The sequence below is a fragment of the Streptomyces sp. NPDC091289 genome (assembly GCF_044757365.1).
Lineage (GTDB): Bacteria > Actinomycetota > Actinomycetes > Streptomycetales > Streptomycetaceae > Streptomyces.
This window is the reverse complement of sequence record NZ_JBIVUT010000005.1, coordinates 230,687-286,311: the sequence shown is the minus strand read 5'-3', so window position 1 is coordinate 286,311 and position 55,625 is coordinate 230,687. Positions and strand designations below refer to the sequence as shown.

The following is a 55,625-nucleotide window of genomic DNA, read 5'->3' as shown; positions in this document are numbered from 1 at the left end:
CCGATGGTGGTCTACCCGTACGGCAAGCGGTTCACGAACTTCCCGCACGCCATTCTCGGCCTCGCGCAGGCCATCGGTCCGGTCGGCGCCTGGCTGGCGGTGACCGGCAGCTGGTCGTGGGACGCGGTGATCCTCGGGCTCGCCGTGGGCATCTGGATCGGCGGCTTCGACCTGATCTTCGCCTGCCAGGACGTGGCCGCGGACCGGGCCCAGGGGGTGCTCTCCTTCCCGGCGCGCTTCGGGATCCCGGCCTCGCTGTGGGGCGCGCGGGTGTGCCACGCGGTCACGACGGGGCTGCTGGTGTGGTTCGGGCTGGCGACGGACGCCGAGGTCTTCTACTGGATCGGCATGGTCGTCGTCGCGGTGGCGTTCGTCTACGAGCACCGGGTGGTGCGGCCGCACGATCTGTCCCGGCTGAACCGGGCGTTCTTCTCGGTGAACGGCTTCATCGGCATCGCGCTGTTCGCCTGCGCGCTGCTCGACCTGCTGGCACGCGGCCTGACCCCGTAGGGCCCGTGGCCGTCCGTGGTCAGACCGTGACCAGGTTGTCCGGGCCTCGACGCGCGGACGGGCGGCGGAAAAGGAACGCCGCCGCCACCCCGCCGGCCAGCCCGAAGAGGTGGCCCTGCCAGCTGACGCCCGACTGGGTGGGCAGGACGCCCCACAGCAGCGAGCCGTAGACCACGGCGACGCCGATGCCTATGAGGACGTCCCAGGGGCGGCGGTCCACGAAGCCGCGGACCAGCAGATAGCCGAGCAGTCCGAAGACCACGCCGGACGCGCCGAGCGTGATCGTGTTCTCCGGGGCGGTCAGCCAGACGCCGAGGCCGCTGGCCAGGATGATCGTCACGACGACGGCGGCGAACCGGCGCAGCCCCGCGAGGGCGGCGATGAAGCCGAGGACCAGCAGCGGGACGCTGTTGGATGCCAGGTGGTCCCAGCCGCTGTGCAGGAACGCGGCGGGCACCACGTCCCGCAGCTCGGAGAGCTCGCGCGGGCTGATGCCGTAGGTGTCCAGGGAGTGGCCCGTGGCCGCGTCGATGCCTTCGAGGATCCACAGGAGGGCCACCCAGCCCGCCATCAGGATCCCGGCGGTCAGGGCCCGCGCACTGCCGGTGGCGCCGTTGCTCGAGGTCTGGTCGGTCGTCCAGTAATCGCCCATGGTCTGCCCCTGCCCCCGGGTTGCCCGTCACCCGGAGAACGTCCGGGGCGCCCGCCCGGTTCCGGGTGCGGGGTGCGGGGGCGTGCCGGATAGGCTCGCGGGTGTGGAATCCAGGACTTCAGTGACTCAGCAGCAGCGGCGGCCTTGGATTGTCGGGGTGTCCGGTGCTTCGGGTACCCCGTTCGCGGCCGCCGTTCTGCGCGGGCTCCTGGCGGCCGGTGAGAGCGTGGACCTGGTGGTGAGCCGGGCCTCGCGCCTCACGCTGCTGGACGAGACCGGCATCGCGTTCCGGGACGGGCACTGGCGCGAGGACCTGCGCGGTTGGCTGGATCGTGGCGCCGACGGGAAGCCGGACGCGTTCGCGGTGGGGGATGCGGAGCTGGAGCGCGTACGCCATTGGCCGGCCGGGGATCTGGCCGCCGGGCCGTCCTCCGGGTCGTACCCGGCGCAGGGGATGCTGATCGTGCCGGCCTCGACGGCCTGTGTGGCCGGAGTGGCGCTCGGTCTGTCGAAGGATCTGCTCCAGCGGGCCGCGAGCGTGACGCTCAAGGAGCGTCGCCCGCTCGTCGTCGCGGTGCGCGAGACCCCGCTGAGCGGCCAGACGCTGAAGCAGATGGTGGCCCTGGACGAGGCGGGCGCGGTCGTGCTGCCCGCCTCTCCGGCGTTCTACGCGGGCGCGACGCACATCCAGGACCTGGTGGATTTCGTCGCGGGGCGGGTGCTGGACGCGGCAGGTGTGCCGCACCGGCTGTACCGCCGCTGGGAAGGAGAGCTCGGTGGCGGCTCCCGCGACCCGGGGGACCGTTAGGTCCCGCAGGACCGTTGGGTCCTGGTCAGTGCTTCTTGTGCGCGCGCGGGGTGCGGGTCTTGTCGACGCGGTGCGCGGCGGCGGGCTGGTGGGCACGCGAGCGGTTGGCCAGGTCCTGCAGCTCGCGCATCCGGGCGTAGGCCATCTCGATCGTGTACACGGTGAAGTTCACTCCTGAAGATTCGAAAGCGTTTCTTGGATGTTCTAGAAGATTTGCAGGGCGTCAGCCCTACATGCCTTAGATTCTACACGTAAACTCGCGGTACTGCTGAACAATGGAAGGTTTCAGTCATATGGACGCGGTGGACAGGCAGCTCATCCAGGCCCTCAGGGAGAACGGCAGGGCCTCGTACGCCGAGCTGGGACGGCTCGTGGGGCTCTCCGGGCCCAGCGTCACCGACCGCATCAACCGGCTGGAAACCGCCGGGGTCATCACCGGTTACCGCGCCACCGTCGACTCCGCGTCGCTCGGCCTCGGCGTGACCGCGCTGATCGGGATCTCGCTCTCGGACGCGGCCGACCACGAGGATGTGGCGCGCCGGCTGAAGGACCTCGCGGAGATCGAGGACTGCTGGTTCATCGCGGGCGACGACTCGTACATGCTCAAGGTGCGCGTCGGCGACGTGGACGGCCTGGAGAAGACGATCCGGCGCCTGAGCGGCACGAAGGGCGTCTCGCGGACCCGTACGACGATCGTGCTCTCCACCAAGTGGGAGAACCGGGTCGGAGAACTTCCCGAAGAGGCGTAGGCGTACGGTTGGTCGGAGTCTGATACACGGAGATATGGGAGGCGGCCTAGTGGACGCGGGACTCAAGCGCGAGCTGGAGGAGAAGGTCCGGGCCGGCGAGCGGCTGACCCGCGAGGACGGGATCGCCCTCTACGAGTCCGACGACCTGGCGTGGCTGGGCGGGCTGGCGCACGAGGTGCGCATGCGCAAGAACGGTGACGTGGTGCACTTCAACGTCAACCGGCACCTCAACATGACCAACGTGTGCACCGCCTCGTGCGCGTACTGCTCGTTCCAGCGCAAGCCGGGCGAGAAGGACGCGTACACGATGCGCATCGAGGAGGCCGTCCGTCTCGCCAAGGCGATGGAGGGCGAGAACCTCACCGAGCTGCACATCGTCAACGGACTCCACCCGACCCTCCCGTGGCGCTACTACCCGCGCTCGCTCAGCGCGCTGAAGGAAGCCCTGCCGAACGTCGCGCTGAAGGCGTTCACGGCGACGGAGATCCACCACTTCGAGACGATCTCCGGCCTCTCGGCCTCCGAGATCCTCGACGAGCTGATCGAGGCCGGTCTCGAATCGCTGACCGGCGGCGGCGCGGAGATCTTCGACTGGGAGGTCCGCCAGCACATCGTCGACCACCGCACCCACTGGGAGGACTGGTCGCGCATCCACCGTCTCGCGCACGAGAAGGGGCTCAAGACCCCCGCGACGATGCTGTACGGGCACATCGAGGAGCCCCGTCACCGCGTCGACCACGTGCTGCGGCTGCGGGAGATGCAGGACGAGACCGGCGGCTTCCAGGTCTTCATCCCACTGCGCTACCAGCACGACTTCGTGGACATGAAGGACGGCAAGGTCCGCAACAAGCTCCAGGCGCGCACCACGATGGCGACCGGCGCGGAGGCGCTCAAGACCTTCGCGGTCTCCCGGCTGCTCTTCGACAACGTGCCGCACGTCAAGGTGTTCTGGGTGATGCACGGCGTGCAGACCGCCCAGCTCGCGCTGCAGCACGGCGCGGACGACATGGACGGCTCGGTCGTCGAGTACAAGATCACGCACGACGCCGACGACTTCGGCACGCCGAACAAGCTCGGCCGTGAGGATCTGCTGGACCTGATCCGCGACGCCGGTTTCCGGCCGGTCGAGCGGAACACCCGGTACGAGATCCTGCGCGAGTACCCGGGCCCGGAGGCGGACCGGCGCGAGTCGCCGCAGCCGATGCGCGTCTGAGACGTAACCCGTGACGCACGAAAGCCCCGGCCGCCGTCCCCGGCCGGGGCTTTCCCGCGTTCCGGACAGGGATTGAGTCCGATGGAAGTAATGGTTACTCTGCCCCTATGGCGCTTACTTTCGAGCTGGATCCCGCGTTCACCCCCACCCTGCGCGACGGCATCACCGCCCTGTGGGCCGACGTCACCAACGCGGGCGGGGCCGTCGGTTTCGTCCCGCCCGTCACGGCCGAGGACGTCCGGCCCGACCTGCTCAAGCACCTGGTCGCCATCGAGCAGGGCCGCACCCGGCTGCTCGTCGGCCGCGACGAGGACGGCACCGTCGCCGCCACCGCCTTCCTCACCCTCAACGACCACCGGCTGCTGCGGCACTGGCTGTGGCTCTACACCGTCATGGTCCACCCCCGCCTCCAGGGCAAGGGGTACGGCCGCGACCTCATGGCCGCCACCGCCGACGCCGCCCGCTCCATCGAGGGCATCGAGGCGATCCGCCTCACCTGCCGGGGCGGCACCGGCGCCGACCGCTTCTACGCCGCCTGCGGCTACAAGGAGGTCGGCCGGGTGCCGGACGCGATCCGCGTCGCCCCCGGCGACGACCGCGACGACATCGTCATGCTGCTGCCGCTGGGCCCGGCAACCCCCTGAACCGAGAGAATTCGGGCCATGCTTCACTGGACGGGCAGAAGCGTGTCGAGAGTTCATGGGAAGAGAGGGCCAGCCGTGTCCGCTGCCAAGCCGAGCGCCTTGATCCGTTACACGGCGTTGCGCCTGCTGATCTTCGTCGGCTGCTTCTTCGCCGCCGGTGTCGCCGTCCACTTCGGACTGGTGCCCGCAGGGCTCGGAGGCTCCAACATCGTCTGGGTCATCCTCCTCGGCCTCCTTCTCTCCGCGCCGCTCAGCTATGTGCTGCTGCGCAAGCAGCGCGACGAGATGTCCGAGCAGATCGTCTCCACCGTCGACCGCACCAAGGCGCGTCTCGACGCCAACCGCACCCGCGAGGACGCGGTTCAGTAAGCTTCCTCACACGCGCGCCGCGCGTCTCCTTCTTTCCCGCCGGACCCCGTACCGGAGCGAACCGCTCCCGTACGGGGTCCTCGGCGTTTTCCGGCCAGGTGCACCGGCGGGAGGGCCGCCCGTGAGCCAAAGAAAGGCTTTGAGGTTCTCAAAGTTCAAGTGTTAACGTATTCGACGTGAAGACAGCTGTGCGCCTCCGTCATGCCGCGAGCATCCCGCTCGTGGCGCGCCTGCATGTCGATCTCTGCCGCTGTATGTCCGCGGTCTGTTGCCGCAAGGTCTGATACGGCATCATGCAGCGGCGCCGCCCCTGACGCGGGCGCCGCGACCCCGTCCCCGTTCCACCGCACGACCGTACGGATACCTCCGTGCGTCCCGATGCGTCCTTTACTGGAGTGTGTCCGTGTCCGCGAACCCCGCGTCCGCCGCGCCCGAGGCCGAGCAGCCGTCCACCGGCTCCGGCTCCGGTTTCCGCATACCCAAGGTCCCGTTCTGGGCCCAGATCGTCGCCGGTCTGGTGCTCGGTGTGCTGCTCGGCTGGCTGGCCCGCAGCCAGGAGCTCGGCTGGCTCGTCACCACCCTCGACGAGATCGGCTCGCTCTTCGTCCAGCTGCTGAAGCTGGCCGTCGCCCCGCTGGTCTTCTTCGCGATCCTCGTGTCGATCACCAACCTGCGCCAGGTCAACAACGCCGCCCGGCTGGCGACCCGCACCCTGCTCTGGTTCATGATCACCTCGCTGATCGCGGTCGCCATCGGCCTCACGATCGGCCTGGTCACCAACCCGGGCTCCGGCACCGGCCTCACGCCGAAGGACGGCAAGCTCTCCGAGACCAAGGGCAGCTGGATCGACTTCCTGACCGGCATCGTCCCGGACAGCGTGATCACGCCGTTCACCGAGCTGAACGTGCTCCAGATCGTCTTCATGGCCGCCGTCGCCGGTGTCGCCGCCCTCAAGCTCGGTGAGAAGGCCAAGCCGATCCTCACCCTCAGCCAGTCGATCCTGGAGCTGCTCCAGAAGGCTCTGTGGTGGGTCATCCGCCTCGCCCCGATCGGCACCGTCGGCCTCATCGGCTACGCCATCGCCGACTACGGCTGGGACCTCATCGGCAAGTACGCGACGTTCACCGCCGACGTCTACATCGGCTGCGCCATCGTGCTGTTCGGCGTCTACCCGCTGCTCCTGGCCACCGTCGCCAAGGTCAGCCCGCTCCAGTTCTTCAAGGGCGCCTGGCCCGCGATCCAGCTCGCCTTCGTCTCCCGCTCCTCGGTCGGCACCATGCCGGTCACCCAGAAGGTCACCGAGCGCCTCGGCGTTCCGAAGGAGTACACCTCCTTCGCCGTCCCGTTCGGGGCGACCACCAAGATGGACGGCTGCGCCGCGATCTACCCGGCGCTGGCGGCGATCTTCATCGCGCAGATCTTCGACGTGCAGCTGGGCATCGGCGACTACCTCCTGATCGCCTTCGTCTCCGTGATCGGCTCGGCGGCCACCGCCGGTCTCACCGGCGCGACGGTCATGCTGACCCTCACCCTGTCCACGCTGGGCCTCCCGCTGGAGGGCGTCGGCCTGCTGATGGCCATCGACCCGATCCTGGACATGATCCGCACCGCCACCAACGTGGCCGGCCAGGCGGTCGTCCCGGTCATCGTCGCGGCCCGCGAGAAGATCCTCGACCACGACAAGTACAACTCGGCCTCGGCCTCCCCGATCGACGTCTTCGGCGACACCGACCAGGACGAGGTCCGCGACACCGAGCCCAGGAGCGCGGTGCCGGCCACCGCGTAACGCCGCACGCCGCACTCCGCACTCCGCAGGGCAGCGCCCCCGGTCCCCGTACGTTTCCGTACGGGGACCGGGGGCGCTGTCGTGCCGTCCTGTCCGTGTCAGGGGTTCTGGAAGAGGACCTCGGGGTTGGCCGGCGTCGGGCCGTTCAGCAACCTGCCCGGCCGGCCGCGCAGGCTCCGGTCGAAGAAGGCGGTCACATAGCTCCGGGTGATCGTCGTCGAACGGGCCGCGGAGAGCGTCGCGGCCGGGTCGGGGTCCTCGATGCCGAGCTGCTCACCGATCTCCGGGGTGTCGGTGAAGGTGAGGTGCCCGGCGTCGCGCACGGTCAGCCACCGCTTCCAGCCGTTCAGCCGGTCCCAGCCCTCGTCCCAGGACGTGTCGCCGGCACCGGGGCCGTGCCCGGGGTCGGTCCCGAGCATCAGGAACGGCCGCCCGCCCAGCCCTTTTTCGGGGACCGGGGCGAAGAACGTGCCGTCCATGTTGAGGCCCGCGTCCACCCGGCGGTCGGCGGCCATCGTGGAGGCGGCCGCGTTGCCCCCGATGGAGTGGCCCGCCATGCCCACCCGGTGCGGGTCGATCGTCCGGGCGTGCCGCCACGCCGGGTGCGGGCCCGTCAGCCGGTCCAGCAGGAACGAGAAGTCGGCGGCCCGCCCGGTGGAGACGGCGGCCAGGACCTCGCGCCGGGCGTCGTCGTCGGGCTGCGCGTCCACCCGGTCGCAGGCGGCACAGGTGAGGACCCGTCCGTCGGGCAGCTCCGTACCGGTCGACTCGTACGGATGGTCCGCGGTCGCCACGACGTAACCCCGGCTCGCCAGTTCCTCCGCGAGCCCGGTCAGCGTGGCCCGCGGGGTACCGAAGCCGGGGGAGAGCAGGACCAGCGGGAAGCGTCCCGGGGCGGGCCGGGCGGCGTTACGGGCATGGGTGCGGGCGGCGCTGACGAGGCCGGCCGGCACGACGTCCTCCAGCCCGCGCTGCGCGAGCATCAGCCGCGCTTCCTCCGTCGTCATGTACGGGGCCGGGTCGCCGCCGCTGCCGGGACGGGCCGGGTAGTGCAGCGAGACCAGCAACTGGCGCTGCCCGGCGGCCGGTACCCAGGGGTCGGGCCGCGCGTGGTCGGTCAGGAACAGGGTGTCGCGGCCGGTGGCGTACGAGCCGGTGGGGCGGGGAAGCGTCAGCGCGGACGGCAAGGAGTCCTCGCCGAGGTCTGCGGGGGAGGCGGCGGCGGCGGTTAAGGCGGCGGGCGGGGCCGGGGCCGGGGTCCGGTCGGACGCCGAGGCGGGTGCGGCCGTTCCGGCCAGGGCGGCCAGGGCGGTCAGCGCGAGAGCCACGGCGGTCGAGGTGGCCCTGGAGGGCCGGTTGCTGCGAACGAAGATCGTCATGTCCGCAACGCTAGGCGGCAGTCCGGGCCGCCCGCATCGGACGCCGGGTGGAGCCGGTGTCGGACCAGGGGATGACGGCCGGCCGGCCGGCTTGCCGTGCCCGGCGGGAGAGGCGGAAGCGTTGCCGAGTGCGGGGGCGGGCCGATGGCACGGGGCCGTGCTTGTCATTCACGCGAGGCGATTTCAGCCAGTGAAGCAGGTATTGCCGCACCCTTTCTGGTAGTTCGTCGCCACCTGTTCGACCGGTACCGGCCACCTCTGCGTGGTCCAGACCATTGACTTCGCCTGCCCCTGCCTCCTACCGTGACCGTTGCCCGGGGCCGAGGTCGCGGGGGAGACCGGAACGCGCCACTGCCGCCCCCCGCGCTGCTTTCTGACGACCCGTCGGCAATGACGTCCGGTGCCGCACGCCGTCCTCGGCCGTGTCGTCACCAACGGTCGGCACGCAGTCGGCACACAGGGGGGCACCGCACATGATCGGTACGGCCGGCGGGACCGGAGCGCACACGGACGGCCGTGCCGGTGAGGGCGGTGGGGGCGGTGACGGTGGCGCGGCGCTCCCGTTGAGCCCCGCGCAGGAACGGCTCTGGTTCCTGCACCAGTTGGACCCCGACGACGCCTCGTACAACATCCCGCTCGTGCTCCGGCTGGTCGGCGCGCTCTCCGAACCGGCGCTGCGTGCCGCGTTCGACGGGACCGCCGCCCGGCACGAGGCCCTGCGCACCCGGTTTCCCGACCTGGACGGCCGACCGGCCGCACGCGTCGAGCCGCCCGCACCCGTACCCGTCGAGAGCATCGACCTGCGCGGCCGCCCCGCGGACGCGGCCCGGCTGCTGGCGGAGCGGACCAACGCGGCCTTCGACCTCGCGCGGGGGCCGCTGCTGCGGGTGAGCCTGCTGCGGACGGACGAGGACGAGCATCTGCTGTGCCTGGTCCTCCACCACATCGTCGCCGACGGCTGGTCGCTGAACCTGCTGCGCACCGAGCTCGCCACCCGCTACGCCGCGCACCTCGACGGAAGCGCCGTCGAGCTGCCCGAGCTGCTCCCGTACACCGAATACGCCGTCAGGGAGCGCGAGTTCGCCGAAGGAGTCGAGGCGGAAGCCGCGCTCGCCCACTGGCGCGAGCGGCTCGCGGGCGCGCCGGTGCTCGACCTGCGGCCCACCGTGGCGGAGGGGACCAGGGGCACCGGAGGAGCGTTCCACACCCGGCGGATCGCCGGGGCGGGTGCGGCGGTCGACGCACTGGCCCGGCAGAAGCGGTGCACTCCGTTCATGGTGCTGCTCGCCGCCTACCAGGTGCTGCTGCACCGCTGGACCCGGCAGGACGACTTCTGCGTCGGCGTGCCGGCGGCCGGCCGCGACGAGCCCGAACTCGAAGAGCTGATCGGCTACTTCTCCACCACGCTCGTGCTGCGTGCCGAGCTCGCCGGATCACCGTCCTTCGGCGAGCTCCTGCGGCGCGTACGCCGGTCCGCGCTGGCCGCGTTCACCCACGACCGCGTGCCGTTCGAGCGGCTCATCGACGAGCTGGGCGTCGAACGCCGCCTCGGCGGCAGCCCGCTCTTCCAGACCCTGCTGACCGTCCACACCCAAGATGAACAGGGCGACGGCGCAAGGGACTTCGCCGGACTCCGGTGCACGGACACCGACGGCGGCCATGCGGCAGGCAAGTTCGAGGTGATGCTCGACCTGCGCCGCGAGAGCGACGACCTGATCGCGGTGTTCGGCTACCGCACCGACCTCTACGACGCCGCCTGGGCCACCCGGTTCGCCCGGCACTTCGAGACGCTCCTGCGCGGCGCGCTGGCCGACCCGGACGCACCGGTGTCCGAGCTGCCGCTCCTCCCGCGGTCCGAGACGGACGAGCTGCTGGCCCTGGGAACCGGCGCGGACGTGCCGGCGGCCGACACCGAGGCGCTGCCCGCCGCTCTGGCCCGCGCGGCCGAGGCGTACGGCGACCGGACGGCGGTGCGCGACGCGTCGGGGAAGCTGACGTACCGGGGCCTGTGGACGGCGGCCGGAGCGCTCGCGGTGCGGCTGCGGGAGGCGGGCGTACGGGGCGGGGACGTCGTCGGCGTACGGCTGCCGCGCGGTACGCGGGCGGTCACCGCGATGCTGGCCGCCTGGCGGGCGGGCGCGGCCTACCTGCCCCTGGATCCGGCCTACCCGCGGGCCCGCCTGGACTTCATGGTCGCGGACACCGGCGTACGCGTGGTGGTGGCGGACCCGGACGACACCGAGGCCTTCGGCGAGTGCCTCACCGACCGCCTCACCGTGCTCGCGCCCGAGGCACCCGGCCCGGCAGGCCCGCCCGACGCGCGCTGGGAGGCGGGCCCCGACGACCCCGCGTACGTCATCCACACCTCCGGCTCCACCGGAACGCCCAAGGGCGTCGTCGTCCCGCACCGCGCACTGGCCGCCCGGGTCGGCTGGATGCGGGAGAACTACGGCATCACGGCGGACGACGAGGTGCTCCAGTTCGCCTCCCTGAGCTTCGACACCCACGCCGAGGAGATCTTCCCGACGCTCACCGCCGGGGCCCGCCTGATCGTCGCCGGACCGGACAGCGCCCTGCCCGACCACCTCCACCTCGCCGCCGGACAGGGCCACGGACCCACTGTCCTGGACCTGCCCACGCCGTACTGGCACGAGCTCGCCGACGACCTCGACGCGGTCGCCTGGCCGCCGGGCCTGCGGCTCCTGATCCTCGGCGCGGACCAGGTGCGGCCGCGCGCGGTCGCCGCCTGGCGGGCCCGCTTCGGCGACACCGTGCGCGTGGTCAACTCCTACGGCCCCACCGAGACCACCGTCATCGCCGCCACCGCCGAACTCGGCCGCGCCGACGCGGTCCACCGCCCGCCCATCGGCAGCCCGATCGGCGGGACCACGCTCACCGTCTGCGACGCGCTGGGCCGGCTCATGCCGTACGGGGCACCGGGCGAGCTCCTCGTCGGCGGAGCCGGGGTGACGTACGGCTACGGCGGCAGGCCCGGGGCGACCGCGCGGGCCTTCGTGCCCGATCCGTACGGACCGCCGGGCGCACGCCGCTATCGCACCGGCGACCTGGTCCGGTGGCGGACGGACGGCCGGCTGGAGTTCCTCGGCCGCATCGACGACCAGGTCAAGGTGCGCGGCTTCCGCGTCGAGCCCGGCGAGGTGGAGACCGCGCTGCTGGCCCTGGACGGAGTCGGCCGGGCGGTGGTGACGGTGCGGGACGAGGCGCTGGTCGGGTACGTGGTGCCGGAGCGGGGCGGCGGTGACCGTCCGGAGGCCGTGGGCGGTGGTGGTGATCCGGAGGCCCCGGGCGGCGGTGGGCAACGGCTTGCGGCGGGGGCTCTGCGTGCCGCGCTGGCCGCCGTGCTCCCCGCCCACCTGGTGCCGAACTCCCTGGTCGTCCTGGACGCCCTGCCCCTGACCCCGAACGGCAAGGTGGACCGCCGCGCCCTGCCCGCGCCCGAGCAGCGGCCGGACCTCGGACCCGGGTACGTGGCCCCGCGCACCGATGCGGAGGGGCTCGTCGCCGAGGTGTGGACCGAGGTGCTGGGCCTGGACCGGGTCGGCGCGCTGGACGACTTCTTCGACCTCGGCGGCCACTCGCTCCTCGCCACCCGCGTCGTCGCCCGGATCAGGGCGGCCGCCGGTCCGGCGGTGCCGCTGCGGGCGCTGTTCGTCCACCGCACCGTCGAGGCGTTCGCGGTCGCGGTGGAGGACCTGCTGCTGGCGGAGATCGAAGCGCTGACCGACGAGGACGCCGAGCACCTGCTCGCGGCCGAGTCCGGCCCGGAGAGAAACGGAACGACGACGGCATGAGCGGCACCGAGGCACGCCCGGCGGACGGCACCCAGGACGGCGACGCGAACGACAGCGGCGCCGGAAACGGAAGAAGCGGCACGAGACCCGGTGGTGAACGGGACACCGGCACGAGACCCGACGCCAGGCCCGCCGCCCCGCTCTCCGACGCCAGGCCCGCCGCCCCGCTCCCCGACGCCAGGCGCGTCCCGCTCTCCGATGCCAAGCGCGCCCTGCTCGCCCAGCGGCTGCGCGGTCGCGCCCGCCCCGCGCAGGCCGTGCCGAGGCGTCCCGAAGGGACCGTGCCGCCTCTCTCGTTCGCGCAGGAACGCCTCTGGTTCATGGAGCAGTTCGCGCCCGGCACCGCCGCGTACAACATCCCGGTCGCCCGCCGCCTGCGCGGCCCGCTCGACCGCCCCGCCCTGCAGCTGGCGCTCGACGCGGTGATCGCCCGCCACGAGACGCTGCGCTCCCGCTATCCGGCCACCGACGACGGCCGCCCGGTCCTGGAGATCGCCGCACCTGCCCCGTTCGGCCTGCGCACCGCCGACGCGGACGACGAGGAGCACGCGGCCCGGCTGGTCGACGAACTCGGAGCCCTGCCCTTCGACCTGGTCACCGGCCCCCTGATCAACGGCCTGCTGGTCCGCATCGCCGACGACGACCACGTCCTCCTTCTCGTCGTGCACCACAGCGTCAGCGACGGCTGGTCCAGCGAGGTGCTGGTCTCCGAGGTGCTGCGCGGCTACACCGCGTACGCGACCGGCGGACCCGACCCGCTCACCGAACTACCCGTCCAGTACGGCGACTTCGCGCTCTGGCAGCGCGACCGGCTGACCGGCGGCCGACTGGCCGACGAAGTCGCCTACTGGGACCGTGAGCTGGCCGGGGTCCGGCCGCTGGAGCTGCCGACGGCCCGCCCGCGACCCGAGCGCCAGACCTTCGACGGCGCGGGGTTCGGCTTCGACGTCGACCGGGACCTCCTCGACCGGCTCACCGCCCTCGGCAAGCAGCACGGTGCGACCGTGCACATGGTCCTGCTCGCCGCGTTCCAGCTGGTGCTGTCCCGAATCTCCGGGCAGCGGGACTTCGCCGTCGGCTCGCCGGTGGCCGGACGGCCGGAGCCCGAACTCGAAGGTCTGGTCGGGATGTTCGTCAACGTCCTGGCGCTACGGGCCCGGCTGGACGGCGACCCGTCCTTCGCCGAACTCCTCGGCCGGACCCGGGAGACCTGCCTGGAGGCGTACGCCCACCAGGAGCTGCCCTTCGCCCAGCTGGTGTCCGAGCTGAACGTCGAACGGGACGTGACGCGCTCACCGGTGTTCCAGGCGGTGCTCGCGATCCAGAACTACGCCTCGGCCGCGCAGGCCGCCGAACTTCCTCTGACGGTCGAGCCGTTCGGGCTGCACGCCGCCGGAACCAGGTTCGATCTGGAGCTGTTCCTGATGGAGTGGCCCGGCGGGCTGCGCGGTGCGTTCAACTACAACACCGACCTCTTCGACGAGTCCGGCGTCGCCCGGATCGCCGACTGCCTCGACCGCCTGCTGCACGCCGTCGCCGACCGGCCCGGCCTGCCGGTCTCCGCGCACGACATCCTGGATCCCGCCGAGCGGACCCGGATGCTCGACACATGGAACGACACCGCCGTCGGCCTCCCGGACGACGCGACCCTCACCGGCCTGGTCGCCGCACAGATCGCCCGGACGCCGGACGCCGTCGCCGTCGGCTTCGGCGGCGAGACACTGACGTACGCCGAACTGGACCGGACCGCCGAGCGGATCGCGCGGCGGCTGGCCCGCGAAGGCGTCGGCCCCGGAAGCCTGGTGGCGGTCAGCGCCGAGCGCTCGCTCGACCTGCTCCCGGGCCTCCTCGGCGTCCTCAGGACCGGAGCGGCCTACACGCCGCTCGACCCCGAATACCCGGCCGAGCGGCTCGCGTTCATGCTCGCGGACAGCGGTGCGGAGGTGCTTCTCACCCAGCGCCGGCTGCCCGTGCCCGAAGGATGCGCGGCGCACGTCCTGCTGCTGGACGACCCGGCGGAGTGGGACGGCGACGACGACGGCCCCGGCGACGGCCCCGGCGGAGACGGCGTACGCCCCGTGGGCCCCGCCGGCGACGACCTCGCGTACATGATCTACACCTCCGGCTCCACCGGCCGTCCCAAAGGCGTGCCCAACACCCACCGGGCCATCGCCAACAGGCTGCTGTGGATGGCCCGTACGTACGACCTCACCCCGGCCGACGCCGTCCTCCAGAAGACGCCGACCGGCTTCGACGTCTCGGTCTGGGAGCTGTTCCTGCCGTTGATCACGGGTGCCCGGCTGGTCGTCGCGCAGCCCGGCGGGCACAAGGACGCCGCGCACCTGCGCGACACGATCGCCGAACACGGCGTCACCGTCGCCCACTTCGTGCCCGCCATGCTCGACGTGTTCCTCGCCGAGGACGACGTCGAGCGCTGCACCACCCTGCGCCGCGTCGTGTGCAGCGGCGAGGAGCTGGCCCCGCACACCGCCCGCGCGTTCACGGCCCGGCTGCCGCACTGCGCACTCGCCAACCTGTACGGGCCGACCGAAGCGGCCGTCGACGTGACGAGCTGGGAGTGCGCGGGCGACCTCGCGGCCGTGCCGATCGGCGCACCGGTCGACAACACGCGGTTGTACGTCCTCGACGCCGACCTGCGCCCCGTCCCTGTCGGTACGCCCGGCGAGCTCCACATCGGCGGCGTCCAGGTCTCCGTCGGCTACCATCGCCGACCCGGCCTGACCGCCGCACGCTACGTCCCCGACCCCTTCGGTCCGCCCGGCGCCCGCCTCTACCGCACCGGAGACCTGGCCCGGTGGCGGCCGGACGGACAGTTGGAGCACCTGGGCCGGATCGACCAGCAGGTCAAGATCCGGGGCCTGCGCATCGAACCCGGCGAGATCGAGGCCGCGCTCCGCGCCGAGGAGGGCGTCGCCGCCGCGGCCGTGATCGTCCGCGAGGACAACCCGGGCGACAAACGCCTGGTGGCGTACGTGGTGCGCGCCGCGGAGGCGGACGGGAACGCGGAGGCGGAGGTGGACAGGGGCGCGGACGGGGGCAGGGACGGGTACGCGGCCGGGGACACCGATCTCGACCCCGCCCTCCTCCGCACCGTCCTGCGCCGCACGCTCCCCGACTACATGGTCCCGGCCGCCTTCGTCACCCTCGACGCGCTCCCGCTCACCCCCAACGGCAAGCTCGACCGCCGCGCCCTGCCCGCGCCGCAGGCCCGCCGTACCGGGGGCGCGATGGCCGCGCCGGAGACCGCCACGCAGCAGGTGCTGGCCGAGATCTGGGCCGAGATCCTGAACCTGCCCGAGGTCGGAGTCGACGACGACTTCTTCGACCTCGGCGGCCACTCGCTGCTCGCCACGCAGGTCATCGCCCGCGCCCGCAAGCGACTGCCGGAGGCCGGAGCGCGGCCGGTCAGCGTCATGGACCTGTTCACCTCGCGTACGGTCCGCGAACTCGCCGCCCTGGCCGACCTGGACGAGTCCGAGCGCGGCCCGCGCCATCTGCTCCACCGGCTCACCCGCCCCACTCCGCCCGAGGGCCGGACGCTCTCCTTCGTCTGCGTCCCGTACGGCGGCGGCAGCGCGGTCGTCTACCAGCCGGTCGCCGACGAACTGCCCGCCGGATACGACCTGTGGTCCGTGGCCATCCCGGGGCACGACATGGGCGTCACCGAGGAGCACCTGGAGTTCGACGAGCTGGCCGGGAAGATCGCCGACGAGATACGCGAGCGGGTCGGGGGACCGGTCGCGCTGTACGGACACTGTGCCGTCGGCAGCGCGCTGACCGTCGCCGTCGCCCGGCTCCTCGAAGGTGCGGACCGGGAGGTGGAGGCCGTCTACATCGGGGCACAGTTCCCGTTCGCGCGGCCGCGCGGCCGGGTGCTGGGCCTGCTGAGCCGCATCTCGGCGCTGGACCCGCTGCTGAGCGACCGCGTGTACTTCAACTGGCTGCGCTCCATGGGGGCCGAGGTCGGCGAACTCGACGAAGCCCAGATGAAGTTCATGATCGGCAACATGCGTGCCGACTCCCGCGCGGCGGAGGAGTACTTCACCGAGGTGCTGGCCGAGGTCGAGGCGGGCGGGGCGCTGCTGCGGGCCCCGGTGATCTCGGTCATCGGCAACCGCGATCCGGCGACCGACTTCCACCAGGAGCGCTACCGCGAATGGCAGATGCTCGCGGAGCGCTCGGCGCTGGCGGTCCTGGACGAGGGCGGCCACTTCTTCCTCAAGTACCGGGCCCGCGAGCTCGTGGAGATCGTCACACGCACGCATCCGGCGGTCGGGACCGGCCCGGAGGCGGTACGGGAGCTGCCGCAGGAGGCGGACGACGGATCCTGGTGGTTCCACGAGGTGAGCGGGAGGGGCGAGGAGCGGACCGAGGCCCACAAGGAGCGGACCGAGGCCGCTGACGCGGCGCACGAGACCGGGCAGGCCGCCGACGCCGGGCCGCCGCCCGGCATGGGCCGCTTCCTGGCCGTCGCCTTCGGCCAGTTGCTGTCCATCACCGGCTCCGCGCTCACCGAGTTCGCGCTACCGGTGTGGATCTACATGGAGACCGGCTCGATGGGCAAGTACGCCCTCTACGCCGTCATCGGCATGCTGCCCGGCATCCTCGTCGGACCGCTGGCCGGAGCGGTCGTCGACCGGCTCGACCGCCGCCGGGTCATGCTGGCCAGCGACGTGGTCGCCGGCTCCACCCAGGCGGCGCTGCTCACGCTCCTGCTGAGCGGCAACCTCGCCTCCTGGCACATCTACACCCTCCTCGGGCTGCTGTCGGTCGCACTCACCTTCCAACGGCTCGCCTACGCCTCCTCCGTACCGCAGCTGGTGCCCAAGCAGTACCTCGGTCACGCCAACGGCATCACGCAAATGGCCTTTGGATTCGCGCAGTTCATCGTTCCGCTGGCCGCGGTGGCGCTGATGGCCGGGATCGGTCTGAAGGGCATCCTCATCCTCGACGTCGTCAGCTACACCATCGCCATCGGCGTGCTGTCGTTCGTGAAGTTCCCGAAGACGCTGCCGTGGACACGGCGGGAGTCGCTGGTCGCGGAGATCAAGCACGGCTTCGCCCACTCCTGGCGCAACCGCGGCTTCCGGTCCATGCTCCTGTGGTTCGCGGCGCTGAACATCTTCCTGTCCCCGCTGTTCCTGCTGGTCACGCCGTTGGTGCTGTCGTTCGACTCGCTGGAGGCGGTGGCCAGGATCTCGGTGGCCGGAGGCGCGGGAGCGATTCTCGGCGGCATCGCGATGGGCTTCTGGGGCGGACCGAAGCGCAACCGGATGCGCGGCATGCTGGGCCTGGCCGGGCTGCTCGCACTGGCCTGCGCGCTGGTCGGGGTCCGGGCGGATCTGTGGATCATCGGCATCGGCACGTTCGGGATGTCCTGCGCGCTGTCCATGGTCAACGGTGTCTACACGACGATCGTCCAGATCAAGGTCCCGCAGCGGTTCCACGGCCGGGTGTTCGCCCTGAACACGCTCGTCGCCTGGTCCACCCTGCCGATCGGACACGGGATCATCGCGCCGGTGGGCTCGTCGGTCTTCGGCCCGATGTTCGAGGACGGCGGCTCGCTGACCTCGACGGTGGGATCCCTCATCGGTACGGGGCCGGGGCGCGGGATCGGGTTCATGTATCTGTTGTTCGGCGCGGCCATGCTGGCCCTGGTGGTGATCGGCCTTCGGCTGCCGGTGCTGGCCCGCTTCGACCTCGACGTCCCGGACGCGTTGCCCGACGACCTGGTCGGGATCCAGGAACGCGAGCGCCGGGCGCGGGAAGCCCGGGAGGCGCGTGAAGCGAGAGAAGCGCAGGAGCCCGGAAGCCCGCGGGACGCACAGGACGCACAGGACGCACAGGACGCACAGGACACCAAGGCCGTCCTGGAGGACGCCCGGTGACCGCCGCCCCGCGCAGTCTTCCCGCCCTGCTCGACCACCGGGCCGCCGCCGACCCCGGCCGCACCGCGCTGATCTGCGGCCACCGCACCCTGACCTTCGGCGCATGGCGCGAGCGGGCCGATGCCCTCGCCGCCGGGCTGCGGAGCCGGGGGCTCGGGCCGGGGGCGCGGGTCGTGCTCCGCTACGGCAGCGGCGACTGGATCGCGTACGCCGTCGCGTACTGCGGTGTCCTGCGCGCCGGTTGCGTCGCCGTACCGCTCTCGGACCGGCAGGCCCCGGCGACCGCCGCCCATGTCCTCGCGGACAGCGGGGCCACGGCCGTACTGCATCCGCCCGGTGCGGTCCTGCCGTCCGGCCTGCTGCCGACAGGAGTGTGGGCGGCCACGGCGGAGGAGACCGAGGAGGAGGAGACCGAGGAGGAGACCGAGGCGACGGGGGCAGCATCGTCCGGCACGCAGGCGCCCGCCGAGCCCGAGCCCGACCCCGCCGCCCTCGCGCAGATCCTCTACACCTCCGGCACCACCGGCAGGCCCAAGGGCGTCACCGCCACCCACGGCAATCTGGCGCACGGCTGCACGCTCGACGAGCGCCGCCGCCCGCTCCGGCACTCCCGTCACTTCCTGCACGCCTTCCCGGTCGGTACGAACGCCGGGCAGACCATGCTGGTCAACGCCCTCGACTCCGCCGCCACGGCCGTGGCGGCACCGCAGTTCACTCCGGGGCGGTTCGCGCGGCTCATCGAGGAGTACGGGGTCGGCAGCGTGTTCCTCGTCCCGGCGATGGCCATCGAGCTCCTCGGCTCCGAGGCCGCCCGGCGGTACGCCACCGACAGCGTCCGGCTCGTCGGCTCGACCGCCGCCGCCCTCCCCGGGCCCGTCGCGCTCGGCCTCGCCCGCGCCTTCCCGCGCGCCCAGGTCGTCAACTACTACACCTCCACCGAGGCCGCCCCCGCCCAGATCACCCTGCTCTTCGACCCCGACCGCCCCGACTCCCCGGGCCGCCCCGCCTCCGTGCGCGACCTGCGGATCACCGCCCCCGACGGGACTTTGCTGCCGCCCGGCGAACCGGGCGAGGTCTGGCTCCGCACCCCGGCCGCACCCCGCGCCTACCTCGGCGAGGACGCGGCGCTTTCGGAGGCCTTCCAGGGGCGCTGGGTGCGGATGGGGGACCTCGGGCGGCTGGACGAGGACGGGTATCTGCATCTGCTCGACCGGGAGCGGGACGTCATCAAGTCCGGTGCGCACAAGGTCTCCACGCTCCAGGTGGAGGACGCCCTGCACGCCCATCCGGCGGTGGCGGACGCGGCGGCGTTCGGTGTTCCGCACGCCGTCCTGGGCTCGGTCGTCGCCGCCGTGGTCGTGCCGCGCGGCGAGCTGACCGTGCCGGACCTGCGGACCTTCCTGCTCGACCGGCTGGCGGCCCACGAACTCCCGGCCCGCCTGCTCTTCCGCCCCTTCCTGCCGCGCAACGAGGGCGGCAAGATCCTCAAGCGCGAGCTGCGCCAGCTCCTGGACGACGAGGCCCTGCGATGACGAACACGACGTCTCCCCCTTCTCCCTCTTCTCCCGCATCTCCTTCCGCACCTCCTTCCGCGCTCGGACCGGCCCAGCACGGGATGTGGGTCACCGAACAGGTTCTGCGGCCCGGCTCCGCGCACCACCTGGCCGTGACCGCGCGGTTCGCCGCCCCGCCCGATCCGGCGGCGCTCGACGCCGGCCGCGCCCGCCTCCTCGCACGGCATCCGGTGCTGGCGTCACGCCTGGACCCGGAGGGCCCCGCGCTCGCTCCGGCCACCGGCCCCGCGCCCGAGCTGCGCCGGCTGACCTGCGCGCCGGACGAACTCGACGCGCTCCTCGCGGAGGAGAGCGCCCGGTCCTTCGACCTGGCCGAAGGGCCGCTCGTACGGTTCGCGCTCGTGACGGCCGGGGACGACAGCCCGGTGCTGCACGCCGTGGTCCACCACCTGGTGTTCGACGGCACGTCGAAGGACGTCCTGCTCGCGGAGCTCCTCGGCGCGCGGACGGCCGAGGTCCCACCCGCGAAGGACCCCGCCGGGCCCGCACCTGAGCCGGAGCCGACGGACGAAGAGGCGGCTGCGGCAGGGGAGTTCTGGGCCGGCCGCTGGTCCGACCCGGCCGCGCCCGTGCTCCCCGGCCTCCCGCCCTCCGTACGGGACACCACGGCTCCGGCGCCGGGCTCCGCCGTCCCCTTCACTCTCGACGGCCCGCTCCACGCCCGCATCGGTGACACCGCGCGGTCCCTCGGTGTCACCCGCTTCGAACTGCTCCTCGCCGTCTGGCACACGCTGCTCCTCCGCTACGGTGACCGCTCTCCCGCCACCGCACTGGAACTCTCCACCAGACGCCCGGGGAGCCCCGACCACGTCGGTCTGTACGTCAACGAGCTCCCGCTCTTCACCCGCCCCGACCCGGACCGGCCGTTCGCCGTCTTCGTCCGGGACGTTCGCGAGGAGCTGCGGGCTCTCTACGACCACCGCACCGTCCCGCTCGCCCGTGCGGTGCGCGGCGGCCTCACCCCGCGCACCGCGCTCACGCCGCTGTCGGTCAGCTACCGCCGCCGCACCGGCTGGGAGGCGCGCGAAGCACCGGGCGTCGACGTGGACTGGATCGGCTTCACCCACTCCGTACGCAATCTGGCGCACCTCCAGCTCGTGGACGGGCCGGACGGTGTGGACGGCTCGTTCCAGTACCGCACCGACGCCTTCACGCCCGGCGCGCCCGCCCGGATCGTCGGCCACTTCCGCACCCTGCTCGACGCGGTGCTCACCGCCCCGGCCACCCGCCTCGCCGACCTGCCGCTCCTGGCGGGTGACGAGCTGGACCGGGCTCTGTACGCGGGCAACGGCACACCGGCGGCCCGCCCGGCGGACGCCACCGCATCCGCGATGTTCGCGGAACGGGCGGCGGCGACCCCGTCCGCCGTGGCCGTGGTCATGCCGGACGGAACGGAGGTTTCGTACGGTGAACTCCACACCGCTGCTGAGGTGTTCGCGGACCGCCTGGCCGCCGCGGGCATCGGGCGCGGCGATCTCGTGGGCATCCAAGTGGCCCGGTCGGTGAACGAACTGATCGCCGTGCTCGGCACGTTGGCGGCGGGAGCGGCCTACGTGCCGCTGGATCCCGGCTATCCGGCGGACCGGCTCGCCTTCGTCCGCGCGGACGCGCGCCTGGCCGCACTCGTCGTCGAGGGGCCCGCGCCGGACGGGCTGCCCGGTGACCTGCCGGTCCTGTCCCCGGAGCCCGGGGGGACGGCTCCCGCACCGCCGCGCGACCGGTCCGCCGCCCCGGCCGCCGGGGATCCCGCGTATGTCCTCTACACCTCGGGCTCCACGGGCCGCCCCAAGGGCGTCGAGGTCCCGCACAGCGCGCTCGCCAACCTCCTCGGTGCGCTCGCCGACCGGCTGGGGGCGGGGCCGGAGGACCGCTGGCTGGGGCTGACCTCGCTGTCCTTCGACATCTCCACCGTGGAACTGCTGCTGCCGCTGATCACCGGAGCCCGTGTCGTCCTCGTCCCGGAGGAGCGGCAGCGTGACGGTGCGGCGCTGCTGAAGCTGATCGAGGCCCATGACGTCACCCATGTCCAGGCGACGCCGAGCAGTTGGCGGCTGATGCTGACCGCGGGGCTGCACCGTCCGGGTCTCGTCGGCCTGGCGGGAGGCGAGGCGCTTCCGGGGTCGCTGGCGTCCGAACTCGCCCTGTCCATCGGCCGGTTGATCGACGTGTACGGGCCGACCGAGACCACCGTCTGGTCCACCCTGGCCGAGCTCGCTCCCGGCGATCCGGTGACGATCGGCCGTCCGCTGGCCGCCACCCGGGCGTACGTCCTCGACGCGCACGGCGGGCCCGTCCCGGACGGGATCCCCGGCGAACTGCACCTCGGCGGCACGGGCGTGGCCCACGGCTACCGGGGCCGCCCCGGGCTGACCGCCGAGCGCTTCGTGCCGGACCCGTGGGGGCCGCCGGGCTCACGGATGTACCGCACGGGCGACCTGGTGCGCCGACTGCCGGACGGGCGGCTGGAGTTCGCCGGACGCATCGACACCCAGGTCAAGCTGCGCGGCCACCGCATCGAGCTGGGCGAGATCGAGGCCCGGATGGCCGAGCACCCTTCGGTGTCGCAGGCGGTGGTGATCCTGGAGCCCGGGGACGACTCCGGGAATGACCCCGGGGACGAGTCCGGGAACGGCCCCGGGAACGACCCCGGGGTGGCCGGACAGGCCCGGCTGGTCGCGTACGTCGTCGGAGCCGCGCAGGAGGCCCCGGCCGCCGCCGACCTCCGCGCCCATCTCGCCCGTACGCTCCCCGCCGCGATGGTCCCCGCCACCTGGGTCCCGCTGTCCGGGCTGCCCCTCACCCCGAACGGCAAGGTGGACCGGGGGCGGCTTCCTCGGGCCCCGAGGACCAGGCCGGAGGCCGCCGCGGCCGACGGGGCCGAGGGCACGGCAGCCGACGGGACCGCCGCCGTGGTGCGGGACATCTGGCAGGAGGTGCTGCGGCTCGACGACATCGGCCCGGACGAGGACCTCTTCGACCTCGGCGGCCACTCGCTGACGATCACCGCCATCGCCGCCCGTATCCGCAAGCGGCTCGGCGTCGAGGTGCCCCTCGACGTCTTCTTCGACACCCCGACGCTCGCCGAGGTCTCGGCCGTGGTGAGCGAGCTCCAGCAGCAGGAGGAGAGCAGCGATGAGTGACACAACCGCGTACCAGGTGGTCGTCAACGACGAGGAGCAGCATGCGCTGTGGCCCGCGAGGGCCGATCCGCCGGCCGGCTGGCGGGCGGAGGGGTTCTCCGGGTCCGAGGAGGAGTGCATGGCCCACGTCGACCGGGTGTGGACGGACATCCGCCCGCTGAGCCTGCGCCGCCGTCTCACGGAGGAGGCCCGGTGACGGCCCCGGCCGCCGCCGGGGCCGCGCTGCGGGCGAGGGTCGCCGGGCTGGTGTCCCGTGCCACCGACGGCGAGGTGACCGAGGCCGAACTGCTGGCCGAGGGTGTCTCGTTGACCGCTATCGGAGTGACGTCCCTGGCGCTGCTCCGGCTGATCGACGCGGTGGAGGAGGAGTTCGGGATCTTCCTCGACCTCGACGGACCGTTCCGTTTCCTGGACGATCTCGACGGCCTGGTCGGCCATCTGGCCGAGCTGGGCGCGGGGACGGGCGGTGGGGACGATGGCTGAGACGGTTGGTACCGCCACCCCCACCGAGGTGGGTTTCCGTGGCGAGCGCGCCGGGAGCGCCCCGCTCACCTGGGGCCAGCGGGCCATCTGGCACGCGATCCGTCGCACCGCGCCCAACGACCACTACTTCAACATCGGCCGCGTCCTGCCGCTGGCCGACCGGGGTCGCCCCGCGTCGGTCGCCGGGACGCTGGACGCGCTGGCCCGGCTGATGGAGCGGCACGAGGCGCTGCGCACCCGGCTCGTGCTGTCGGCGGAGGACGGCGAGTCGTCGCAGCGCCTCGCGGACACGGGGTCCCTGCCCGTGACGACGGTCTCGGCCACCGGCCTCCCGGAGGCGGCGGCCGAGGCGGCGGCGCTGCTCGACCGGCTGTCCGCCACCCGCTTCGACTACGCCGCCGAGTGGCCGGTGCGCGCCGCTCTCGTCACCGTCGGCGACCGGGTCACCCACGCCGTGCTGGTCCTGTGCCACCTCGCCGCCGACGGGCACGCCGCCGAGGTTCTCGTACGCGATCTGCGGCTGCTGGTCCGGCGCGGCTCGGCCGGGCGGCCGCCCGCCGCCACCCCGCTGGACCTGGCCCGCGACCAGCACGCCGAGGGCGGGCGGCGGCGCGGTGCGGCGGCCCTGGCGCACTGGGAGGCGGGCTTCCGGGCCGCGCCGCCGACGATGTTCCCCGAGCCGTACGCGGAGCCCCGTACCCCCCGCTTCTGGACCGGGCGGATCGTGTCGGCGGCCCTGGCCCGCGCGGTCGGAGCGGTCGCCGCCGCGCACCGGGTCAGCGGTTCCACCGTGCTGCTCACCGCGTCGGCCGTGCTGGTGGCGGCGGGGGAGGGGCACCGTACGGCGGCGGTGATGCCGATCGTCGGCAACCGCACCGCCGGGGCCCTGCGCGACCTGGTCTCCACACTGTCGCAGGACGGCCTGTTCGTCCTCGACCTGGCGGAGGAGTCCGGCCGGGCGGACGGGGAGGCCGCGTTCACGGACCTTCTCCCCGCCGCCTACCGTGCGGCCCTGCGCGCCTACCGGGCCGCCGTCTACGACCCGGTGGAGTGGGACGCGCTCGGCGAGCGGCTGTGCGCGGAGTACGGGCGCGAGGTGCACCCGTACTGCTGCTTCAACGACATGCGCCTGGTCGAACGGGCCGTACCCGAAGGCCCGCCGCCGACCCCGCAGGAGCTGGCGGCGGAGCTGACGGAGGCCCGGCGGCGGACCTCCTTCGGTTTCCCCGCCACGCAGGACCGGGTGGCGTGCCGCTACTGCCTGCACATCACCGAGGAGGGCGACGCGCTGGCGGTCTCGCTGACCGCCGACACGGCGTATCTGCCGCCGGAGGCGATCCGCGCGCACCTGTACGCGATGGAGGAGCTGATCGTCGCGAGCGCGGCGGGCAGTCCTCCGCTTCTCTCGGACCTCGGCGCGCTGCCGGCGACGGCGGAGCCGGAGGGCGAGAGGCCATGACCACGGGCGAACCCTTGCGGGCCTGGGCCGACCGGACCTCCTGCGTCCAGGGCGGCCGGCTCGCCTTCCACCTGACGGGGGCCGACCGGTCGACGGACGTCCGGGTCCGCGTCTTCGACGGGGTGAGCGAGGAGCTGCTCCTCACGGCTGCGGTGACCGGCCCCGACTGGACCCTGGACGTCCCGCCGGACTGGCCCAGTTGCCTGTGCCGCGCCGCCTTCGACGTACCGGGAGAGGACCGGCCGACGACCGACGAGGCGGAGCACGAGGTCTGGTTCGTCGTCCGGGCCGCCCGCCCGGGCACGGCCTCCCGGATCCTCGTCCCGATCCCGTTCGCCACCTGGCGGGCCTACACGCACGCCGGGCAGCCGCACCGGGGCCTCTACTACTCCGAGCAGCCCCACCGCGCGGCCCGGGTCTCCTTCGCCTCGCCCGGCGGCGGCCCGCCGCCCGAACGCTGGGAGGAAGGGCTGCTGCGCTGGCTGCCGACGGCAGGCCATCCGGTGGACTTCTGCTCCGGCCTGGATCTCCACGGCGGTGACGAACTCCTCTCCCACTACCGCCTGTTGGTCGTCAACGGCCATGACGAGTATTGGTCGATGGAGATGCGCGACAGCGTCGAGGCGTTCGCGCGGCGCGGCGGCAACGTAGCGTTCTTCGCCGCCAACACCGCCTGGTGGCAGATGCGGCTGGAGGACGACGGGCGCACCATGGTCTGCCACCGGGACGCGCTCACCGACCCGATGACGGCGATCGACCCGCGCCGGACCACCGTCGAGTGGTCCAGCTCGCCCGTCGACCGCCCGGAGAACACGATGACGGGCCTCAGCTTCCGCCGGGGCGCGGGCGCGTGGGGCGAGGGCATGGCGGTGATGCGCAAGGACGCCTACACGGCCCGGTTCGCCGGGCACTGGGCCTTCGCCGGTACGGGGCTGGCGGACGGCGAACCCTTCGCGCGCGGCGCACTCGGCTACGAGACGGACGCCTGCGACCTGGAGTGGACCGGCGAGGTGCCGCGCGCGACGGGCGTGGACGGGACACCGGCCTCGTTCGTCGTCCTCGCCACCGCCGATCTGCGGCACTGGCGGGAGTACGGGCAGGGCGGCGCGGCGACGATGGGCGTCTTCCGGCTCGGCGCGGGCACCGTGTTCAACGCGGGCACGATCAACTGGGGCAGCGTCCTGGCGGACGACCCGGTCGTCGACCGCATCACCCGCAACGTCCTGGACCGGCTCGGCGGGGCGGCCCCCGGCGACGGCTGGGAGGCGGCCGGAGACCCGGACGACGTCCACGCGCTGGCCGTCTGCGCGGGCACCCTGTTCGGCGTCGACGGGCGGGGCCGGCTGCTGTGCCGGGAGCCGTCCGGGCAGAACCTGCCGTGGCGGCCGGCCGGGCACGCTCCCGGGGTGCGGGCGCTCGCCTCGGCGCGCGAGGCGTCCGGCGGGCTGCCGCTGGAGCTGTACGCGGCCACGGAGGACGGCCGGCTGCTGCGCCGCGACCCGGTACCGGGTCCGGTGCCGGGGCTGGGCACGCGGGAGTGGGTGGAGGCCGGGACTGTACCGGCCGGCACGACCGCTCTCGCCCTCTGCGACGCGGGGATCTTCGCCGTGACCCCGCACGACGACACGCTCCACCACCTCTCCGCGCTCGCGCTCGACGAGCCGTGGCGGGTGCTGGGGGACGCGGGCGGGGCGGTCGCGCTCACCACGCTGAACAGCAGGCTCTGGGCGGTCACCGCCGACGGCCGGCTGCGCACCCGCCTCCCGGCGGGCCCGGCGGACGGGCCGGCCGCCTTCACGGACAGCGGGGTGCCGGGCCCGTCCTCGGCGACCGGCTCCCCGACCGGCTGCACGGGGCTCGCGGGCCGTGCCGGGAGCCTGTACGCGGCCGTCGCCGGAGGCCCGCTGCTGCTGTGCGCGAGGCCCGCCGTACCGCCCTGCTGATCGCTTCCGGCACGACGCCGCGGCCCGCCGCCGTACCCTGGGCGGTGAGCAGGGCAGTGGGGGCGGGGAGGAAGCCGGACGTGGGTGCAGTGAAGAGCAAGCGGATGCCGCGCGCCGTACGCGAGCAGCAGATGATGGACGCCGCGGTGCAGACCTTCGGGCAGCGCGGCTACCGGGCCGCCTCGATGGACGAGATCGCGGAGCTGGCGGGCGTCTCCAAGCCGTTGGTCTACCTGTACCTGAATTCCAAGGAAGAGCTGTTCTCCGCCTGCATCCGCCGCGAGGCGCAGGCCCTGCTGGAGGCGGTCCAGGCAGGGGTCGAACCGGGGCTGCCCGCCGACGCCCAACTGTGGTCGGGGCTCCGGGCGTTCTTCCTCCACACCGCCGAGAACCCGGACGGCTGGTCGGTCCTGCACCGCCAGGCGCGCTCGCACGGGGAGCCGTTCGTCAGCGAGGTCGGCGGTATGCGGGACGAGATCGTCACGTTCGTGACCAGCCTGATCGGGGCCGCCGCCCGCGAGGCCCACAGCGACCCCGCACTCGCGGACCGGGACGTGGCGGGGCTCGCCCAGGCCCTGGTGGGGGCCGCGGAGTCGCTGGCGGGCTGGGCCAACGACACCCCGGACGTCTCGGCGAAGGAAGCCGCGGCGACCCTGATGAACTTCGCCTGGGCGGGCCTGGAGAACCTGATGCACGCCAAGCCCTGGACGCCCCCGGCGGCCTAGGCCTCCCGGGCCACCGACCCCACGAGGTGCACGCGCCCTTCGGGTCCCCGCAGCGCGAAGGCTTCGCCCGCCGGCCCGGCCGCGTACGTCACGGTGGCGGGCAGCAGGACGGGGGCCTTGAACTCGGCCCGTACGGAACGGATTCCGGCCGGATCACCGGCCTCGGCGAGGCAGCGGGCGACCGTCCACATGCCGTGCGCGATGGCGCGGGGGAAGCCGAACAGCCGGGCGGTCAGCGGGTGCAGGTGGATCGGGTTGCGGTCGCCGGAGACGGCTCCGTACCGCCGCCCCAGCTCCCCGGGCAGCCGCCATTCGGCGACGGCGGGCAGTTCCTCGGCGGCCGGGGCGGAAACTCGTGAAGAGGCCGCCCGTTCCGCCGCCGTCGTGGCCTGCCGGTGCCGGGACAGATAGCCGCTGCGCGACTCCCACACCAGCTCGCCGTCCACCCGTGCCTCGGTCGCCATCGTGACCTCGGTGCCGCGCCGGTGCGGCGTCAACCCATCGGCGTACACGGTCAGTTCGAGCGGTTCCGTCGACCGTACGACCCGGTGCGGGGTGATCTCGATCCAGGTGTGGACGAGCCCGACGACCGGCAGCGGGAAGGCGCGGCCGGTCATCAGCCGCATGGTGAGCGGGAACGCCAGCACATGCGGGTACGTGAGCGGCAGCGGCCCGGTCTCCGGGAACCCGCAGATCCGGGCGTACGCGGCGAGGGGCCCGGGCGCGACGGGCGCGGCCGGGCGGGTGAGGCGGCCCGGGGGCAGGGCGGCGTCCGGTCGCCCGGCCCGCTTGAAAGGCGACGTGACGGCCCCGCGCACGAGCGAGGCGCTGAGTGAGGTCATCGGTCTCACGCCCCCAGCAGGCTCTGGCCGCAGACGCGCAGCACCTGGCCGTTGACGGCGGTGGAGTCGGGCCCCGCGAACCAGGCGACGGCCTCGGCGACGTCGGCCGGAAGCCCGCCCTGGGAGAGGGAGTTCATCCGGCGGCCGGCCTCGCGGATGAAGAACGGCACGGCGGCGGTCATCTTCGTCTCGATGAACCCGGGGGCCACCGCGTTGACCGTGACGCCGTGCTCGGCGGCGGCGCGCGGGCCGAGCGAGCGGACGAGGCCGATGACACCGGCCTTGCTGGCCGCGTAGTTGGTCTGGCCGGTGTTGCCCGCGATGCCCGCGATGGAGGCGGTGGCGACGATCCGGCCGCCCCGGTTCAGCGCGCCCGAGGCGAGCAGCTCGTCGGTGGTGCGGAGCACGCTGTCGAGGTTGACGTCGATGACCTGGGCCCAGCGGTCGGCCGGCATGTTGGCGAGGCGGCGGTCGCGGGTGATGCCCGCGTTGTGGACGAGGACGTCGAGCCCGTCCGGTGCGGCGGCGGCGATGCGGGCCGCGGCGTCGGGCGCGGTGATGTCCAGCGGCAGCGCGGTGGCCCCGAGCCGGTCGGCGGTGCGCACCAGGTCGTCCTGGGCCTGGGGGACGTCCAGCACGATCACGTGGGCCCCGTCGCGGGCCAGCACCGAGGCGACGGACGCGCCGATGCCCCGGGCCGCCCCGGTGACCAGCGCGGTGCGGCCGGCGAGCGGGGCGGCCCGGTCGGCGACGGGGGCCGGCGCGGCGGCGGTCAGCTCGATCACCTGGCCGCTGACGTAGGCGGACCGGGGGGAGAGGAGGAAGCGGAGGGTGGACTCGGCGGCCGCCGGTTCGGCGTCGGCCGGGATCCGCACGAGCTGCGCGGTGGAGCCGCGCCCGATCTCCTTGCCCAGCGACCGGACGAAACCCTCCAACGCCTGCTGGGCAGCGGCCTGATGGTGGTCCTCGGAGGACGGGGGGGTGCCGAGGACGACGATCCGGCCACCGGGAGCCAGCGACCGTACAACAGGGTGAAGGGCCGCGTGCACTTCGGCGAGGCCCTGGGCGGAGGTGACCGCCGTGGCGTCCAGCACGATCCCGGCGGGCCGCACCGCCTGCGCCTCGACGGTCGGCCCGGTCGCGGCCAGCACCTTCGCCAGCCCGTCCGTGATCGCCGAGGCCCCGGCGGTCAGATGCAGCAGCGGCCCGTCCAGGCCCGGCGTCTCCAGGGTCCAGCGGCGCAGCGGGGCGGGCTGCGGCAGGCCGAGCCGCCGGGTGAGGAAGCGGCCGGGTGCTGTGCCGGTGAGGTGCAGATAGCGATCGGCCATTGTCCTGACTCCCTGCGCGGTCGTAGATTTACTCTTGAGTAAGGTTACTGAAGAGTCAGGAGCTGGTCGAGATGAACAATCCCGGACCGACCGAGACGAGATGGTCACGGTGACGAGCGCGCACCCCTCGATCCCCCTCGCCCTGCCGCAGCCGCGCCGCGTCGCGGTCATCGGCGGCAGCCGCACCCCCTTCGCCCGCTCCGACGGCCCGTACGCGACCGCCTCCAACCAGGACCTGCTGACGGCCGCGCTGGACGGCCTGGTGGAGCGGTACGGCCTGGCCGGCGACCGGGTCGGGACATTCGTCGCGGGCGCGGTCCTCAAGCACAGCCGCGACTTCAACCTGGCCCGCGAGACCGTCCTCGGCTCCGCGCTCGACCCGCGCACGCCCGCGTACGACATCCAGCAGGCCTGCGGCACGGGCCTCCAGGCGGTCATCGCCGCCGCGAACCAGATCGCGCTAGGGTCCGCCGACTCGGCGATCGCGGGCGGCTCCGACACCACCAGCGACGCCCCGCTCGGCGTCAACGACGAACTGCGCCGCATCCTGCTCGCCGCCCGCCGAGCGAAGACGACGGGTGCCCGCCTCAAGGCCCTGTCCGCCGTCCGCCCCCGCCACCTCGTCCCGGACATCCCGCGCAACGCCGAACCCCGCACCGGCCTGTCGATGGGCGAGCACGCCGCCGTCACCGCCCGCCGCTGGGCGGTGACCCGCGAGGACCAGGACCACCTGGCGGCGACGAGCCACCAGCGCCTGGCGGCGGCCTACGAACGGGGCTTCCTGGACGACCTGGTGGTCCCGTACCGGGGCCTGGACCGCGACCAGAACCTGCGCCCGGACTCGACGGCCGAGAAACTGGCCCGCCTGAAGCCGGTGTTCGGCACATCCGGCCCCAACCCCACCATGACGGCAGGCAATTCGACGCCGCTGACGGACGGGGCGGCGACGGTCCTGCTGGCGAGCGAGGAGTGGGCGGAGGAACGCGGCCTCGAACCACTCGCCTACCTCTCCCTGTACGAGACGGGCGCGGTGGACTACGTGGACGGCGAGGACGGCCTCCTCATGGCCCCGGCGTACGCGGTACCGCGCCTGCTGGAGCGGGCCGGGCTCGGCATCGAGGACTTCGACCTGTACGAGATCCACGAGGCGTTCGCCTCCCAGGTGCTGGCGACCCTCGCCGCCTGGGAGAAGCAGGGCCTGGCCCCGGTGGACCGGACCCGCCTGAACGTGGCCGGCTCCTCCCTGGCCACCGGCCATCCCTTCGCCGCGACGGGCGCGCGCATCGTCGCCACCCTGGCGAAGCTCCTCGCGGAGCGGGAGGGCCCGGGCCGGGGCCTGATCTCGATCTGCGCGGCGGGCGGCCAGGGGGTGACGGCGATTCTGGAGCGCCCGTAGGGCCTGTTGCAAGGAGCACCCCCTTTGCCGGACGGACGACCCGGCGAACCGACCCGCCCGACCCCCGAACCGAGGAGCCGCACGTGTCAACGCCACCTTCCGCCGCATCCGCATCCGCATCCGCTGTATCGCAGCCTGTCCTGATCGAGCCGACGAAGAGGCGCGGCCCCGACGGCAGGGTCCAGGAGGTCTCCGTACCGAAGTTCGCGCCGCAGGTCGGGCGAGGCTCTCTGGCGGAGATCCCGTTCGACAACGCGAGGGAGGCCCCTTCGGAACCGGTCCTCAGCCGCAAGGACGCCGAGGGTGCCTGGCAGGACGTGACGGCGGCCGAGTTCGCCGCCGAGGTGCAGGCGGTCGCCAAGGGCCTGATGGCGGAGGGACTGCGGGCGGGGGACCGGGTCGCGATCATGGCCCGGACGACGTACGAGTGGACGCTGCTGGACTTCGCGTCCTGGGCGGCCGGGCTGGTGACGGTCCCCATCTACCCCACCTCCTCCGCGTTCCAGGCCCGCTGGATCCTCCAGAACTCGGGCGCGGTGGCGTGCGCGGTGGAGACGAAGGAACAGGGCCGCATGATCAGCCAGGAGCGCAAGCAGCTCGGCGACCTGGCGCATCTGTGGCAGTTCGACACGGGGGCCATCGGCCACCTCAAGTCGCTCGGCAAGGACATCCCGGACGCGGCGGTGGCGGCCCGCCGGGCCACGCTGGAGCCGCACAGCCCGGCCACCCTGATCTACACCTCGGGCACCACGGGCCGCCCGAAGGGCTGCGTCCTGACCCACGGCAACTTCTTCGCCGAGGTGGACAACGCGATCGAACTGCTCCACCCGGTCTTCAAGTCGGTCTCGAAGGACCCGGCTTCGACTCTCCTCTTCCTCCCCCTCTCGCACGTGTTCGGCCGGATGGTGGCGATCGGCTGCATGCGGGCGAGAGTCCGCCTGGGCCACGCCCCGTCGATCCAGACGGAGGACCTCCTGGCCGACCTGGCCGGCTTCCGCCCGACCTTCCTCCTGGCCATCCCGTACGTCCTGGAGAAGGTCTACAACACGGGCCGGGCGACGGCCGAGAAGATGGGCCGGGCCTCGTCGTTCGACCGGGCGGCCCGCATTGCCCAGCGCTACGGCAAGGCGGTCGAGGCCGCCGAACACGGTACGGGCCCGGGCCCGGGCTTCGGCCTGCGCGCGGCCCGGGCCCTGTACGACCCGCTGGTCTACCGCCGTATCCGGGCGGCGCTCGGCGGACGGGTCCGGTACGTGATCTGCGGCGGATCCCCGCTGGGCCGCCGGCTCGCCGCGTTCTACGAGGGCGCGGGCATCGGCATCTTCGAGGGCTACGGCCTCACCGAGACGACGGCCGCCCACACGGTGACCCCGCCCCTCAAACCCCGCCTGGGCACGGTGGGTTGGCCGCTGCCCGGGACCTCGGTGCGCATCGCGGACGACGGCGAGGTGCTGCTGAAGGGCGGCCAGGTCTTCCGGGGCTACTGGGACGGCGAACGGGCGGAGGTGACCCCGGCGCTGCTGCCGGACGACTGGTTTCCCACGGGCGACCTGGGCGCGCTGGACGAGGACGGCTACCTGACGATCACGGGCCGCAAGAAGGACATCATCATCACGTCGGGCGGCAAGAACGTCACCCCGGCCCCGCTGGAGGACTGGCTGCGCGCCCACCCCCTGGTCAGCCAGTGCATGGTCGTCGGCGACAACCGCTCGTTCATCACCGCCCTGATCACCCTGGAGCCGGACGGCCTCCAGCACTGGCGTCAGATGACCAAGAAGCAGGACATCCCGATGCGGGACCTGGTCCACGACGAGGACCTGCGTACGTCGCTGCAACGCGCGGTGGACGAGGCCAACCGCCTGGTCTCGCGGGCGGAGTCGATCCGTAAGTTCACGGTCCTGCCGGTGGACTTCACGGAGGAGAGCGGCCACCTGACGCCGTCGCTGAAGCTGAAGCGGGACGCGATCGCGCGGGACTTCACGGGGGAGATCGAGGCGCTGTACCGGAAGGGGTGAGGGAGGGGCGGGGGCCGGTCTCACCGCAAGGGGCGGCCCCCGCCCCCGCTCCCGCTCCCGCCCCCACTCCGGGGCGTGGGCGGGACCGGTCAGGCCGCCTGGAGGACGTCGCAGGAGCAGTGGCGGAATTCCAGGCCGAGTTCCCGGTCCACGGCCGCGCTCGAACGCGTGGCGGCTTCGGTGACCTTCTCCCAGGAGCCGTACTTCAGGTAGAGCTGGTCAGCCGTCGGGCCGAGCGGGTTCCCGTACTTCTTCTGGTTGCGTGCCTCCAGCTCCGCGACCTGTTCCGGGGTCATTCCGGCGCGGACGACGTCCTTGGCGTCGTTGCGCATCTGGACCAGGGTGCGGGCGATGTCCTCCTCCGAGCGTCCTTCGGCGCGCATGGCGCACTCCGTGCGTTCCATGTCCTCGAGGAGGTCGTGATAGCGCATCCGCTGATCGCGGGCGACCTCGCGCTGCTGCGGCGTCTCGCTCCGGATCAGGCACACGACCGGTTCCGGACTGGTGCAGTCACCGTGATCCGGGGCGGCCTGCGAGACGGGCGCGACGACGACCGAACCGCAACCGGTGGACGACGCGCACGGGTGGGCGGTGTGCTCGGCGGCAGAGGCGGCCTGCAGGGGAAGAAAGACGACTTGGGCGACCAGCAGTGTGGGAACCACACGGCGGGCCAGCGAACGCAGACTGTTCCGTGACATGCGCTCATGGTTCGGCACGCCACGACGAGCCCGAAGCATGGCGAGGCCGGACCACCCCTGCGGGCGGCCGACTCCACTCCGCCGGGTGAAGCAGGGCCGGACATGCTGCGGCGGGTGCCCTCTTCACAGGCCGTCGGGCAGCAGACTCACGAGCCCATTCCCTTGAGCGTGTCTTCGATCTCATCGTCGGTGAGATCAGGCAGGCCCAGGTCGGGGAGGCGCAGGGCACCCATGGGGTCGGTGGGGCAGGGAGGGACGTCGTCGTCACCGATAGGCACGACGCGCGCGACGGCGGTGCCGTTCTTGGTGACGGTGACGGTGACGGTGACGGTGACGGTCTCGCCGCGTGCTGCCGCTGCAAGGATCTGTGACGATCGCTGGTTGAACTCGCGGGCCGTGGTCTCCATGTACTCCATGGTGCTACTGCGCACTGCGCGGTACTACTGCGTACTGCGCGCGCAGAACGGTGATCCCTGCCTGCTGATGCCTGGCAGCCTGCCCTGGGCCTGGCGGTGGTCGCGTCGAGGTATGGCGTAAAACCCGTCGAGCATGATCGGCCCAGCCTGGCACCCTGGCGGTAGGGCCCGACGGCAGAAGTTCCGTGGGCAGGCGACCTCACGAAGGAGCGGGCCGGATGGCGACCGTCGTTGATCTGATCACTTACCCCATCAAGGGCTGCGCGGGAACGTCCGTGGACGGTGGCGCGTACCTCACGCCGGCGGGACTCGCGCACGACCGCAGCTTCATGGTCGTCAGCGTCGACGGGGTCTTCCGCACCCAGCGCCGCGATCCCCGTCTCGCGCTGGTCCGGTCCACCGTCAGCGCCGACGGCAGCAGGCTCACGCTGGCATCGGCGGAGCCGGACAGTGGCCACGGCGCGCTGCACCTCGACGTCACCACCTCCGCACCCCGGCGCGACGTCGACCTGTTCGGCGCGACGTACCAGGGCATCGACCAGGGCGAGGAGGCCGCCGAGTGGCTCACGGACCTCCTCGGCGCCCCGAGCCGTCTGGTCCGCGTACCGCCGGAGCACGACCGGAAAACCGACGGCCTGACCCCCGGCACCTCCGGTTACGCCGACAGCAGCGCCGTCCACCTGCTCTCCCGCGCCTCCCTCGCCCACCTGCACACGCGGATGGCCGAGCGTGGCGCCCCGCCACTGGCCATGGACCGCTTCCGCCCGAACATCGTCATCGACAGTCCCCCCGAAGGAGCCCACGGCGAGCACGGGGAGGACTGGGCGGCGGAGCCCCACGCCGAGGACCGGATCCGCCGCATGACCATCGGCGCGGCCGAACTGGGCTACACCAAGCTCGCCGTGCGCTGCGCGGTCACCCTGGTCGACCAGGAGGCCGGGGCCAGGGGCGGGCCGGAGCCGCTGCGGACGCTCGCGGGCTACCGGCGCTTCTCGGCGGGCGGGGTGGTGTTCGGCGCGAAGTTCTCCGTGGTGCGGCCGGGGAAGCTGTCGGTGGGCGACGAAGTGGCCGTAGAGGAGTGGGGCGACGCGGAGCGCTGACGCCCCCGCCCGAGTCCGTGCGGGGTTCCGCTACCTGCGCCGTACGCGTCGGCACGTCCCGGTGAACACGTGGCAGATCTGCTCCTCCAGAGCGGCGAGAACGGCCGACTCCGGCGTGCCGCCCGGGTCGATGTGCGTGTGCAGCGCGAGCCCTTCCGCGAACGCGACGATGCGCAGGGCCTGTTCGGCGGCATCGACACCCTCGGCGACCTCGCCGCACTCCGTGCCGTTGGCGATGGCCCGGGCGACGCGCGCGCGGACCCCCGCGAGGGTCTCCCGCTGCACGGTGGCGAGGCGGACGTTGTGGGCGGCCTGGCCCGAGAAGGCGAGCCGGACCAGGAACTCGGCCCGACGGGCGTCGTCGAGCGGAATCAGCTCGGCCAACGCCTGCCGCAGCATGTCGGCGATGGTGCGGCCCTCGGCCTCGCCCCGGTTCACCGACGCGTCGACGCGCGCGGTGAACCGCTCGTTGACGCGGGTGAACGTCGCCAGCAGCATCTCGTCCTTCGCCGTGAAGTAGTGCTGCACCAGCCCCACGGACATGCCCGCTTCGGCGGCGGTCCGGGCGACGGTCACCGTGGTGAGGCCGTCCCGCACGATCAGCCGCTGGACGGCGTCACTGATCTGCCCGTGGCGGGCGTCATGGTCGGCGACTCTCGGCATGGAGGGACGGTATCGCGTGCTATAACCGTATGGCTATATTGCTACCGGAGAGGGAGTCTGCGATGTTCCATCGACGCTCAACCTGCCTCTTAGGCCTGGCACTTGCTCTCACCCTGCTCTCGTCCGGCACGGCCGCCGCAGGCCGACCGGCCGACCGAGGCGTAGCAGCAGCCGAGAGCCGCCCCGACCCCGCCCTGCGGGCCCTGGCCGAGAAGGTGGTGGCCGCCCCGAACCCCAACCCCGGCGCCTTCCTCCTCGCCCGTGAGGGCGCACAGGTCCGCTCCGGCGCGGCCGGCGTCGCCGACCGGTCCACCGGCACACCGATGCGGCCGGACCTGAAATTCCGCGCCGGGAGCCTCACCAAGACCTTCACCGCGACGGTCGTCCTGCAACTCGTCGCCGAACACCGCCTGCGACTCGACGACACCGTGGACGAGCTACTGCCCGACCAGGTCCGCGCCGACAACGCCCTGTCCGGCGCACCCATCACCGTCCGCCAGCTGCTCAACCACACGAGCGGGCTGAACGACTACATCGACGGGCTGATCCCGCACTTCCGCGGTCTCGACCAGTACTGGCCCCGCGACCAGCTGATCGCCATCGGCCTGGACGAGCCCCGGTACTTCCCCACTCCCGGCACCCGGTTCCGGTACTCCAACACCAACTACCTGCTGCTCGACCTGATCGTCGAACGGGTCACCGACCGCGACCTGCGCACCAACCTCGAACGCCGCGTCTTCACGCCCCTCGGGCTGCGTGACACCTCCTACCCCCTGGCGCAGCGCACGATCGACGGCCCTCATGCGCGCGGCTACACGGACGTCTCGTTCCTGCTGCCGGACGCACCCGACGCCACCCGGTTCGACATCACCGGGTTCAGCCCGTCCGAGGCCGGGGCGTCGGGCGCCCTGGTCACCACGGCGGCCGACCTCGCGCACTTCTACCGAGCGCTGCTGCAAGGCCGGCTGCTGCCGCCCGCCCTCCTGCGCTCCATGCTCACCGACACCGTCCCCACGACCGGCAGCGCCCCGCCCGCCGTCGGCTACGGCCTGGGCGTGTACGTCTACGCCACCGACTGCGGCCCGGCGTACGGCCACGGCGGCACCGCGCCCGGCTATCTCACCTTCGCTCTCAACAGCCGCGACGGCCGCGAACAGCTCGTCGCCCACACCAACTGGAGCCCGCTCGCCGACACGGCGATCGACGAGGACTTCTGGTCCGCCTTCCAGCGGGGCTATTGCGGCCGCGCTTGACGGCCGGGGCCCGGGAATCGCGGGCAACTTCCCTCAGGGAATGCTCAAATGAATTTGATCATCCGGTCAAGATCGTTAGTGTTCATTCTGCTCAATCGACCACCATCATGCTCTGCCCATGGGGGAGCACCACAGGAAGCCGAGGTTGCGGAATGGATGCTCTGACCGTTCTGGCGTTGGCCGGGTTCGGATCCACCGCGTATCTCACCACCCTCTCGACCGTGAAATGGCTGAACCAGCAGGCCTCGGGTATGAAGGTCGCGGGCCTGGTTGTGGTCGGCATGGTTCTGTGCGCGCTTATCGGGACGATCGCGAACGCGAGCCAGAGCGTCGCGATCGGGTTCATCGTGGGTGGCGTAATTACTCCGCCCGTACACCGGTGGATCCTGCAACGGCCCAGGCCCGTCGCCAGTTTCTGACCTTTCGGCGAACTCACGGCTCCGTCGTCGTTGTCGATGACCGTACGGCTCACTCGAAGAACTTCGGGCTCCACCCCGTGTCCGAGTTCGGCCCCGGGACGTTGGCGCGCGAGTACGTCGTGCACGGGGATCGATGAGGACTTCTGGGCCGCGTTTCACCGGGGGTATTGCGGCCGCGCTTGCCGGCCGGGGTCCCGGGGATCCAGTCCGCCGCCCCCGGGCCGTGATCGTGTCGCCGGGCCGGACCGGCCCCGGACCGGACCAGCGGCACCATCATGACCTGGGGGCGCTGTGAGGCCCCCCGCCCGTCCCGGACAAGGGCCGCCCAGGCACTCAACCCTCGCAACGCCCCTCAGACGACGTCGAATTCGTTGCCCTCGGGGTCCTGCATGGCGGCGGCGTAGAACCCCATATCCGGCTCGTCCTTGATCCGCACCACAGTGGCGCCGGCTGCGACCAGCCGTTCCGCCGTGGCCCTGACCCGCTGCGCGCGGACGTCCAGCGGGACGTCACGGCCCCCGCCGACCTTCAGGTCGAAGTGCCACCGGTTCTTGGTCGTCTTCGGCTCCGGAACCTGCTGGAACCACACTCTCGGCCCACGTCCCGCGGGATCGATGATCGACTCGGGAATGTCCCCGGCACCGGCCGGCAACTCCGCCTCGGGCACCCCCGCCGCCGCCCAGTAAGCGCGCCACGTGGCGTGCCCGCCCGGCGGGGGCTCAGGCACGTAGCCCAGAGCCTCGGCCCAGAAAGTCACCATTCTCTGCGGATCGGAACAGTCGATCGTCAGCTGCACGGTCATCTCCATGCGCGGAGCATCCCAGGCAGGTCTGACAGGCGATCCGCCCGGGACAACGACGGGACGGCGCGAACCGAACTACAGAATGGACGGCGGCTGTTCAGAACTGGAGCGCGCGAATCAGGTGTCGCGCGGTACGGGCGTCGATCGAGCCCAGCTCCAGGATGTGCGAAGCGTTCTCCCGTACGGATACGGAGAGGGTGCCGCCACCCGTGGCCTGCTGGAAGGCCTGGCCGAGCATGGCCCTCACGGCGTCGGCGTCGGTGTCCGACTGTTCGGTGGCCGGAGGCACCGCACCCAGGAGCCGGGCCAGCCGTGCCGCGTCGTCGACCTGGACGGGCCCCAGCGCGATGCGGCCCTGCCGGACGCGCAGCCCGGGAAGGTCGACCCGGTACCCCTCGCAGATCTCCCGCAGGGCGCGGGCGGCCTTGAGGGCGCGCTTGGTCCCGGTACGGATCAGGCGGGCCAACTGCCGTGCGTCGGCCGGGTCGAGAGGCGCGACCCGTACGAGGCTCCCCGCCTCGGCATCTGCGACTCCCGCGCGCAGCCCTGCCTCGCTGAGTGCGGCTCGCAGCTCCGCCGAGGGTGACGGCGGCGTGGACATGTCGTTCATCCGTGGCTCCTGAGTGGCGGGTCGGTCGGTAACAGAGGAAGGGCGGAGACCGGGTACGCGGTCCAGCGCCAGTTCCCGTCGGAGGTCGGCAGTTCGTACGCGTAGCCCTGGCCGCGACGCAGGCTCTGAACGGCGGCCTCGGCACCCCGGTGGTCGCCGAGCCAGGCCCAGGCTCGGTGGAAGGCGTCGCGGTCGAGCCTGGGCGTCAGCCATCGCACGGCTTCGCGCATCCAGGCCACGGCCGGGCCCGGCGCGGTGGTGACCAGGTCGTCCAGAGGCCCTGCGGCCTGTGCATGGTCGACGTCCGCGTGACACCAATAGGTGCGTGGCAGCGCCCTGTTCATGTGGCGTACGCGGGTGTCGTGGCGCTGATGTCGGCCCAGACGTCCTTGCCGTCCTGCCGCATCACCGTGCCGCACTGCGCCGCGAGCGCGGCGATCAGGAGCACTCCGCGCCCACTCTCCTCGCTCCACTTGGGATCGCGACGCTCGGGCGGCTTGGTGTCGGAGTCGCTGACGGTGACGCGCACGCCGTCCGGCCTACGCCGCAGGGTGATGGTGCAGAGCGGTGCCCCGGTGTGCCGCATGACGTTGGTGAGCAGCTCATGGGCGCAGAGCGTGGCGGCGTCGCTCAGTTCCCGCAGATCCCAGAGGTCGAGGTGCGCACTGACGATGCGGCGCATGATCGCGAGCGTCTCGGGGCGGGCGACGAGTTCCTGGCGGTAGTCGGGCGGGTCCGCTTCGGTGGCGGGGGTGATGACCATCGGTTCCTCCGGAACGAAATGAGTAGTGCGCCGCCGATCAACAGCTTGTGGTCGATCAGGCGCTTTCGGTCACGGAAAGGATGGTGTCGCGCGAAGCATCGCTTAGGCAAGTATTCCTTCACGATGTCATCCGAGAGGGTGCAAGTTTCTGAAGTGTGTTGTGCCTGGGTGAACTTGGCCGTCAGGATGACGGCATGGCTCAGAGCGACATGCCCACGATGCGGAGCCGCCGACTCGGCGGAGAGCTGCGACAGCTACGACTGAATGCCGGCCTCAAGGTCCAGGACGCGGCGGAGGCGCTGGAGTGCGGGCAGCCGAAGATCAGCCAGATCGAGAACGGCAAGCGAGGCATTCGCCCACTCGACCTGACGACCCTCCTCAACCTCTACGGAGTGGAGGAGGAGCGGCAGCGAACCAGCCTGAAGCGTCTGGCGAAGGAGATCCATAAGGTCGACTGGTGGAGCGGGCAGGGGCCCTTCCTTCACGACGTCCTGAAGGACTACCTGATGCTGGAGGCGGACTCGCAAGCGGTCCGCACGTTCGAACCGATGGTCATCCCGGGGCTGCTCCAGACCAAGGCGTACATGCGCCACCTGTACGAAGTCGCGTCACCGGCCGACCAGGTGGAATCCCTCGTCGAGACCCGTATGAAGCGCAAGGAGTTGCTCGACGACAGGCTTGGTTTCAGGCTCCGGGCCGTCATCGACGCCCCCGCACTGCACCGCATCGGGGGCGGGCCGGACCTGGTTGCCGGGCAGCTGAGCCACCTGCTGGAGGCAGGCTCGTCGTCGAACGTCAGCATTCAGGTATTGCCGCTGAACTCCGCCCTTCCGATGGAGCAGTACGCCCCATTCACCGTCTTCGGGCTGCAGGCCGATCCGCCGGTGGAAGTGGTGTGGTTGGAGCACATCACCGGTGGTACGTTGCTGGAGCAGCGGCCCGATGTGCAGGCGTACATCAAGGCGTGGGACGAATTGACCGCTGCCGCTCTGTCACCCACCGCATCCCGGCAGTACATTCGCGACCTCATCGAGGAAACCAGATCATGATCGAGGAATCGGCCTTCCGAGTTCCGGAGACCGAGCTTGAACGTGCACGCTGGCACAAGAGCACGTACAGCGGGTCGAACAACGGCTGCGTCGAGCACTCCGTCCTGGCCTCCGGCCGCCACGCGGTCCGCGACACCAAGGACCGCACCCTCGGCGCGCACACCTTCGGCCCCGAGCAGTGGCGGGCCTTCGTCGCCGCCGTACAGGGCGGCTCCCTCTAGAACTCCTGGGCAAGTCGGTGGGCGTGGCCTGGTCGGAGGTCGGTGTCGTGTACGAGGCCGCCGGGTAGCGGAACGCGGCCGGCCACCTGAGCGCACGCGATAAACCCGGCGACGTCCGCGACCGTCGCCGGGATACTCGTCGTCCATGGATGAGGTTCAAGTCGTTGTCGCCCATTCCGAGCGTGCGACCCTGCGCGTCGGCGACATGTTCCTGAAGGTGGATGCCGATCAGGCACGTATCGACGTCGAGGTCGAGGCGATGTCCCTCGCGCCGGTCCCGACCCCGGAGGTCCTGTGGCGCAAGCCGCCCGTGCTCGCGATCGCCGCAGTCCCGGGGACGACGCTCGCGCGCCTCGGCGGGCCGTCTACCGGGTCGTCGGCGGCGTGGGCCGCGGCGGGCGCCGCCATCCGGAAGCTGCACGACGCGCCGCTGCCGCCCCGGCCCGGCCGGGCCGGCCGGAGCACTACCGCGCTGGCGGCGGAACTCGACGGCGAGTGCGAGGTGCTCGTGGCGAACGGCGTCCTGCCCGCCGACCTGGTCACCCGCAATCGCCAGGTCGCCGAGGCCGCGCTCCGGCCGTGGACTCCGGCGTTCACGCACGGCGACCTGCAGATCGCGCACGTCTTCGTCGACGGCGACGAGGTCACGGGCATCATCGACTGGTCCGAGGCGGGCCGGGGTGATGCCCTGTACGACCTCGCAACCTTCACGCTCGGACACGAGGAGCACCTCGACGACGTCCTCGCCGGCTATGGCGGTGACGTCGACCTCGAAGTGATCCGCGCGTGGTGGGCGGCGCGGAGTCTGCTGGCAGTTCGCTGGCTGATCGAGCACGGCTTCGACCCGTTCGCGCCGGGCTGTGAGGTCGACGTGCTGAGATCCCGGATGTGAGGCTGCGCGGGCACGGCTGTTACGAATGCCGTATCGCGAGCTGCCGGGCTCGTGTGGCTTTCCGGCCTCTGGCAGGCAGACCATGCGGATCATTCACCCGGTCGTGGCTTACGGTGCCTGCCCCGGCCTGCCCTCAGCGGCTGAGCCTGCGGCGCCGTCACGCTTGGCGGTTCCTCGGCGCGCGGGTGTAGGAGGCGTTGGGCCTCCGCGAGGTTGGCCGCGGTGCTGTGCGGTTCCCAGGCGTACCCGTTCCAGCGCTGGATGGCGCGAGGAGTGTCCGGGTTGAGGTGGGAGCCCTTGGGGCCGTCGCCGGTCACGAGCGGCACAGCCCGGAGCCGGCCGATCTTCGCGTCCCGGCGCTCCGCCCAGTGAGACAGCGGCTCGTCGTCCATTGTGCTTCCTTGCGCTCCGGAGGCTTTGGTTCCAGCAGGGTAGTGCGGCCCCGTCTCAGCGATATCCGGGTCGGTCGAGTGCGTTCAGCGCGGCCGTGATCAATGTGCGGGCAGCCGTGCCATGCACGGCGCATTCTGCCAGTTCGGAGAAGGTCGCAGCGTAGGAAGCCACCTCACTCGGAGCCGTAACGGTCAGGTAGCCCGAAACCAGTTCGACGTTGACCTGCGCGGCGTCGTAGATCCAGAAGCCTTCCACCGGCCAGCGCTCACGGTCCGGAGTGGACGGGACGATGCCGATGCTCACGTTGGGCAGCGAACCCGCGGCGATCAGCGCCGCCAATTGACCGGTCATGACCTGCGTTCCGCCCACACCGGCCCGCAGTACGGATTCCTCCACCAGGAAGGCGAAGCGGCGGTTGCCCTGGTGCAGTACGCGCTGACGATCGATGCGTGCGTCCACGGCCTCGGCGACGTCGTCCACGAGACCGCGCCTTCGTTGGACGGCCTCAAGGACTGCCGTGGTGTAGGAGCGCGTCTGGAGAAGGCCGGGTACGAGCCAGGAGGAGTACGAGCGGAAGCGTTGCGTGCGCTCGTACAAGGGAAGGCGATTCACCTGGGCTTGGCGGAGGCCTGAGCGTTCCATGCGCCGCCACTCGGTCCACATGCCTTCCGCGGCTCGGAGCGAGGCGATCAGATCACCTGCTCTGTCCCGCGCTCCGCACGCACCGCACCAAGCCGTGATGTCCTCGGCCGTCGGCGGGGTGCGGGCGTTCTCGAGGCGGGAGGACTTCGACGGGTGCCAGCCGCAGCGACGTGCGAGCTCGCGGCCGGTCAAGCCCGCCTCGCGCCGGAGTTCGGCGAGGCGGTTCGCAAGCTCTTGCCGGGCTTGTTGGGCGCGGGAATAGGGGGAGAGGGGCATGCGTCCATACTCAGGCGGGCCGGTACCCCTCATGCGGTATCGCTCGCAACCATGCGGCGTCGTAGGCGTGCGCGTACCGCTCTGCCGCCTGTGCGTCGTCGCAGACTTCCATTCCCGGGCCCGTCCACTGCCCCTCGCCGCTGAAGTGGTGCAGGATCAGAAGGTGGCCGTCCATGACCCAGCCGTCTAGGGCCGGGAGCAGGAGGTCGCGAGCGGCGGACCGGGGCAGCCAGCGCACGTCCTCACCCGCCGCGACGTTGGTGAACGTTCCGTCGTACTCGTACCGCGTGTAGTCGCTGAGAGGTTCGGAAACGACGCGCAACCGGCGCATCACCACACCGCGTGCGGTGGCGGCGGCCACCACGTCGAGCCAGGGGCGCCACCAGGAAGCCCGGTCGGCGGGGTCGTCACGGTGACCCTGCTGCCAGCGGACGAAGTTCGGGTCGTCCCGCATGTAACTGTCGCGCATTTCGAGGTGCTTGGCCGTGTAGCGCGCCTTGCCCAGTGCCTTGCGAACGGCTGTTGCCACTACTGTCCTTCGTTGAACGTGTTTGCCGTGAAGGCGCTGGCGGTGCCTGGCGGCGACGGCGTGATTGCTGATGTGTTCCCGGTGCGGGGGATGAACTGCAGCATGTTGGCCGGCAGCCGGATGACCGTTTCGTGGTCCGGTACATCGGTGGAGTGCCCGGGAACCGAACCGACTTCCTGCGCCGCCCGGACGGTCTCCTCGTCCGCCTTCCAGGACTGGATGATCAGGTCGCCGGTTGTTTCCTCCAACCAGATGGTGGGAGATCCGTCGTCGGGAGTGTTGGGCCAGATCCCGAGGAATCGTAAAGCCATGCTGTTCTCCTTCGAGGAGTGTTCGGCTCGGTGTGACTGAGCGTCGCTCGTTGGTCCTTACTGGGTCAAGGGAGCCATTGACGGTTCATCATCGACTGGCGAAGTCGGCTGCAATCCCGTGCAATCCAGTGGCCGACGCTCCCATCAGCCGTCTAGCTTCAACTCCGGGCCGGCTCGGGAAAGCCGGCGCAGTGAACCCTGTTCCAGCAGATCAGCGGGAGATCCGTGCCGGTTGTCGAGTACGAAGCGAAGTATCTGGAGGTCGACCCCGCCGCCATGGCGGCGCGGATTGCTGCCGCCGGTGGTGAGCACAGAGGAGGTCGGCTGATGCGTCGGTATGTCTATGACACCGTGCCCCCGCTGGAGGGACGATGGGTGCGGCTTCGGGACGACGGGGCGGCTACGACCCTGTGTGTCAAGGAGGTCATCTCCGACGCGATCGACGGGACCAGCGAGACAGAGATCGCAGTCGGGGACTTCGAGACTGCTCACGCGCTGCTGGGGCGCATGGGAATCCAACACCGCTCGTACCAGGAGAACCACCGGGACTCCTGGGTTCTGGGCGGGGTGAGGCTGGAGATCGACTCATGGCCGCTCATCCCTTCGTACCTGGAGATCGAGGGCGACACAGCGGAGGCCGTCCAGGTTGCTGCGACACGGCTCTCCATCGATATGTCGGAGTTGACCAGCGAGAACACGACCAAAGTATTCGGCCGATACGGAATCGATCTGGAAGGCATTTCTGACCTGCGGTTCCCCCAAGGAGTGATGGGGACAGGAGGCGACCGGCCCTGGGCCGGTCCGTCGTGGAGGTGGATCGATGAACCAGCACGACCTGCCCGTCCCGGTGACCGTCGTGGCTGACAGCACTATGAGAGTCAAGGTCATCGACGCGTGCGGGCTCGCCTGCACTTTCTGCCACAACGAGGGCACGCCTGTCGCTTCGGACAACCGCTCGCGGTCGGCTCCGCAGTTCACGGGAACTCCTGGCCGGACCGGCAGGGTGTCCCTCTACCTTTCCACGAACGGAGCGGGCTTCCTGCCCGAGACGATCAAGGCCGACCCGGACTTTGCCCAGGCTCTGGCCGCCATGCGGGGAAGCATGGCCTTGGACGAGGTCCATCTGACCGGCGGCGAGCCCACCCTGCACCCCGACCTCCCTGGGCTGATCAGGATTGCCCGTCGCCTGGGTCTGCGAGTGGGCGTCACATCCAACGGGGAGAATGGTGCGGACGTGCTGCCCGCGTGCGCGGCGGAAGGCCTCGACCGGATCAACCTCAGCGTGTTCGGTACCACTCCTCAAGAATTGGCCGCTGTCCAGGCTGATCGGTTGAACTCCGTCGGCCTTGCTCAGCGGAAGCTTGATGCCCTGCGCTCCACCGTCGACGCCGCCGTGCGCTGTGGCGTGAAGGTGTCCGCCAACATCGTGGTCCCGGACATTACCCACGTGGACCGGGTGCTGCGCATCGTGGAGGACTTCGGAAGGGACGTGGTCGTACGGATGCTGGTGTCGCTCGAGGACGGCGGTCGTTCCCTCGCCGCCATGCAGGAGGTGGTGAACACCTTGGGGGCTGTTCCTGAACGGCGCATCATCACGGCGGGGACTTCCGACCAGCGCACTCGCTATCGGCTTCCCGGAGGGCGCGAACTATATGCGAAGAGCATCCGGCCAGTACGACTTCCCGACACCTGCGTCGACTGCCGCTTCAACAATGACCGCGACTGCCAGGAGGGGTTCTACGGAGTCCGGCTTTACCGGGCTGCAGCCGGGCCGTTCATGGTGGGCGTATGCATTCAGCGCATGGACCTCTGCGTCTCGCTCGGACGCTTCGTCATGAGTCAGCTCTGCCGTGAGGTCACCACTTTCCGTGAACAGGAGATGGCGCGCCTCACCGGGCTCTCCACCGCTCCCGGCTCGGTGCTGTAGGAGAGCATGACTCTGTCAGCGGTGGGTGAGAGGGGCCGTGCGACAGGACCGAATCCGTCCGGGGAGCAGATGGTGAAAGCGTTGCCGGAGATCATCAGGTCCGATGAGTGGGTGCCTCTCGTCATCCGGACCGACTACACCGACGACGCCGCATGGCGTGCGGTCGTCCTTGACCCGATGTACTACCAGGAGCTCATCGACGCTCCGCCGCCCCGCGAGGTGCGTGTCGTGCCGGACGCCGTCCACATGGTCCACGGGAACCTCCAGCTCGCGAACGTGGACATTCCGGAGTTCGCCGAGGACGCCGCCGCCGATCCGGACGGGGTCGTACGGGACGTGGTGACCGCCCCGGCGGCCCTGCGGGCTGAGACGACCGGCCGCAGTCACACCGTCGGGCCGCCTCGGTAGCGGCGCTTGTCGAGGAGAACCTCCATGTCCAGGCCGCCGTCCCTGGCGATGTCACACAGCTCGTGCAGGGCCTGCAGGCGGCGGTCGCGGTCGCGCTCGGCTGTCTCGCGTTGCCCGGGGGCTGCCAGATTCCGCTCTGTCGACGAGGTCGTGGGACGCCGGTCCGCCGAGGTCATTCGTTCCCCGCGATCGCATCCAGCCGCGCCCGCACCTCCGGTGTGAGCACGATGTCCCCCGCCGCCGTGTTCTCCTCCAGGTGGGCGACGCTCGACGTGCCCGGGATCGGGAGCATCACCGGGGAGTGGTCCAGCAGCCAGGCCAGGCAGACCTGGGTGGGCGTGGCGTCCAGCTCGGCGGCGACCGCTGCCACCTCCGCCCGGTCGCCCGCCTTGCCCCAGGCGACCGTCCGCCAGGGCAGGAACGCGATGTCCGCCGCCTCGCACGCCGCGAGGACCGGTTCGTGTTCGCGGTCGGTCAGGTTGTAGCGGTTCTGGACGCTCGCGATGTCGGCGATCTCGCGGGCCTGGGCCAGCTCGTCGGCCGTCACCTCGGACAGGCCGATCCGGCCCACCTTGCCCGCGTCGCGCAGGTCCCGCAGCGCGCCGAGCTGGTCGGCCAGTGGGGTCTCCGGGTCGATGCGGTGGAGCTGGAGCAGTTCCAGGCGGTCGACGCGGAGGCGGCGCAGGGCGTGGTCCACCTCCGCGCGCAGGGATTCCGGGCGGCCGTTCAGGGCCCACTCGCCCGTCTCGGCGGAGCGGATCACCCCGACCTTCGTGGTGATCAGGAGGTCCTTCGGGTAGGGGTGGAGCGCCTCGGCCAGGACCTCCTCGTTGGCCCCGTACCCGTACATGTGGGCCGTGTCGATCAGCGTGATGCCGAGCTCGACCGCCCGGCGGGCCACGGCGATGGCCGACGGTCGGTCCTCGGACTTCTCGGTGGGCAGGTGCATCGCACCGAACCCCAGTCGCCCCACGGTCAGGTCTCCGCCGATACGGAACGTCGTCGATCGCATGCTCACTGAACTCCCCCTCGTTCGGATGTGCTTGACAATCTAGGGGGATTCCAAGGGGGGCGTCAGGGCGTTTCCGGGCCCTGGAGGATCTGGAGGTAGTTGCCCACCGGGTCCACCACCGTCGAGAAGAACCAGCCTTCCCCGATGTCCTCGACCGGGCGCACCCAGGTCACCCCGAGCGTGTTCAGATGCTTCTCGGCCGCCCGGATGTCGCGCACGGTGATGTTGATCAGGTGCCGGCCCGGTTCGGCGGCCTTGTCCGCCACGTCGTCCCGTTCGTCGAAGCCGATGATCGCGCCGGGGCCGACGATCAGGAGGTGTTCCGCCCAGCGGGCGCCCAGGGGCTCCAGCGCGGCGCGGTACCAGGCGATCAGGGCGTCGGAGTCCGTGCTGCCGAGGATGACCCCCAGGCCGGTGATGGTGTCGATGCTGCTGGTGCTGTCGGCGTTTTCGCTGGTGGAGGCATTCATGGTTGTCCTCGCTCGGTCGGGGCCGGTCTGCCGGTCGCGTCGGGAACCGGGCCGTCCCGGTCGCTCGGCGCGTCCCACCACTCATGACCCGCCCCGGCCGGGAAACTCATCGGTGCCCGCCGACGAAGCCCCCCCCGGTACCTCAGTGCGGCCAGATCGGCGGGTCGGTCAGGAAGTGGCCGCCGAGGTGGGTGTGTGCCGGGTTGGCCGGGTCGAGTTCGCCGTGTTCGGTGATGAGTTTCGCCGCGTACGGTTCCGAGTCGTCCTGTGGTGTGTAGCCGAGGGCGTGGGCCGAGGTCAGGTCCCACCACAGGCGGGTGTTGGCGGAGGAGCCGTGGACGACGGTGTGCCCGACGTTCTCGGCGGTGAGCGCGGCGTGGAAGAGGCGGGCTCCGTCGGCGGGGCTCATCCAGACCGAGAGCATGCGTACCGAGGTGGGCTCCGGGAAGCAGCTTCCGATGCGTACCGAGACGGTCTCGATGCCGTGCTTGTCCCAGTAGAGCTGGGCCAGGTCCTCGCCGAAGCACTTCGAGAGGCCGTAGAAGGTGTCGGGGCGGTGCGGGGCGTCCTCCGGGATCGGCGGGTCTCCGGGGAGCGGTCGCGGGGTGTAGCCGACGGCGTGGTTGGAGGAGGCGGAGACGATGCGCCGGACGCCTTCCTCGCGGGCGGCCTCGTAGAGGTGGTGGGTGCCCTGGATGTTGGCGTGGAGGATCTTGTCGAACGTGGACTCCAGCGAGATGCCCGCCAGGTGGATGACCGCGTCCACCCCGCGCACGGCCTCGCGCAGCGCCTCCCGGTCGTTGAGGTCGGCGACGACGGTCTCCGGTTCGCCGTCGATCGGGACCAGGTCGAACAGCCGCAGGTCGTAGCCGTACGCGGGCAGCAGCCCCCGCATGAGGGTGCCGAGGCCGCCTGCGGCGCCGGTGAGCAGGACGGTGCGGGGAGCGGTCATACGGAGGTCTCCTCGGGGCGATGCGGCGCGGCGCGGTGCGATGCGGTGTGGCTCGCGATGCGATGCGGCGTGGCGTGGCGTGGCGTGGCGCGGCACCGGACGGGCGGGCGGGCGGCGTCACGCCCCGGCCTTCAAGCCTTTCAAAGCCATGGACCGCATTCGCATACGTGGACAAGCTAAGAAGTCCGCCACGGTACGTCAAGTGTCTCGCCGAGCCCGAAAGTTGTTCTGTCCGAAGCGTTGACGAAGCGCTCCGGGCGGCTCTAGCTTCATCGCGTCGTACTTCGTACGTCATATATGAGACGCGATATGCGAGATGTGAGAGCCCGTCACCCATGACCTTCGCCCCCGCCCCGAACCCGTCCCGGACCCAGTACGTGCTGGAGGCCATCAAGCACGCCATCCTCACCGCGCGACTCCAACCGGGGCAGGCGCTGGTGGAGGCGGAGCTGGCCGCACAGTTCGGGGTGTCCAAGACGCCCGTGCGCGAGGCGCTGAAGACGCTCGCGGGCACCGGACTCGTGGTCATGAGCCAGTACAAGGGCGTCACCGTGCGGCTCGTCGACGCGACCATGGCCCGGGAGGTGTACGACGTGCGCCTGCTCCTGGAGCCGGAGGCGCTGCGCCGGTCCGTCAACCGCAAGGCCTCGCTGGAGGCCGCCCAGGAAGCTCTGGAACGGGCCGACTCGGCGCTCGACCAGGCCGACAGGTCGCTGGCCAACCGGGACTTCCACCGGGCCCTGTATCTGCCCTGCGGCAACCCGCTGCTCGCCCGGATGCTCGACGAGGTCCGCGATCAGGCGGCCCTCGTGTCCACCGTGGCCTGGTCGGCGATCCCTTCCTGGGAACGGGAGGCGGCCGAGCACCGCGAGATCCTGCGGCTCGCCCTGGCCGAGGACGCGGAGGCCGCCGCGGGGGCTCTCCACCACCACATCGCCTCCTTCGTGCGCCGCGCCTTCCCCGACGACGAAGACGGGGACGGGGGCGGGACGGCGTGAACCGCCCGCCGGCCGCGCACCACCAGCACCTCGACGAAAGGCCAGTCCGCATGGACATCTTCCCGCTGAAGGCGGCCCTCGCAGACGTCGTGGCGATCCCCGTCACCCCGTTCGCCGAGGACGGGAGCATCGACGCCCCGGCGCACCGCGCCCTGGTGCGCCGGCTGTTCGACGGCGGCGTCCGCATCGTCACCCCGAACGGCAACACCGGGGAGTTCTACGCGCTCACCCCCGACGAGCGGCGCACCGTCACCGAGCTGACCATGGCGGAGGCCCGCGGCCGTGCCACGGTCCTGGTGGGGGTCGGCCACGACGTGCCCACCGCCGTGGCCGACGCCGAGCACGCCAGGGACGCCGGCGCCGAGATGGTGATGGTCCACCAGCCGGTGCACCCCTATGTCGCCCAGGAGGGCTGGGTCGACTACCACCGGTCGATCGCCCAGGCCGTCCCTGAGCTCGGCGTCGTCCCGTACATCCGCAACCCGCTGCTCGTCGGCGACCGGCTCGCCGCACTCGCCGACAGCTGCCCCAACGTCATCGGCGTGAAGTACGCGGTGCCCGACGCCGCGCGCTTCGGGGCCTTCGCCCGCGACGCCGGACTGGAGCGGTTCGTCTGGATCGCCGGCCTCGCCGAGCTGTACGCCCCCTCCTACTTCGCCACCGGCGCCACCGGGTTCACCTCGGGCCTCGTCAACGTCGCCCCCGGCGTCTCCCTCGCCATGCTGGAGGCCCTGCGCGCCGGCGACTACGGCGCGGCGATGAAGGTGTGGGAGCAGATCCGCCCCTTCGAGGAGTTCCGCGCCGAGGACCAGTCCGCCAACAACGTCACCGTCATCAAGGAAGCCCTGTCCGTGCTCGGCCTCTGCCGTCGCGAGGTGCGCGCGCCGAGCCGGGTCCTGCCCGAGGAGCGGCGCACCGAGGTCGCCGAGCAGATAGCCGCGTGGGCGCTGTGACGGATCACCGGAGAGCGGTCGCGGACACGGACGACCGGAGAGCGGTCACCATCGCGCCCGAGGAGCTGCGCAGCCACCAGTGGTACGGCACCGACGGGCTGCGCTCCTTCAGCCACCGGGCCCGCACCCGCCAGCTCGGCTACCTCCCCGAGGAACACCTCGGCAAGCCGGTCATCGCCGTCCTCAACACCTGGTCCGACATCAACCCCTGCCACTCCCACCTGCGCGACCGGGCGCAGGCGGTGAAGCGGGGCGTCTGGCAGGCGGGCGGATTCCCGCTGGAGTTCCCGGTCTCCACCCTCTCGGAGACCTTCCAGAAGCCGACCCCCATGCTCTACCGCAACCTGCTCGCGATGGAGACGGAGGAGCTGCTCCGCTCGTACCCGGTGGACGGGGCCGTACTGCTGGGCGGCTGCGACAAGTCGACGCCCGCGCTGCTGATGGGCGCGGCCTCCGTGGACCTGCCGACCGTCTTCGTGCCGGCCGGGCCGATGCTGCCGGGCCACTGGCGTAACGAGGTGCTCGGCTCCGGCACGGACATGTGGAAGTACTGGGACGACCGGCGGGCCGGGCTCATCGGCGACTGCGAGATGGGCGAGCTGGAGAACGGCCTCGCCCGCTCCGCCGGCCACTGCATGACGATGGGCACCGCCTCCACGCTGACGGCCGCCGCCGAGGCGCTGGGCGTGACCCTGCCCGGGGCCTCCTCCATCCCGGCCGTCGACTCCGGGCACGACCGGATGGCCGCCGCATCCGGCCTGCGCATCGTCGAACTCGTATGGCAGCGGACGACGTTGTCGCAGATCCTCACCGCCGAGGCGTACGAGGACGCCGTCGCCACCGTCCTGGCGCTCGGCGGCTCCACCAACGCCGTGATCCACCTGATCGCGATGGCGGGGCGGTCCGGTGTGAAGCTCACGCTCGACGACTTCGACCGCATCGCCCGTACGGTGCCCGTCCTCGCCGATCTCCGCCCCGGCGGGCGGTACTTGATGGAGGACTTCCACTTCGCGGGCGGCCTGCCCGGCTTCCTGGGCCGGCTCACCGACGTACTCCACCTGGACCGGCCCACCGTCGCGCACACCACCCTGCGCGAACAGCTCGACGGGGCGGCCGTCCACAACAGCGCCGTCATCCGTGAACGCACCGAACCGCTGGCCGAGGAGGGCGGGGTGGCGGTGCTGCGCGGCAACCTCTGCCCCGACGGCGCGGTCATCAAGCACATCGCCGCCGAGCCACACCTGCTGCGGCACACCGGCCCCGCCGTCGTCTTCGACGACTACCGGGAGCTGCAGCGCACGATCAACGACCCGGCCCTGGCGCTCACCCCGGACCACGTCCTCGTGCTGCGCAACGCCGGGCCCAAGGGCGGCCCCGGCATGCCCGAGTACGGGATGCTGCCGATCCCGGACTACCTGCTGAAGCAGGGTGTGCGGGACATGGTGCGGATCTCCGACGCCCGGATGAGCGGCACCAGTTACGGGGCGTGCGTCCTGCACATCGCGCCCGAGTCGTTCGTCGGCGGGCCCCTCGCCCTGGTCCGCACCGGGGACCTCATCACCCTGGACGTCGAGGCCCGCCTGCTGCACCTCGGCGTCGACGACGACGAGCTGGAACGCCGCCGCGCCGCGTGGAGCCCGCCGCCCGCCCGCTACGGGCGCGGTTACGGGGCGCTTTACCAGGACCAGATCACCCAGGCCGACACCGGATGCGACTTCGCGTTCCTGGCCCGGGAGGGAGACGTGCCCGACCCGTACGTGGGGTGAGCCGGGCGGCCGGGGCTCCGTGCGGCGGGGCATCCGGGCCGCTCAGCGGTATTGAGAAAGCGCTTGCTGCCTTGTGTGGCGGCAGGTCCGCACATCCAGCGCATCGAGCGCGTACCAAAAGATCGGAGACGTGTCATGGCTCAACCCGCCGCCGTGGCCACCCCACCGCCCAAGGCGCCCCGGCGCCGCACGGCGACACCCCGCCGCCTGCCGTATCTGCTGATCGCGCCCGCGGGCCTGCTGATGCTGGGCTTCATCGCCTACCCGGTGCTCAGCGTCTTCTACTACAGCCTGCAGAACTACAACGTCACCAAGCCGTGGCGGAACGGCTTCGCCGGACTCGACAACTTCCGGCGGATCTTCACCGAGGACGACCAGTTCTGGTCGACGCTCGGCTTCAGCGCCCAGTGGGTCTTCACGCAGGTCTCCCTGCAGCTCGTGCTCGGCCTCGCGCTGGCCCTGATCGTCAACCAGACCTTCATCGGCCGGGGCATCTCCCGCGCCATGGTCTTCTCGCCCTGGGCCGTCTCCGGTGTGCTGACCAGCACCATCTGGATCCTGCTCTACAACTCCTCGACGGGCTTCAGCCGTTACCTCGCGGACGCCGGGATCGGGGAGTACGGCACCTCGGTGCTCTCGGACACCGGAACCGTCTTCTGGGCGGCCACGGTCACCGAACTCTGGCGCGGCGTCCCCTTCTTCGCCATTCTCATCCTCGCCGACCTCCAGTCCGTCTCCAAGGAGCTGTACGAGGCGGCGTCGGTCGACGGCGCGGGCCGGCTCCGGCAGTTCTTCCACATCACCCTGCCGCACCTGCGCGACGCGATCATCCTCGCCACCCTGCTGCGCGGGGTCTGGGAGTTCAACAACGTCGACCTCCTCTACACCCTCACCGGCGGCGGACCGGCCGGCGAGACCACCACGCTGCCGCTCTACGTCGCCAACACCGGCATCGAGGGCCACGACTTCGGCTACGCCTCCGCGCTCACCACCGTCGCCTTCGTGATCCTCCTCTTCTGCTCGATCGTCTATCTGCGCCTGAGCAAGTTCGGAGGCGACCACAAGTGACCGCCGTACTCACCGAGAAGAACGGTGCCGCCCGGCCGTCCGCCCGCCCCGGCGGTACGCCGCCCCCCTCGGGCCGCCGCACCGGACGGGAGCGCGCCTACGACGACGTACCGCGCTGGCAGATCTATCTGCCGCTCGGCCTCTACCTGCTGTTCACGCTCATCCCGTTCTACTGGATGCTCCTGTTCGCCCTGCGGCCCGCCGGCTCCACCGCGCTGGTGCCCTGGCCGATGACCGGGGAGCACTTCTCCAAGGTCTGGAACGAGCGCAGCTTCGCCGTCTTCTTCCAGAACAGCATGATCGTCGGCGTCGCCACGCTCATCGCCACCACCCTGGTCGCCCTGGCCGGCGGATACGCCCTGGCCCGGTTCGACTTCAAGATCAAGGGCCCGTTCATGCTGGCGCTGCTCTGCTCGCAGTTCATCCCCGGCGCCCTGATGCTCGTGCCGCTCTTCGAGATCTTCCGGAACCTCCAGATGATCAACTCCCTGTGGAGCGTCGTCATCGCGGAGACCGTCTTCCAGCTCCCCCTGTCGATCATCCTGATCAGCGGGTTCATCAAGAACGTCCCGGTCACCCTGGAGGAGGCCGCCTGGGTCGACGGGTGTTCGCGCTTCACCGCCTTCCGCGCGGTCGTCCTGCCGCTGCTGCGCCCCGGGCTGATCGCCGTCGGCTCCTTCGCCTTCGTCCACAGCTGGAACCACTTCCTGTTCGCGCTGATGTTCCTCAGCGAACAGGACAAGCAGACGATCCCGGTCGGCCTCAACACCCTGATCGGCGCGGACAGCGTCGACCTCGGCGCGCTCGCGGCGGGCGGGGTCATCGCCGCGGTGCCCGTCGTGATCGTCTTCGCGTTCATCCAGAAGTGGCTCGTCACGGGCTTCAGTGCGGGCGCGGTGAAGGGATGACGACCTACCCGACCGTCCCCGCCGTCACTACGGTGACCGCCCCCGCCGCCACCCCGACCGCCGCCGCGCCGCTCCCCGTCGTGCTGGCCGGCGCCCGGGGCCACGGCCGCTGGCACCTGGCCAACCTCCGCCGGCTCCAGCACCAGGGCCGGCTACGGCTGGCCGGGATCTGCGAGCTGGAGCCGCTGACCGCCGACGAACTGGCGGCCTTCGGTCTCCAGGACGGCGAAGCACCCGAGCAGTCCGCCGACTTCGGTGCGCTCCTCGACTCCACCGGAGCCCGTGCCGCCGTCATCTGCACCCCCATCCCTACCCACACCGACCTGGCCCTGGCCGCCGCGTCCCGGGGCGTCCATCTCCTGCTGGAGAAGCCGCCCGCCGCGAGCTGGGCCGACTACGCGCGGATGGCCGACGGCGTCCGGCGGGCGGGCATCGCCTGTCAGGTGGGCTTCCAGTCGTTCGGTTCGCACGCCGTGCCCGCCGTCCAGGACCTGGTCCGCACCGGGGCGATCGGCAACCTCACCGGGATCGGCGCCGCCGGTGCCTGGGTCCGCGACGACGCCTACTTCCGCCGAGCCCCCTGGTCCGGCCGGCGCAGGCTCGGCTCCACCGACGTGGTCGACGGCGTGCTCACCAATCCGCTGGCGCACGCCGTGGCCACCGCGCTCGAACTCGCGGACCGGGGCACGGCCGAGGACGTCCTGTCCATCGAGACCGAGCTGTTCCGGGCCCATGACATCGAGGCCGACGACACCAGCTGCGTCCGCGTCACCACCACCGGCGGCCTGCCCGTCACCGTCGCCGCCACCCTCTGCGCGGCACGGGCGGGGGAGCCGTACGTGATCGTCCACGGCGACCGGGGCCGGATCACCTTCTGGTACAAGCAGGACCGCGTCCTGGTCCAGCGCGCCGGCCACGGCCCCGAGGAGAGCGTCCACGGCCGGACCGATCTCCTGGAGAACCTGGTCGATCACCTGGAGCACGGCACGGCGCTCCTGGTTCCGCCGGAGCGCGCGGGAGCGTTCATGCGGGTCGTCGAGGCCGTACGGACGGCCCCCGAGCCCGTCGCCCTGCCCGCCGACGCCTGGGAGACCCGGTACGACGCCCCCGGCGGGGGTGTGCGGCGTACGGTCCACGGCATCGACGAACTGGTCGCCGCCGGGGCCGAATCCCTCGCCCTCTACTCGGAACTGGGCGCAGCCTGGGCCCGGAGCAGCGAGGTGGCGGCCTCATGACCCGACCCGCCGCGGCCTCGTCCGCCACCCCGCCCGCGCTCCCCGAACTCCTCGACTGCGCCGGACGCACGGTCGCCCACTACGGCTACGGCGACGGTCACGGCGACGGTTCCGGCGCGGACGGCCGCCCCCGCCTGCACCCCGTCACCACCCTC

52 protein-coding genes and 1 pseudogene (2 of these 53 running past the window's edge) are annotated in these 55,625 nt (G+C 71.8%); 34 read left to right on the top strand and 19 right to left on the bottom strand.

The window, feature by feature from the left end:
* Positions 1–510, top strand: partial view of a menaquinone biosynthesis prenyltransferase MqnP gene (mqnP, locus tag ACIQPT_RS08685; RefSeq protein WP_401154034.1) — the 3' portion only. 423 nt of this gene lie to the left of the window's left edge; only the last 510 of its 933 coding nucleotides appear in the window; its start codon lies off the left edge, out of view; the stop codon is at positions 508–510.
* A 19-nt stretch (positions 511–529) separates the two neighbouring features.
* On the opposite strand, the gene ACIQPT_RS08680 is transcribed toward mqnP, so the two are convergent.
* Positions 530–1,162 (bottom strand): rhomboid family intramembrane serine protease, encoded by a 633-nt coding sequence (locus ACIQPT_RS08680; RefSeq protein ID WP_401154032.1) that lies wholly within the window; start codon positions 1,160–1,162, stop codon positions 530–532.
* Positions 1,163–1,283: 121 nt separating this feature from the next.
* Here ACIQPT_RS08680 and ACIQPT_RS08675 point away from each other — a divergent pair, with 121 nt between their 5' ends.
* Complete coding sequence (locus ACIQPT_RS08675; protein ID WP_401154029.1) at positions 1,284–1,970, top strand: UbiX family flavin prenyltransferase; 687 nt, start codon at positions 1,284–1,286, stop codon at positions 1,968–1,970.
* Between the two features lie 25 nt (positions 1,971–1,995).
* Here ACIQPT_RS08675 and ACIQPT_RS08670 read toward each other — a convergent pair whose 3' ends face one another.
* A complete protein-coding gene (locus tag ACIQPT_RS08670) occupies positions 1,996–2,142 on the bottom strand; it encodes a hypothetical protein (protein ID WP_401154026.1) in 147 nt (48 codons plus the stop codon).
* A 121-nt stretch (positions 2,143–2,263) separates the two neighbouring features.
* Between ACIQPT_RS08670 and ACIQPT_RS08665 the strand changes: the two genes are divergently transcribed.
* The 5 genes from ACIQPT_RS08665 to ACIQPT_RS08645 all read left to right on the top strand — a co-directional run bounded on the left by ACIQPT_RS08665 (position 2,264) and on the right by ACIQPT_RS08645 (position 6,731).
* Entirely contained in the window at positions 2,264–2,719 is a 456-nt protein-coding gene (locus ACIQPT_RS08665; protein WP_018961621.1) for an Lrp/AsnC family transcriptional regulator, read from the top strand.
* Positions 2,720–2,768: 49 nt separating this feature from the next.
* The gene (gene mqnE / locus ACIQPT_RS08660; RefSeq protein ID WP_401154200.1) at positions 2,769–3,932 is read left to right on the top strand and encodes an aminofutalosine synthase MqnE; all 1,164 of its coding nucleotides are present in this window, start codon (positions 2,769–2,771) and stop codon (positions 3,930–3,932) included.
* A gap of 107 nt (positions 3,933–4,039) precedes the next feature.
* Positions 4,040–4,576 carry a GNAT family N-acetyltransferase gene (locus ACIQPT_RS08655; protein ID WP_401154025.1) on the top strand — a complete coding sequence of 179 codons (537 nt, stop codon included), beginning with the start codon at positions 4,040–4,042 and terminating at the stop codon, positions 4,574–4,576.
* Positions 4,577–4,651: 75 nt separating this feature from the next.
* On the top strand, positions 4,652–4,945 hold the full coding sequence (locus ACIQPT_RS08650) for a DUF4229 domain-containing protein (protein WP_401154023.1): 294 nt from the start codon (positions 4,652–4,654) through the stop codon (positions 4,943–4,945).
* A gap of 403 nt (positions 4,946–5,348) precedes the next feature.
* A complete protein-coding gene (locus tag ACIQPT_RS08645; protein ID WP_401154020.1) occupies positions 5,349–6,731 on the top strand; it encodes a dicarboxylate/amino acid:cation symporter in 1,383 nt (460 codons plus the stop codon).
* Between the two features lie 98 nt (positions 6,732–6,829).
* Here the strand turns inward: ACIQPT_RS08645 and ACIQPT_RS08640 are convergent, their stop codons facing one another.
* Positions 6,830–8,110 (bottom strand): alpha/beta hydrolase family protein, encoded by a 1,281-nt coding sequence (locus ACIQPT_RS08640; protein WP_401154017.1) that lies wholly within the window; start codon positions 8,108–8,110, stop codon positions 6,830–6,832.
* A gap of 473 nt (positions 8,111–8,583) precedes the next feature.
* Between ACIQPT_RS08640 and ACIQPT_RS08635 the strand changes: the two genes are divergently transcribed.
* From ACIQPT_RS08635 to ACIQPT_RS08595, 9 genes are all read left to right on the top strand, one after another.
* Entirely contained in the window at positions 8,584–11,922 is a 3,339-nt protein-coding gene (locus ACIQPT_RS08635; protein ID WP_401154015.1) for an amino acid adenylation domain-containing protein, read from the top strand.
* A complete protein-coding gene (locus tag ACIQPT_RS08630; protein WP_401154012.1) occupies positions 11,919–17,831 on the top strand; it encodes an amino acid adenylation domain-containing protein in 5,913 nt (1,970 codons plus the stop codon). The genes ACIQPT_RS08635 and ACIQPT_RS08630 overlap by 4 nt, the downstream gene beginning before the upstream one ends.
* Positions 17,828–19,363, top strand: a complete 1,536-nt coding sequence (locus ACIQPT_RS08625) for a class I adenylate-forming enzyme family protein (RefSeq protein WP_401154009.1) — start codon at positions 17,828–17,830, stop codon at positions 19,361–19,363. The genes ACIQPT_RS08630 and ACIQPT_RS08625 overlap by 4 nt, the downstream gene beginning before the upstream one ends.
* Positions 19,360–22,545 (top strand): amino acid adenylation domain-containing protein, encoded by a 3,186-nt coding sequence (locus ACIQPT_RS08620; protein ID WP_401154007.1) that lies wholly within the window; start codon positions 19,360–19,362, stop codon positions 22,543–22,545. The genes ACIQPT_RS08625 and ACIQPT_RS08620 overlap by 4 nt, the downstream gene beginning before the upstream one ends.
* Entirely contained in the window at positions 22,538–22,741 is a 204-nt protein-coding gene (locus ACIQPT_RS08615; protein WP_401154004.1) for an MbtH family protein, read from the top strand. Before ACIQPT_RS08620 ends, ACIQPT_RS08615 begins: the two co-directional genes overlap by 8 nt.
* Positions 22,738–23,028, top strand: a complete 291-nt coding sequence (locus ACIQPT_RS08610) for an acyl carrier protein (protein WP_401154002.1) — start codon at positions 22,738–22,740, stop codon at positions 23,026–23,028. Before ACIQPT_RS08615 ends, ACIQPT_RS08610 begins: the two co-directional genes overlap by 4 nt.
* A complete protein-coding gene (locus tag ACIQPT_RS08605; protein ID WP_401153999.1) occupies positions 23,021–24,487 on the top strand; it encodes a condensation domain-containing protein in 1,467 nt (488 codons plus the stop codon). Before ACIQPT_RS08610 ends, ACIQPT_RS08605 begins: the two co-directional genes overlap by 8 nt.
* Positions 24,484–26,430, top strand: a complete 1,947-nt coding sequence (locus ACIQPT_RS08600) for a N,N-dimethylformamidase beta subunit family domain-containing protein (protein WP_401153996.1) — start codon at positions 24,484–24,486, stop codon at positions 26,428–26,430. Before ACIQPT_RS08605 ends, ACIQPT_RS08600 begins: the two co-directional genes overlap by 4 nt.
* Before the next feature lie 80 nt (positions 26,431–26,510).
* Complete coding sequence (locus tag ACIQPT_RS08595) at positions 26,511–27,155, top strand: TetR/AcrR family transcriptional regulator (protein WP_401153993.1); 645 nt, start codon at positions 26,511–26,513, stop codon at positions 27,153–27,155.
* On the opposite strand, the gene ACIQPT_RS08590 is transcribed toward ACIQPT_RS08595, so the two are convergent.
* Positions 27,152–27,997, bottom strand: a complete 846-nt coding sequence (locus ACIQPT_RS08590) for a MaoC/PaaZ C-terminal domain-containing protein (RefSeq protein WP_401153991.1) — start codon at positions 27,995–27,997, stop codon at positions 27,152–27,154. The genes ACIQPT_RS08595 and ACIQPT_RS08590 overlap by 4 nt on opposite strands.
* 5 nt (positions 27,998–28,002) lie before the next feature.
* Entirely contained in the window at positions 28,003–29,325 is a 1,323-nt protein-coding gene (locus tag ACIQPT_RS08585) for a 3-oxoacyl-ACP reductase (protein WP_401153988.1), read from the bottom strand.
* Positions 29,326–29,434: 109 nt separating this feature from the next.
* Here ACIQPT_RS08585 and ACIQPT_RS08580 point away from each other — a divergent pair, with 109 nt between their 5' ends.
* Together ACIQPT_RS08580 and ACIQPT_RS08575 are read left to right on the top strand one after the other, a co-directional pair.
* Complete coding sequence (locus ACIQPT_RS08580) at positions 29,435–30,721, top strand: acetyl-CoA C-acetyltransferase (RefSeq protein WP_401153985.1); 1,287 nt, start codon at positions 29,435–29,437, stop codon at positions 30,719–30,721.
* 83 nt (positions 30,722–30,804) lie between these two features.
* Complete coding sequence (locus ACIQPT_RS08575) at positions 30,805–32,736, top strand: AMP-dependent synthetase/ligase (protein WP_401153982.1); 1,932 nt, start codon at positions 30,805–30,807, stop codon at positions 32,734–32,736.
* An 89-nt stretch (positions 32,737–32,825) separates the two neighbouring features.
* Here the strand turns inward: ACIQPT_RS08575 and ACIQPT_RS08570 are convergent, their stop codons facing one another.
* A complete protein-coding gene (locus ACIQPT_RS08570) occupies positions 32,826–33,434 on the bottom strand; it encodes a hypothetical protein (protein WP_401153980.1) in 609 nt (202 codons plus the stop codon).
* Between the two features lie 146 nt (positions 33,435–33,580).
* Complete coding sequence (locus ACIQPT_RS08565) at positions 33,581–33,841, bottom strand: type II toxin-antitoxin system prevent-host-death family antitoxin (RefSeq protein ID WP_401153977.1); 261 nt, start codon at positions 33,839–33,841, stop codon at positions 33,581–33,583.
* A gap of 227 nt (positions 33,842–34,068) precedes the next feature.
* On the opposite strand from ACIQPT_RS08565, the gene ACIQPT_RS08560 reads away from it, so the two are divergent.
* On the top strand, positions 34,069–34,950 hold the full coding sequence (locus tag ACIQPT_RS08560) for an MOSC domain-containing protein (protein WP_401153974.1): 882 nt from the start codon (positions 34,069–34,071) through the stop codon (positions 34,948–34,950).
* Positions 34,951–34,980: 30 nt separating this feature from the next.
* Here the strand turns inward: ACIQPT_RS08560 and ACIQPT_RS08555 are convergent, their stop codons facing one another.
* A complete protein-coding gene (locus ACIQPT_RS08555; RefSeq protein ID WP_401153971.1) occupies positions 34,981–35,613 on the bottom strand; it encodes a TetR/AcrR family transcriptional regulator in 633 nt (210 codons plus the stop codon).
* 62 nt (positions 35,614–35,675) lie between these two features.
* Between ACIQPT_RS08555 and ACIQPT_RS08550 the strand changes: the two genes are divergently transcribed.
* Both ACIQPT_RS08550 and ACIQPT_RS08545 read left to right on the top strand, forming a co-directional pair.
* Positions 35,676–36,866 carry a serine hydrolase domain-containing protein gene (locus ACIQPT_RS08550; RefSeq protein ID WP_401153968.1) on the top strand — a complete coding sequence of 397 codons (1,191 nt, stop codon included), beginning with the start codon at positions 35,676–35,678 and terminating at the stop codon, positions 36,864–36,866.
* Positions 36,867–37,018: 152 nt separating this feature from the next.
* Positions 37,019–37,285 (top strand): hypothetical protein, encoded by a 267-nt coding sequence (locus ACIQPT_RS08545; protein WP_401153966.1) that lies wholly within the window; start codon positions 37,019–37,021, stop codon positions 37,283–37,285.
* Positions 37,286–37,637: 352 nt separating this feature from the next.
* Here the strand turns inward: ACIQPT_RS08545 and ACIQPT_RS08540 are convergent, their stop codons facing one another.
* The 4 genes from ACIQPT_RS08540 to ACIQPT_RS08525 all read right to left on the bottom strand — a co-directional run bounded on the left by ACIQPT_RS08540 (position 37,638) and on the right by ACIQPT_RS08525 (position 39,460).
* A complete protein-coding gene (locus tag ACIQPT_RS08540; protein ID WP_401153964.1) occupies positions 37,638–38,093 on the bottom strand; it encodes a VOC family protein in 456 nt (151 codons plus the stop codon).
* 91 nt (positions 38,094–38,184) lie between these two features.
* A complete protein-coding gene (locus tag ACIQPT_RS08535; RefSeq protein WP_401153963.1) occupies positions 38,185–38,697 on the bottom strand; it encodes a hypothetical protein in 513 nt (170 codons plus the stop codon).
* Positions 38,694–39,041 carry a hypothetical protein gene (locus tag ACIQPT_RS08530; RefSeq protein WP_401153960.1) on the bottom strand — a complete coding sequence of 116 codons (348 nt, stop codon included), beginning with the start codon at positions 39,039–39,041 and terminating at the stop codon, positions 38,694–38,696. Before ACIQPT_RS08530 ends, ACIQPT_RS08535 begins: the two co-directional genes overlap by 4 nt.
* Positions 39,038–39,460: an ATP-binding protein gene (locus tag ACIQPT_RS08525; protein ID WP_401153958.1), complete on the bottom strand. Its 423-nt coding sequence runs from the start codon at positions 39,458–39,460 to the stop codon at positions 39,038–39,040. The genes ACIQPT_RS08530 and ACIQPT_RS08525 overlap by 4 nt, the downstream gene beginning before the upstream one ends.
* Positions 39,461–39,654: 194 nt before the next feature.
* Here ACIQPT_RS08525 and ACIQPT_RS08520 point away from each other — a divergent pair, with 194 nt between their 5' ends.
* The 3 genes from ACIQPT_RS08520 (at position 39,655) to ACIQPT_RS08510 (ending at position 41,622) form a co-directional block, all read left to right on the top strand.
* A complete protein-coding gene (locus ACIQPT_RS08520) occupies positions 39,655–40,509 on the top strand; it encodes a helix-turn-helix domain-containing protein (protein WP_401153955.1) in 855 nt (284 codons plus the stop codon).
* Positions 40,506–40,730 carry a DUF397 domain-containing protein gene (locus ACIQPT_RS08515; RefSeq protein WP_401153953.1) on the top strand — a complete coding sequence of 75 codons (225 nt, stop codon included), beginning with the start codon at positions 40,506–40,508 and terminating at the stop codon, positions 40,728–40,730. Before ACIQPT_RS08520 ends, ACIQPT_RS08515 begins: the two co-directional genes overlap by 4 nt.
* 145 nt (positions 40,731–40,875) lie before the next feature.
* Positions 40,876–41,622 (top strand): phosphotransferase family protein, encoded by a 747-nt coding sequence (locus ACIQPT_RS08510; protein ID WP_401153950.1) that lies wholly within the window; start codon positions 40,876–40,878, stop codon positions 41,620–41,622.
* A gap of 89 nt (positions 41,623–41,711) precedes the next feature.
* Here the strand turns inward: ACIQPT_RS08510 and ACIQPT_RS08505 are convergent, their stop codons facing one another.
* Genes ACIQPT_RS08505 through ACIQPT_RS08490 form a run of 4 tightly spaced genes read right to left on the bottom strand, consistent with a single transcriptional unit; the run spans position 41,712 to position 43,773 of the window.
* Positions 41,712–42,014 (bottom strand): DUF6087 family protein, encoded by a 303-nt coding sequence (locus ACIQPT_RS08505; RefSeq protein WP_401153947.1) that lies wholly within the window; start codon positions 42,012–42,014, stop codon positions 41,712–41,714.
* Positions 42,015–42,069: 55 nt separating this feature from the next.
* Positions 42,070–42,933: a helix-turn-helix domain-containing protein gene (locus ACIQPT_RS08500; RefSeq protein WP_401153944.1), complete on the bottom strand. Its 864-nt coding sequence runs from the start codon at positions 42,931–42,933 to the stop codon at positions 42,070–42,072.
* A 10-nt stretch (positions 42,934–42,943) separates the two neighbouring features.
* The gene (locus ACIQPT_RS08495) at positions 42,944–43,462 is read right to left on the bottom strand and encodes a DUF6879 family protein (protein WP_401153941.1); all 519 of its coding nucleotides are present in this window, start codon (positions 43,460–43,462) and stop codon (positions 42,944–42,946) included.
* Positions 43,462–43,773 (bottom strand): hypothetical protein, encoded by a 312-nt coding sequence (locus ACIQPT_RS08490; protein ID WP_401153938.1) that lies wholly within the window; start codon positions 43,771–43,773, stop codon positions 43,462–43,464. Before ACIQPT_RS08490 ends, ACIQPT_RS08495 begins: the two co-directional genes overlap by 1 nt.
* Before the next feature lie 225 nt (positions 43,774–43,998).
* Here ACIQPT_RS08490 and ACIQPT_RS08485 point away from each other — a divergent pair.
* The 3 genes and pseudogenes from ACIQPT_RS08485 to ACIQPT_RS08475 all read left to right on the top strand — a co-directional run.
* A pseudogene (locus ACIQPT_RS08485) lies at positions 43,999–44,529 on the top strand (adenylate cyclase); the annotation flags it as partial.
* Positions 44,530–44,593: 64 nt separating this feature from the next.
* On the top strand, positions 44,594–45,700 hold the full coding sequence (locus tag ACIQPT_RS08480) for a radical SAM protein (protein WP_401153935.1): 1,107 nt from the start codon (positions 44,594–44,596) through the stop codon (positions 45,698–45,700).
* A 111-nt stretch (positions 45,701–45,811) separates the two neighbouring features.
* Positions 45,812–46,108: a DUF6924 domain-containing protein gene (locus ACIQPT_RS08475; protein ID WP_401153933.1), complete on the top strand. Its 297-nt coding sequence runs from the start codon at positions 45,812–45,814 to the stop codon at positions 46,106–46,108.
* A 172-nt stretch (positions 46,109–46,280) separates the two neighbouring features.
* On the opposite strand, the gene ACIQPT_RS08470 is transcribed toward ACIQPT_RS08475, so the two are convergent.
* From ACIQPT_RS08470 to ACIQPT_RS08460, 3 genes are all read right to left on the bottom strand, one after another.
* Positions 46,281–47,120, bottom strand: a complete 840-nt coding sequence (locus ACIQPT_RS08470) for an aldo/keto reductase (RefSeq protein ID WP_401153931.1) — start codon at positions 47,118–47,120, stop codon at positions 46,281–46,283.
* A gap of 62 nt (positions 47,121–47,182) precedes the next feature.
* A complete protein-coding gene (locus ACIQPT_RS08465) occupies positions 47,183–47,590 on the bottom strand; it encodes a VOC family protein (protein ID WP_401153928.1) in 408 nt (135 codons plus the stop codon).
* A 142-nt stretch (positions 47,591–47,732) separates the two neighbouring features.
* Complete coding sequence (locus ACIQPT_RS08460) at positions 47,733–48,542, bottom strand: NAD-dependent epimerase/dehydratase family protein (RefSeq protein WP_401153925.1); 810 nt, start codon at positions 48,540–48,542, stop codon at positions 47,733–47,735.
* Positions 48,543–48,877: 335 nt separating this feature from the next.
* Here ACIQPT_RS08460 and ACIQPT_RS08455 point away from each other — a divergent pair, with 335 nt between their 5' ends.
* The 7 genes from ACIQPT_RS08455 to ACIQPT_RS08425 form a co-directional block, all read left to right on the top strand.
* Positions 48,878–49,540, top strand: a complete 663-nt coding sequence (locus tag ACIQPT_RS08455) for a GntR family transcriptional regulator (RefSeq protein WP_401153923.1) — start codon at positions 48,878–48,880, stop codon at positions 49,538–49,540.
* Between the two features lie 50 nt (positions 49,541–49,590).
* Positions 49,591–50,493, top strand: coding sequence for a dihydrodipicolinate synthase family protein (locus ACIQPT_RS08450; protein ID WP_401153921.1), 903 nt, complete (start codon positions 49,591–49,593; stop codon positions 50,491–50,493).
* Positions 50,490–52,259 (top strand): L-arabinonate dehydratase, encoded by a 1,770-nt coding sequence (gene araD, locus ACIQPT_RS08445; protein WP_401154199.1) that lies wholly within the window; start codon positions 50,490–50,492, stop codon positions 52,257–52,259. Before ACIQPT_RS08450 ends, araD begins: the two co-directional genes overlap by 4 nt.
* A 135-nt stretch (positions 52,260–52,394) precedes the next feature.
* On the top strand, positions 52,395–53,327 hold the full coding sequence (locus tag ACIQPT_RS08440) for a carbohydrate ABC transporter permease (RefSeq protein ID WP_401153917.1): 933 nt from the start codon (positions 52,395–52,397) through the stop codon (positions 53,325–53,327).
* Positions 53,324–54,235 carry a carbohydrate ABC transporter permease gene (locus ACIQPT_RS08435; protein ID WP_401153914.1) on the top strand — a complete coding sequence of 304 codons (912 nt, stop codon included), beginning with the start codon at positions 53,324–53,326 and terminating at the stop codon, positions 54,233–54,235. Before ACIQPT_RS08440 ends, ACIQPT_RS08435 begins: the two co-directional genes overlap by 4 nt.
* Complete coding sequence (locus tag ACIQPT_RS08430; protein WP_401153912.1) at positions 54,232–55,470, top strand: Gfo/Idh/MocA family protein; 1,239 nt, start codon at positions 54,232–54,234, stop codon at positions 55,468–55,470. Before ACIQPT_RS08435 ends, ACIQPT_RS08430 begins: the two co-directional genes overlap by 4 nt.
* A protein-coding gene (locus ACIQPT_RS08425) for a PmoA family protein (protein ID WP_401153909.1) crosses the window boundary here: on the top strand, positions 55,467–55,625 show its 5' end (the start). It continues 723 nt past the right edge of the window; the window shows 159 of its 882 coding nt (coding positions 1–159); the start codon lies at positions 55,467–55,469; its stop codon lies off the right edge, out of view. Before ACIQPT_RS08430 ends, ACIQPT_RS08425 begins: the two co-directional genes overlap by 4 nt.

Bases quoted from the DNA above. Each gene is read 5' to 3' on its own strand.
- ACIQPT_RS08505 (WP_401153947.1), bottom strand. From the start codon at position 42,014: ATGGACGACGAGCCGCTGTCTCACTGGGCGGAGCGCCGGGACGCGAAG.
- ACIQPT_RS08665 (WP_018961621.1), top strand. From the start codon at position 2,264: ATGGACGCGGTGGACAGGCAGCTCATCCAGGCCCTCAGGGAGAACGGC.
- ACIQPT_RS08555 (WP_401153971.1), bottom strand. From the start codon at position 35,613: ATGCCGAGAGTCGCCGACCATGACGCCCGCCACGGGCAGATCAGTGAC.
- ACIQPT_RS08440 (WP_401153917.1), top strand. From the start codon at position 52,395: ATGGCTCAACCCGCCGCCGTGGCCACCCCACCGCCCAAGGCGCCCCGG.
- ACIQPT_RS08430 (WP_401153912.1), top strand. From the start codon at position 54,232: ATGACGACCTACCCGACCGTCCCCGCCGTCACTACGGTGACCGCCCCC.
- ACIQPT_RS08450 (WP_401153921.1), top strand. From the start codon at position 49,591: ATGGACATCTTCCCGCTGAAGGCGGCCCTCGCAGACGTCGTGGCGATC.
- ACIQPT_RS08465 (WP_401153928.1), bottom strand. From the start codon at position 47,590: ATGAATGCCTCCACCAGCGAAAACGCCGACAGCACCAGCAGCATCGAC.
- ACIQPT_RS08500 (WP_401153944.1), bottom strand. From the start codon at position 42,933: ATGCCCCTCTCCCCCTATTCCCGCGCCCAACAAGCCCGGCAAGAGCTT.
- ACIQPT_RS08455 (WP_401153923.1), top strand. From the start codon at position 48,878: ATGACCTTCGCCCCCGCCCCGAACCCGTCCCGGACCCAGTACGTGCTG.
- ACIQPT_RS08605 (WP_401153999.1), top strand. From the start codon at position 23,021: ATGGCTGAGACGGTTGGTACCGCCACCCCCACCGAGGTGGGTTTCCGT.
- ACIQPT_RS08565 (WP_401153977.1), bottom strand. From the start codon at position 33,841: ATGGAGACCACGGCCCGCGAGTTCAACCAGCGATCGTCACAGATCCTT.
- ACIQPT_RS08520 (WP_401153955.1), top strand. From the start codon at position 39,655: ATGGCTCAGAGCGACATGCCCACGATGCGGAGCCGCCGACTCGGCGGA.
- ACIQPT_RS08655 (WP_401154025.1), top strand. From the start codon at position 4,040: ATGGCGCTTACTTTCGAGCTGGATCCCGCGTTCACCCCCACCCTGCGC.
- ACIQPT_RS08480 (WP_401153935.1), top strand. From the start codon at position 44,594: ATGAACCAGCACGACCTGCCCGTCCCGGTGACCGTCGTGGCTGACAGC.
- ACIQPT_RS08540 (WP_401153964.1), bottom strand. From the start codon at position 38,093: ATGGAGATGACCGTGCAGCTGACGATCGACTGTTCCGATCCGCAGAGA.
- ACIQPT_RS08490 (WP_401153938.1), bottom strand. From the start codon at position 43,773: ATGGCTTTACGATTCCTCGGGATCTGGCCCAACACTCCCGACGACGGA.
- ACIQPT_RS08525 (WP_401153958.1), bottom strand. From the start codon at position 39,460: ATGGTCATCACCCCCGCCACCGAAGCGGACCCGCCCGACTACCGCCAG.
- ACIQPT_RS08570 (WP_401153980.1), bottom strand. From the start codon at position 33,434: ATGTCACGGAACAGTCTGCGTTCGCTGGCCCGCCGTGTGGTTCCCACA.
- ACIQPT_RS08600 (WP_401153996.1), top strand. From the start codon at position 24,484: ATGACCACGGGCGAACCCTTGCGGGCCTGGGCCGACCGGACCTCCTGC.
- ACIQPT_RS08545 (WP_401153966.1), top strand. From the start codon at position 37,019: ATGGATGCTCTGACCGTTCTGGCGTTGGCCGGGTTCGGATCCACCGCG.
- ACIQPT_RS08560 (WP_401153974.1), top strand. From the start codon at position 34,069: ATGGCGACCGTCGTTGATCTGATCACTTACCCCATCAAGGGCTGCGCG.
- ACIQPT_RS08620 (WP_401154007.1), top strand. From the start codon at position 19,360: ATGACGAACACGACGTCTCCCCCTTCTCCCTCTTCTCCCGCATCTCCT.
- ACIQPT_RS08530 (WP_401153960.1), bottom strand. From the start codon at position 39,041: ATGAACAGGGCGCTGCCACGCACCTATTGGTGTCACGCGGACGTCGAC.
- ACIQPT_RS08515 (WP_401153953.1), top strand. From the start codon at position 40,506: ATGATCGAGGAATCGGCCTTCCGAGTTCCGGAGACCGAGCTTGAACGT.
- ACIQPT_RS08460 (WP_401153925.1), bottom strand. From the start codon at position 48,542: ATGACCGCTCCCCGCACCGTCCTGCTCACCGGCGCCGCAGGCGGCCTC.
- ACIQPT_RS08585 (WP_401153988.1), bottom strand. From the start codon at position 29,325: ATGGCCGATCGCTATCTGCACCTCACCGGCACAGCACCCGGCCGCTTC.
- ACIQPT_RS08640 (WP_401154017.1), bottom strand. From the start codon at position 8,110: ATGACGATCTTCGTTCGCAGCAACCGGCCCTCCAGGGCCACCTCGACC.
- ACIQPT_RS08510 (WP_401153950.1), top strand. From the start codon at position 40,876: ATGGATGAGGTTCAAGTCGTTGTCGCCCATTCCGAGCGTGCGACCCTG.
- ACIQPT_RS08630 (WP_401154012.1), top strand. From the start codon at position 11,919: ATGAGCGGCACCGAGGCACGCCCGGCGGACGGCACCCAGGACGGCGAC.
- ACIQPT_RS08590 (WP_401153991.1), bottom strand. From the start codon at position 27,997: ATGACCTCACTCAGCGCCTCGCTCGTGCGCGGGGCCGTCACGTCGCCT.
- ACIQPT_RS08550 (WP_401153968.1), top strand. From the start codon at position 35,676: ATGTTCCATCGACGCTCAACCTGCCTCTTAGGCCTGGCACTTGCTCTC.
- ACIQPT_RS08635 (WP_401154015.1), top strand. From the start codon at position 8,584: ATGATCGGTACGGCCGGCGGGACCGGAGCGCACACGGACGGCCGTGCC.
- ACIQPT_RS08615 (WP_401154004.1), top strand. From the start codon at position 22,538: ATGAGTGACACAACCGCGTACCAGGTGGTCGTCAACGACGAGGAGCAG.
- ACIQPT_RS08680 (WP_401154032.1), bottom strand. From the start codon at position 1,162: ATGGGCGATTACTGGACGACCGACCAGACCTCGAGCAACGGCGCCACC.
- ACIQPT_RS08470 (WP_401153931.1), bottom strand. From the start codon at position 47,120: ATGCGATCGACGACGTTCCGTATCGGCGGAGACCTGACCGTGGGGCGA.
- ACIQPT_RS08535 (WP_401153963.1), bottom strand. From the start codon at position 38,697: ATGAACGACATGTCCACGCCGCCGTCACCCTCGGCGGAGCTGCGAGCC.